47 protein-coding genes (1 of these 47 only partly in view) are annotated in these 57009 nt (G+C 72.3%); 15 read left to right on the top strand and 32 right to left on the bottom strand.

What is annotated here, in order from left to right; all coding sequences use genetic code 11:
* The 8 genes from ACWCPF_RS31350 to ACWCPF_RS31315 form a co-directional block, all read left to right on the top strand.
* Window positions 1–382, top strand: partial view of an enoyl-CoA hydratase/isomerase family protein gene (locus tag ACWCPF_RS31350; RefSeq protein WP_451048472.1) — the end only. It extends 578 nt beyond the left edge of the window; 382 of the gene's 960 nt are visible here — the last part of the coding sequence; its start codon lies off the left edge, out of view; it ends in the stop codon at window positions 380–382.
* 556 nt (window positions 383–938) lie between these two features.
* On the top strand, window positions 939–8036 hold the full coding sequence (locus ACWCPF_RS31345) for an SDR family oxidoreductase (RefSeq protein WP_451048471.1): 7098 nt from the start codon (window positions 939–941) through the stop codon (window positions 8034–8036).
* Window positions 8037–8080: 44 nt separating this feature from the next.
* Entirely contained in the window at window positions 8081–12511 is a 4431-nt protein-coding gene (locus ACWCPF_RS31340) for a beta-ketoacyl synthase N-terminal-like domain-containing protein (protein ID WP_451048523.1), read from the top strand.
* Complete coding sequence (locus ACWCPF_RS31335) at window positions 12508–12855, top strand: acyl carrier protein (protein WP_451048470.1); 348 nt, start codon at window positions 12508–12510, stop codon at window positions 12853–12855. The genes ACWCPF_RS31340 and ACWCPF_RS31335 overlap by 4 nt, the downstream gene beginning before the upstream one ends.
* Before the next feature lie 3 nt (window positions 12856–12858).
* Window positions 12859–13674 (top strand): alpha/beta fold hydrolase, encoded by an 816-nt coding sequence (locus ACWCPF_RS31330; protein ID WP_451048469.1) that lies wholly within the window; start codon window positions 12859–12861, stop codon window positions 13672–13674.
* Window positions 13671–14870 (top strand): glycosyltransferase, encoded by a 1200-nt coding sequence (locus ACWCPF_RS31325; RefSeq protein WP_451048468.1) that lies wholly within the window; start codon window positions 13671–13673, stop codon window positions 14868–14870. Before ACWCPF_RS31330 ends, ACWCPF_RS31325 begins: the two co-directional genes overlap by 4 nt.
* A complete protein-coding gene (locus ACWCPF_RS31320) occupies window positions 14867–15934 on the top strand; it encodes a class I SAM-dependent methyltransferase (RefSeq protein WP_451048467.1) in 1068 nt (355 codons plus the stop codon). The genes ACWCPF_RS31325 and ACWCPF_RS31320 overlap by 4 nt, the downstream gene beginning before the upstream one ends.
* Window positions 15935–16034: 100 nt before the next feature.
* Window positions 16035–16976 (top strand): alpha/beta hydrolase, encoded by a 942-nt coding sequence (locus ACWCPF_RS31315; RefSeq protein ID WP_451048466.1) that lies wholly within the window; start codon window positions 16035–16037, stop codon window positions 16974–16976.
* A 66-nt stretch (window positions 16977–17042) separates the two neighbouring features.
* Here the strand turns inward: ACWCPF_RS31315 and ACWCPF_RS31310 are convergent, their stop codons facing one another.
* From ACWCPF_RS31310 to ACWCPF_RS31290, 5 genes are all read right to left on the bottom strand, one after another.
* Window positions 17043–18113: an Ldh family oxidoreductase gene (locus tag ACWCPF_RS31310; protein ID WP_451048465.1), complete on the bottom strand. Its 1071-nt coding sequence runs from the start codon at window positions 18111–18113 to the stop codon at window positions 17043–17045.
* Between the two features lie 130 nt (window positions 18114–18243).
* Window positions 18244–19956 carry a thiamine pyrophosphate-dependent enzyme gene (locus tag ACWCPF_RS31305; protein ID WP_451048464.1) on the bottom strand — a complete coding sequence of 571 codons (1713 nt, stop codon included), beginning with the start codon at window positions 19954–19956 and terminating at the stop codon, window positions 18244–18246.
* A gap of 13 nt (window positions 19957–19969) precedes the next feature.
* Complete coding sequence (locus tag ACWCPF_RS31300; protein ID WP_451048463.1) at window positions 19970–20830, bottom strand: amidohydrolase family protein; 861 nt, start codon at window positions 20828–20830, stop codon at window positions 19970–19972.
* Window positions 20831–20981: 151 nt separating this feature from the next.
* On the bottom strand, window positions 20982–22190 hold the full coding sequence (gene lhgO / locus ACWCPF_RS31295) for an L-2-hydroxyglutarate oxidase (RefSeq protein ID WP_451048462.1): 1209 nt from the start codon (window positions 22188–22190) through the stop codon (window positions 20982–20984).
* A 32-nt stretch (window positions 22191–22222) separates the two neighbouring features.
* Window positions 22223–23671 carry an aldehyde dehydrogenase family protein gene (locus ACWCPF_RS31290; protein WP_451048461.1) on the bottom strand — a complete coding sequence of 483 codons (1449 nt, stop codon included), beginning with the start codon at window positions 23669–23671 and terminating at the stop codon, window positions 22223–22225.
* Window positions 23672–23806: 135 nt separating this feature from the next.
* Here ACWCPF_RS31290 and ACWCPF_RS31285 point away from each other — a divergent pair, with 135 nt between their 5' ends.
* A complete protein-coding gene (locus ACWCPF_RS31285; RefSeq protein ID WP_451048460.1) occupies window positions 23807–24094 on the top strand; it encodes a putative quinol monooxygenase in 288 nt (95 codons plus the stop codon).
* Between the two features lie 107 nt (window positions 24095–24201).
* On the opposite strand, the gene ACWCPF_RS31280 is transcribed toward ACWCPF_RS31285, so the two are convergent.
* Genes ACWCPF_RS31280 through ACWCPF_RS31225 form a run of 12 tightly spaced genes read right to left on the bottom strand, consistent with a single transcriptional unit; the run spans window position 24202 to window position 35038 of the window.
* Window positions 24202–25197: a methionine synthase II (cobalamin-independent)-like protein gene (locus ACWCPF_RS31280; RefSeq protein WP_451048459.1), complete on the bottom strand. Its 996-nt coding sequence runs from the start codon at window positions 25195–25197 to the stop codon at window positions 24202–24204.
* Between the two features lie 3 nt (window positions 25198–25200).
* Window positions 25201–25677, bottom strand: coding sequence for a GlcG/HbpS family heme-binding protein (locus ACWCPF_RS31275; protein ID WP_451048458.1), 477 nt, complete (start codon window positions 25675–25677; stop codon window positions 25201–25203).
* Window positions 25674–26459, bottom strand: coding sequence for an alpha/beta fold hydrolase (locus ACWCPF_RS31270; protein ID WP_451048457.1), 786 nt, complete (start codon window positions 26457–26459; stop codon window positions 25674–25676). The genes ACWCPF_RS31275 and ACWCPF_RS31270 overlap by 4 nt, the downstream gene beginning before the upstream one ends.
* A gap of 26 nt (window positions 26460–26485) precedes the next feature.
* Entirely contained in the window at window positions 26486–26857 is a 372-nt protein-coding gene (locus ACWCPF_RS31265) for a VOC family protein (RefSeq protein ID WP_451048456.1), read from the bottom strand.
* A complete protein-coding gene (locus tag ACWCPF_RS31260; RefSeq protein ID WP_451048455.1) occupies window positions 26854–27624 on the bottom strand; it encodes a fumarylacetoacetate hydrolase family protein in 771 nt (256 codons plus the stop codon). Before ACWCPF_RS31260 ends, ACWCPF_RS31265 begins: the two co-directional genes overlap by 4 nt.
* Entirely contained in the window at window positions 27621–29069 is a 1449-nt protein-coding gene (locus tag ACWCPF_RS31255; RefSeq protein WP_451048454.1) for an NAD-dependent succinate-semialdehyde dehydrogenase, read from the bottom strand. The genes ACWCPF_RS31260 and ACWCPF_RS31255 overlap by 4 nt, the downstream gene beginning before the upstream one ends.
* A 20-nt stretch (window positions 29070–29089) precedes the next feature.
* Window positions 29090–30034, bottom strand: a complete 945-nt coding sequence (locus ACWCPF_RS31250) for a VOC family protein (RefSeq protein WP_451048453.1) — start codon at window positions 30032–30034, stop codon at window positions 29090–29092.
* Window positions 30035–30064: 30 nt separating this feature from the next.
* Window positions 30065–30976, bottom strand: coding sequence for a LysR family transcriptional regulator (locus tag ACWCPF_RS31245; protein ID WP_451048452.1), 912 nt, complete (start codon window positions 30974–30976; stop codon window positions 30065–30067).
* 12 nt (window positions 30977–30988) lie between these two features.
* Complete coding sequence (locus tag ACWCPF_RS31240) at window positions 30989–31936, bottom strand: sugar ABC transporter substrate-binding protein (protein WP_451048451.1); 948 nt, start codon at window positions 31934–31936, stop codon at window positions 30989–30991.
* Between the two features lie 41 nt (window positions 31937–31977).
* On the bottom strand, window positions 31978–33000 hold the full coding sequence (locus tag ACWCPF_RS31235; RefSeq protein WP_451048450.1) for an ABC transporter permease: 1023 nt from the start codon (window positions 32998–33000) through the stop codon (window positions 31978–31980).
* A complete protein-coding gene (locus ACWCPF_RS31230) occupies window positions 32997–34484 on the bottom strand; it encodes a sugar ABC transporter ATP-binding protein (protein WP_451048449.1) in 1488 nt (495 codons plus the stop codon). The genes ACWCPF_RS31235 and ACWCPF_RS31230 overlap by 4 nt, the downstream gene beginning before the upstream one ends.
* Complete coding sequence (locus ACWCPF_RS31225) at window positions 34481–35038, bottom strand: carboxymuconolactone decarboxylase family protein (RefSeq protein WP_451048522.1); 558 nt, start codon at window positions 35036–35038, stop codon at window positions 34481–34483. Before ACWCPF_RS31225 ends, ACWCPF_RS31230 begins: the two co-directional genes overlap by 4 nt.
* 203 nt (window positions 35039–35241) lie before the next feature.
* On the opposite strand from ACWCPF_RS31225, the gene ACWCPF_RS31220 reads away from it, so the two are divergent.
* The gene (locus ACWCPF_RS31220; RefSeq protein ID WP_451048448.1) at window positions 35242–35655 is read left to right on the top strand and encodes a cupin domain-containing protein; all 414 of its coding nucleotides are present in this window, start codon (window positions 35242–35244) and stop codon (window positions 35653–35655) included.
* Between the two features lie 16 nt (window positions 35656–35671).
* On the opposite strand, the gene ACWCPF_RS31215 is transcribed toward ACWCPF_RS31220, so the two are convergent.
* The 9 genes from ACWCPF_RS31215 to ACWCPF_RS31175 all read right to left on the bottom strand — a co-directional run bounded on the left by ACWCPF_RS31215 (window position 35672) and on the right by ACWCPF_RS31175 (window position 44226).
* Window positions 35672–36460 carry an alpha/beta fold hydrolase gene (locus ACWCPF_RS31215; protein WP_451048447.1) on the bottom strand — a complete coding sequence of 263 codons (789 nt, stop codon included), beginning with the start codon at window positions 36458–36460 and terminating at the stop codon, window positions 35672–35674.
* 209 nt (window positions 36461–36669) lie between these two features.
* Window positions 36670–37995 carry an MFS transporter gene (locus ACWCPF_RS31210; protein WP_451048446.1) on the bottom strand — a complete coding sequence of 442 codons (1326 nt, stop codon included), beginning with the start codon at window positions 37993–37995 and terminating at the stop codon, window positions 36670–36672.
* Window positions 37996–38165: 170 nt separating this feature from the next.
* Window positions 38166–39116, bottom strand: coding sequence for a catechol 2,3-dioxygenase (locus tag ACWCPF_RS31205; RefSeq protein ID WP_451048445.1), 951 nt, complete (start codon window positions 39114–39116; stop codon window positions 38166–38168).
* The gene (locus ACWCPF_RS31200; RefSeq protein WP_451048521.1) at window positions 39113–40171 is read right to left on the bottom strand and encodes a 4-oxalomesaconate tautomerase; all 1059 of its coding nucleotides are present in this window, start codon (window positions 40169–40171) and stop codon (window positions 39113–39115) included. The genes ACWCPF_RS31205 and ACWCPF_RS31200 overlap by 4 nt, the downstream gene beginning before the upstream one ends.
* A gap of 68 nt (window positions 40172–40239) precedes the next feature.
* Complete coding sequence (locus ACWCPF_RS31195; RefSeq protein ID WP_451048444.1) at window positions 40240–40944, bottom strand: 4-carboxy-4-hydroxy-2-oxoadipate aldolase/oxaloacetate decarboxylase; 705 nt, start codon at window positions 40942–40944, stop codon at window positions 40240–40242.
* Window positions 40941–41705 carry a PIG-L deacetylase family protein gene (locus tag ACWCPF_RS31190; protein WP_451048443.1) on the bottom strand — a complete coding sequence of 255 codons (765 nt, stop codon included), beginning with the start codon at window positions 41703–41705 and terminating at the stop codon, window positions 40941–40943. The genes ACWCPF_RS31195 and ACWCPF_RS31190 overlap by 4 nt, the downstream gene beginning before the upstream one ends.
* Before the next feature lie 48 nt (window positions 41706–41753).
* A complete protein-coding gene (locus tag ACWCPF_RS31185) occupies window positions 41754–42404 on the bottom strand; it encodes a GntR family transcriptional regulator (protein WP_451048442.1) in 651 nt (216 codons plus the stop codon).
* A gap of 190 nt (window positions 42405–42594) precedes the next feature.
* Window positions 42595–43167 carry a hypothetical protein gene (locus ACWCPF_RS31180; protein ID WP_451048441.1) on the bottom strand — a complete coding sequence of 191 codons (573 nt, stop codon included), beginning with the start codon at window positions 43165–43167 and terminating at the stop codon, window positions 42595–42597.
* Window positions 43168–43221: 54 nt separating this feature from the next.
* Window positions 43222–44226 carry a LacI family DNA-binding transcriptional regulator gene (locus ACWCPF_RS31175; RefSeq protein WP_451048440.1) on the bottom strand — a complete coding sequence of 335 codons (1005 nt, stop codon included), beginning with the start codon at window positions 44224–44226 and terminating at the stop codon, window positions 43222–43224.
* 147 nt (window positions 44227–44373) lie between these two features.
* Between ACWCPF_RS31175 and ACWCPF_RS31170 the strand changes: the two genes are divergently transcribed.
* The gene (locus ACWCPF_RS31170; protein ID WP_451048439.1) at window positions 44374–45570 is read left to right on the top strand and encodes a Gfo/Idh/MocA family protein; all 1197 of its coding nucleotides are present in this window, start codon (window positions 44374–44376) and stop codon (window positions 45568–45570) included.
* A 341-nt stretch (window positions 45571–45911) separates the two neighbouring features.
* Here the strand turns inward: ACWCPF_RS31170 and ACWCPF_RS31165 are convergent, their stop codons facing one another.
* Entirely contained in the window at window positions 45912–46949 is a 1038-nt protein-coding gene (locus tag ACWCPF_RS31165) for a LacI family DNA-binding transcriptional regulator (protein WP_451048438.1), read from the bottom strand.
* Window positions 46950–47065: 116 nt separating this feature from the next.
* Between ACWCPF_RS31165 and ACWCPF_RS31160 the strand changes: the two genes are divergently transcribed.
* The 3 genes from ACWCPF_RS31160 to ACWCPF_RS31150 all read left to right on the top strand — a co-directional run bounded on the left by ACWCPF_RS31160 (window position 47066) and on the right by ACWCPF_RS31150 (window position 50342).
* Entirely contained in the window at window positions 47066–48247 is a 1182-nt protein-coding gene (locus tag ACWCPF_RS31160; RefSeq protein WP_451048437.1) for a phytanoyl-CoA dioxygenase family protein, read from the top strand.
* Window positions 48248–48262: 15 nt separating this feature from the next.
* Window positions 48263–49039, top strand: a complete 777-nt coding sequence (locus ACWCPF_RS31155; protein ID WP_451048436.1) for an SDR family oxidoreductase — start codon at window positions 48263–48265, stop codon at window positions 49037–49039.
* Window positions 49040–49337: 298 nt separating this feature from the next.
* On the top strand, window positions 49338–50342 hold the full coding sequence (locus ACWCPF_RS31150; RefSeq protein WP_451048435.1) for a Gfo/Idh/MocA family protein: 1005 nt from the start codon (window positions 49338–49340) through the stop codon (window positions 50340–50342).
* A 58-nt stretch (window positions 50343–50400) separates the two neighbouring features.
* On the opposite strand, the gene ACWCPF_RS31145 is transcribed toward ACWCPF_RS31150, so the two are convergent.
* From ACWCPF_RS31145 to ACWCPF_RS31125, 5 genes are all read right to left on the bottom strand, one after another.
* Complete coding sequence (locus ACWCPF_RS31145) at window positions 50401–51654, bottom strand: serine hydrolase domain-containing protein (RefSeq protein ID WP_451048434.1); 1254 nt, start codon at window positions 51652–51654, stop codon at window positions 50401–50403.
* Between the two features lie 171 nt (window positions 51655–51825).
* On the bottom strand, window positions 51826–52728 hold the full coding sequence (locus ACWCPF_RS31140; protein WP_451048433.1) for a sugar phosphate isomerase/epimerase family protein: 903 nt from the start codon (window positions 52726–52728) through the stop codon (window positions 51826–51828).
* 1 nt (window position 52729) lies between these two features.
* Window positions 52730–53653 (bottom strand): ATP-binding cassette domain-containing protein, encoded by a 924-nt coding sequence (locus tag ACWCPF_RS31135; protein WP_451048432.1) that lies wholly within the window; start codon window positions 53651–53653, stop codon window positions 52730–52732.
* Window positions 53654–53658: 5 nt separating this feature from the next.
* Window positions 53659–54735, bottom strand: a complete 1077-nt coding sequence (locus ACWCPF_RS31130) for an ABC transporter permease (protein ID WP_451048431.1) — start codon at window positions 54733–54735, stop codon at window positions 53659–53661.
* A complete protein-coding gene (locus ACWCPF_RS31125; RefSeq protein WP_451048430.1) occupies window positions 54735–55751 on the bottom strand; it encodes a sugar ABC transporter substrate-binding protein in 1017 nt (338 codons plus the stop codon). Before ACWCPF_RS31125 ends, ACWCPF_RS31130 begins: the two co-directional genes overlap by 1 nt.
* Before the next feature lie 370 nt (window positions 55752–56121).
* Here ACWCPF_RS31125 and ACWCPF_RS31120 point away from each other — a divergent pair, with 370 nt between their 5' ends.
* Complete coding sequence (locus tag ACWCPF_RS31120; RefSeq protein ID WP_451048429.1) at window positions 56122–56907, top strand: GntR family transcriptional regulator; 786 nt, start codon at window positions 56122–56124, stop codon at window positions 56905–56907.
* The last annotated feature ends 102 nt before the right edge of the window (window positions 56908–57009 follow it).

The following is a 57009-nucleotide window of genomic DNA, read 5'->3' as shown; positions in this document are numbered from 1 at the left end:
GGTGTTCTGCAGCGGGGGCGATCTGGCCGAGTTCGGTACGTCCAGGGACCCCGCCGAGGCGCATCGCGTGCGTGTGGCGCGCAGTCCGGCCGCGTTGCTCCAGCGGTGCGCGGCGAAGGTGACGGCCCGTCTGCACGGGCCCTGTGTGGGTGCGGGCATCGAGCTGGCGGCGTTCGCGGGGCGGGTTTCCGCCACGCCGGACACGACGGTCCGGCTCCCGGAGATCGGGATGGGCCTGATCCCGGGCGCGGGCGGCACCGCGAGCCTTCCGCCGCGCATCGGCCGTGAACGCACCGCCTGGCTGGCGCTGTCCGGGGTCCCGCTCACCGCGTGGGAGGCGGTCGGCTGGGGGCTGGTGGACGAGGTCGAAGCCACCGGGTGACCACGTAGCCAAACCGGTCGACGACCTCCCGAGGACCGGCTTGACTACGTAGTCATTCCAGTCTTGGCGGCAGCCCGGCCCGCGTCAAGAGCTGTCTCACCGGACGGCCGGAAGCCATGAGGGTTGCCATGTCGACAAGCCTTTCCCGGTCACTCCGCGGCGGACACACAGAATTTTCCCAGCGGCCCGCGCGATGCCGGGAATGCGAGAGCCAAGTCGGACATGCGGTTTAAGGAACGTATTTCCTGCGGTCATTCACGTTTCCACCATGTGAGTGGAGAGTGAACGGGACCACTCGCGAAAGGAATTCAGCCGATTTCCTACGCCCTGGCCCTCCGTCCGCGGCTGACCGAATCATAGCGGCTGCATACCGGCCGACCGTTCGAACGTTGACCAGTGAGTAACAAGCGCACTACCTTTCAACGCGTTTCGAGCACGCGCTTTAGAACGGCGTTCCGCGGTGGACCTCCCTTGACCCTCCCCGCCGGAATCCGGTGAGCCGCCATTGCTGTCCCGAACCCCCCACCGTGCTGTCTGACCCTTGATTCGGAGAATCATGACGTCCGCTGTGCGTTCCGAGGACATGATCATCGGCATCACACCATTCGGCGAACCCGACGCCGGGCTCGCGCTGGCGGTCGGCCGGGCCGGCGGGCTAGGCGTGCTCGACCTGGGGTCCGGCGACCGAAGAACGCGGGAGGCCCTCTCCCGCCTGCGCCGCGCGTCGCCCGGCGCCTTCGGCGTCCGGGTCGACGCACACTGCCGGCTCACCCCCGCCGACCTGGAGCCGTACGGCCCGCACACGGTGATCCTCACGACGGCCGCAGCCCGGCCGGCGGCGGAAGCCGGAGATACCGCAGCCGCCGGCGCCGGAGCTGCCCCGGATTCCGCCGGTGCCGCAGATTCCGTCGGCGCCGCAGATTCCGTCAGGGCACGCCGGCCGATCGCCGAGCTCGTGGCGCACCACCGCGTGCTGGTGGAGGTCACCGACCTGGCGGGCGCGCGGGACGCGGTGCGCGCCGGGGCGCACGGCCTGATCGCCCGGGGCGCGGAGTCCGGCGGCCGGATCGGCGAGCTGAGCACCTTCGTGCTGCTCCAGCAGCTCCTCGCCGCCCCCGAGGTGAGCGTGCCGGTGTGGGCGTGCGGCGGCATCGGCCCGCACACGGCCGCCGCCGCGGTGGCCGGCGGGGCGGCCGGGGTCGTCCTGGACAGCCAGCTCGCGCTGCTCGCCGAGTCGGCGCTGCCCGAGTCGGCCGCGGCGGCGCTGCGCACCCTGGACGGCTCGGAGACCGTCGTCCTGGCCGGTCACCGCGTTCTGCTGCGGCGCGGCCCGGACGCGCCGCGGATCGCGGAGGACGCCGGACCGGAGACGGTGGCGGCGCTGCTGGGCGCGCAGGATCCCCGCACCCAGCTGCTTCCGGTGGGCCAGGACGGCTTCCTCGCCGCCCGGTTCGCCGAGCGCTGGGGCGATGTGCGGCGGACGGTGCGCGGGCTGCGGGACGCGGCTCTGCACGCCCTGCGCGACGACACGGCGGGCCGGGCGCTGCGGGCCGGGTCGCCGATGAGCCGGGCGCTCGGGACCCGGCTCCCGGTCGCGCAGGGGCCGATGACCCGGGTGAGCGACGGGCCCGCGTTCGCCGCGGCGGTGGCGGCGGACGGCGCGCTGCCGTTCCTGGCGCTGGCTCTGGCGGACGGCGCGCGGACGCGCACGATGCTGGCCGAGACCCGGGACGCGGTGGGCGGCCGTCCTTGGGGCGTGGGCGTCCTCGGCTTCGCACCGGAGGACGTGCGCACCGCCCAGCTGGAGGCGGTACGGGAGCTGCGGCCGACGCACGCGATCATCGCGGGCGGACGGCCGTCCCAGGCGCAGGCGTTGGAGCGGGACGGCATCCGCACCTTCCTGCACGTGCCGTCGCCGGGCCTGCTGCGGCAGTTCCTGGAGGCCGGGGCGCGCCGGTTCGTGTTCGAGGGCTCGGAGTGCGGCGGACACGTCGGACCGCGCGCCTCCTTTCCGCTCTGGGAGGCCCAACTCGCCGTCCTGGAGGACTTTCTGGCGGGCCGCGGGGCCGATGACGTCGAGGTGTTCTTCGCGGGCGGTGTCCACGACGAGCGGTCGGCCGCGATGGTCGCCGCGCTCGCCGCGCCGCTGACCGCGCGCGGGGCGGCCGTCGGCGTGCTGATGGGCACCGCGTACCTGTTCACCGAGGAGGCGGTGGCGCACGGCGCGATCCAGCCGCTCTTCCAGCGGCAGGTCATGGACGCCGAGCGCACCACGCTCCTGGAGTCGGCGCCGGGGCACGCCACGCGTTGTGTGCCGAGCCCGTTCGCCGCCGACTACCGCGACCAGGAGGTGCGGTTACGCGCCGAGGGCGTCCCGGACCGGCGGATCTGGGAGGAGCTGGAGCGGCTCAACGTCGGCCGGCTGCGCCTCGCCAGCAAGGGGACGACCCGGGACGCCGACGGGACCCTCGCCGCCGTCGACGAGCAACGCCAGCTCGCCGAGGGGATGTTCATGGCCGGCGAGGTGGCCGTGCTGCGCTCGGCGATCACTACGGTCGCGGCGCTCCACGAGTCCGTGACCATGGGTGCGGACGAGCATCTCGCCTTGCGTGCAGCCGAGTTAGGACTACCGGGCGAAGCGCGGGAGCCGATCGCTCCCGCCCCCGCGCCGCTCGACATCGCCGTCGTCGGCATGGCGTGCATGTTCCCGCAGGCGCCCGACCTTCCGACCTTCTGGGCGAACGTCGTCGGGGGCGTGGACGCGGTCGGCGAGGTCCCGCCCGACCGGTGGGACCCGGCCGTCCACCACGGGGAGTCCACCCCGTCCAAGTGGGGCGGCTTCCTGCCCCGCATCCCGTTCGACCCCCTGCGCTACGGCATTCCGCCCGCGTCCCTCGGCAGCGTCGAGCCGGTGCAGCTGCTGTCCCTGGAGGCCGCGCGGCGCGCACTGGAGGACGCCGGATACGGGGACGGGGGACGGGAGTTCGACCGCTCCCGCACCTCCGTGGTGTTCGGCGCGGAGGCCGGCAGCGACCTGTCGAACGCGGCGACGCTACGCGCGGTGCTGCCCTCGTACTACGGGAAGGTCCCGGCGGGCCTGGACGACCAGCTCCCGCAGCTCACCGAGGACTCCTTCCCGGGCATGCTCGCCAACGTCATCTCCGGGCGGATCGCCAACCGCCTCGACCTCGGCGGCGCCAACTACACCGTCGACGCCGCCTGCGCCTCCTCGCTGGCCGCGGTGGACGTCGCCTGCAAGGAACTGGTCGGCGGCACCTCCGACACCGTGCTGTGCGGCGGCGCCGACCTGCACAACGGCATCAACGACTACGTCCTCTTCTCGTCCGTGCACGCCCTGTCGCCCACCGGCCGCTCCCGCGCCTTCGGCGGCTCGGCGGACGGCATCGCGCTGGGCGAGGGCGTGGCCTGCGTCGTCCTCAAGCGGCTCGCGGACGCCGAGCGCGACGGCGACCGGATCTACGGCGTGATCAAGGGCCTGGGCTCCTCCAGCGACGGCCGTTCCCTCGGGCTGACCGCGCCCAGACCGGAGGGCCAGCGCTCGGCCCTGGAGCGCGCCTACCGCAACGCGGGCGTCTCCCCGGCCGACGTCGGACTGGTCGAGGCGCACGGCACCGGGACGGTCGTCGGCGACCGCACCGAACTGCGCATCCTCAGCGAGGTGTTCGGCGAGGCGGGGGCGCGGCCGGGCGGCTGTGTCATCGGTTCGGTGAAGTCGCAGATCGGCCATACGAAGTGCGCCGCCGGACTGGCCGGGCTGATCAAGACGCTGCTGGCTCTGCACACCGGCGTCCGGCCGCCCACGCTGCACGTCCAGGCCCCCAACCCGGCCTGGGACGCGGCCGACAGCCCCTTCGCCTTCCATGCGCAGGCCCGCCCCTGGGCCGTGCCCGCGGCGGAACGGGTCGCGGGAGTCAGCGCGTTCGGCTTCGGCGGGACCAACTTCCATGTGGTGCTGAGCGCTTACGCCGACGGCGTGCCGCCCGTGCGCGGACTGGACGCCTGGCCGGCCGAACTGTTCGTCTTCCGCGGCCGGGACGAAGCGACGGCCCGCCGCTCGATGGAGGAGCTCCTCAAGGCGGCGCAGGCGGAGGGCGGCCCCTGGCGGCTGCGGGACCTGGCGCTCGCCGCGGCACGGCGGTCGGACGCGAGCGGGGATCCGGCGCGGCTCGCGATCGTGGCGTCGGACGTGGCCGACCTGATCGAGAAACTGCGCCGGGCGCTGACCGACCCGGCCCAGGACGGTGCGCCGCGGGGCGTCCACCGCGCCGGAGCCGACCAGGAAGCCGCCCCCGGCGAGGCCAAGGTCGCCTTCCTCTTCCCCGGCCAGGGCAGCCAGCGCACCGGCATGCTCGCCGAGCTGTTCGTCGCCCTCCCCGAGCTGCGCCCCTACCTGGAGCTCGGCCGCGCCCACGCCGACGCCCTGTACCCGCCCAGCGCCTTCGACGACGCCGTACGCGGTCGGCAGCAGGCCGCGCTGACCGACACCCGGGTCGCGCAGCCGGCCCTCGGCATCGCGGGCCTCGCCGCCCACGCCGTGCTCACCGCGGCCGGGATACGCCCCGACATGGCCGCCGGACACAGCTACGGCGAGCTGGTCGCCCTCTGCGCGGCCGGCGCCGTGACGCCCGAGACGTTGCTCGAACTCAGCTCGGAGCGGGCGACGGCGATCCTCGAAGCCGCGGGAGAGCGGGGAAGCGATCCGGGGACCATGGCCGCCGTCTCGGCGGGCGCGGCGGAGACGGCGCAGGCGCTCAAGGCGGCGGCCGCACCGGACTCCGTCGTCATCGCCAACCGCAACTCGCCCGAGCAGACGGTGATTTCGGGGCCGTCGGCCGATGTCGCCGAGGCCGTGCGGCTGCTGCGCGAGGCCGGTCTCGGGGCCAAGCGCATCCCCGTCGCCTGCGCCTTCCACAGCCCGCTGGTCGCCGGGGCCGGCGACCGGTTCGCCGGGGCGCTCGCCGAACGCCCGGTGCACGCACCCGAGTTCCCGGTGTGGTCCAACCGCACGGCCGCCCCCTACCCCGCCGACGCCGACGCGGTACGCGCCGAGCTCGCCGCCCAGATCGGCGCCCCGGTCGCCTTCGCCGAACAGATCGAGGCGATGTACGAGGCAGGGGCCCGGGTCTTCGTGGAAGCCGGTCCCGGGTCGGTGCTGACCCGGCTGGTCGGCCAGATCCTCGGCGACCGCCCGCACCGCACGGTGGCCTGCGAGCCCCGGCCCGGCGGCGGACTGCGCGACTGGCTCGACGCCCTGGCCGCGCTCGCCGTCGCGGGGCTGCCGGTGCGCACCGGGTGGCTGCTGCGCGGCCGGGACGCGGTGGACGCGGTGCGGACCCCCGTGCCCAAGCGGCCCGGCTGGACGGTGGACGGGCAGTTGGTCCGCACCGCCGCCGGCGCCCTCCTGCCCGGTGCGCTGGCACCGGCCCGCCGAGTCGTGGAGACCCCACAGACCCCACAGACCCCACAGACCCTGCACACCCTGCAGACCCCGCAGACCCGGGAGACGACTGTGACGACGAACCCCCCGCACGGCGTCCCGTCCGACCAGCGGGACGCGATCGTCGCCGAATTCCTGCGCACCAGCCGGGAGATGATCGCCGCCCAACGGGACGTGCTGCTCGCCTACTTCGGGTCCGCCCCGGGCGCGCAGCCCGCCCTGCCCCCGCCGGCGGCACCGCAGGTGATCCAGGCGGTCGCCCAACTCCCCTCCCCGCACACGGAGATGGCGACCCCGATACCCACTGCCCCGGTACCCGCTGCCCCCGTGCCCGCTTCCGTGGAACCCGCCGGGACGGTCGACGTCCAGCAGGTCGTCCTGGAGATCATCAGCGAACGCACCGGCTACCCGATCGACATGATCGAGCCCGACCTCGATCTGGAGGCGGACCTCAGCATCGACTCCATCAAGCGGGCCGAGATCGCGGGCGAGCTGGCCAAGCGCCTCGGCGCGGGGGCCGACGCCGACCTGGCCGCGATGGGCGACGACGAGCTGGAGGAGCTGGCGAAGGCGCGCACGGCCGCCGCGGTGACCGACTGGCTCACCGCCCGGCTCGGCGCACCGGCCCCCGCACCGACGGCCGGGGAGCCCGCGCCCGTCGCCGCAGCCGTCCCCCACCAGGTCACGGAGCAGGACCCGCAGACGATCGTCCCCCAGGAGGTGACGGGTGAGCCGCCGCGGCGGCACGTGCTGCGGCCGGTCCCGCTCGACGAGCCCGCCGACCGGCCCGCCCCCGCCGCCGTCCTGTCCGGCGCCCGCTGGATCCTCCTCGGGGACGCCCCCGAGGCCGCCGCCCGTCTGGTGTCCCACGGCGCCGACGTCGTCGTACGCGCCCCTGATCACGTCCTGACGGAGGCGGACGGGCCGGTCGACGGCGTGCTGTGGCTCGGGGCCCTCGCCGGCGCCGACGACACGGCCGTGCTGCCCGACGCGTTCCCCGTCCTGAAGGCGGCCCTGGCGCGCGGCCCGCGGCGGCTCCTCGCCCTGCGGGCCGCCGACGGCGAGACGCCCGACGCCCGGACCGCGGGGCTGCGCGGCCTGTTCCGGACCGTGGCCCGCGAGTACCCGGAGACGCTCGCCCGGGTCGTCGAACTCGCCGACGCCTCGCCGTCGGCCGTCGCGGACGCCGTCGTCGCCGAGGCCCTCGCGCCGGACCGCACCCCGGTCGTGCTGCGCACGGCGGCCGGCCGGCACGGCTTCGAGCTGGTCGAAGCGCCGCTGGGCGCCCTCGGCAGCACGGGCGCCGGACCGGCCGGGGACGGAGTCGCGGAGGCCGCCGCGCTCGGCCTGGACCAGGACTCGGTGGTGCTGCTGGCCGGCGGGGCGCGAGGCATCACCGCGCAGTTCGCCGCCGCGCTCGCCACCGCCTCCCGCTGCCGCCTGGAACTGCTCGGCCGCACTCCGGCGCCGGACGCTCCCGAGGACGCGGACACCGCGGCCGCGCGGACGCCGGCCGAGCTGCGCGCGGCGCTCGCCGCCCGGGGCGGCGGGAAGCCCGCGGAGATCAACCGGGCGGCCGAACTCCTGTTGGCCCAGCGGGAGATCAGGGCGACCCTGGCCGAACTCACCGCGCTCGGCAGCCGGGCCCGTTATCGCTCGGTCGACTTCCGGGAGCCGGCGGCGGTGCTCCAGGCGGTGAAGGAGATCCACGCCGAGCACGGCCGGCTCGACGGCGCGGTCCACGCGGCCGGGGTCATCGAGGACAAGCTGATCGCCGAGAAGAGCGCCGAGTCCTTCCAGCGGGTCTACGGCACCAAGGCGACCGGCGCGGACGCCCTGCTCACCGCGCTGGAGGAACTGCCCGCGCCGCCCGCGTTCACCGTGCTGTTCGGCTCGATCTCGGGCGTCCTGGGCAATCGGGGCCAGGTGGACTACGCGGCCGCCAACGACGCGCTGGAGACCCTCGGCGCGGCCTTCGCCGCCCGCACCGGGCGGCGCGCGGTGACCGTGCACTGGGGCCCGTGGGCGCCCTCGGCCGCGCACGCCGGCATGGTCGGGGTGGAGCTGGCCCGCGAGTACGCCCGCCGCGGCATCCGGCTGATCGACCCCGAGGAGGGCACCGCGGCGCTGCTGCGGGAGCTGGCCTGGGGCGAGGAGTCCGCCACCGCCGTCGTCTACACCGCCTCGGGCTGGTGAGCCAGTCGGTGACGGCGCGTCAGACTCCGGTCGCCATCGTCGGGATGGCGGTGCTGCTGCCGGGGGCCGCCGATCTGGACGCCTACTGGCGCAACCTGCGCGACGGCGTGGACGCGATCGGCGAGGTGCCGGACGGCCGCTGGGACGCCGAGTTCTACCGCCCCGGCACCGCCTCCGAACCGGCCGTCGCCGACCGCGTGTACGCGCGGCGGGGCGGGTTCGTGGACGAGCTGGCGCAGGTGGAGGTCACCCGGTTCGGGATCATGCCGAACTCGGTGGCCGGGACCGAGCCCGACCAGCTCATCGCCCTGCATGTGGCCGCGGCCGCCGTCGAGGACGCCGGGGGCGTGGACCGCCTCCCCGACCGGGGGCGGGTCGGCGTCGTCCTCGGTCGGGGCGGCTACCTCACCCCCGGTCTGGTCCGACTCGACCAGCGGGTCCGCACCGCGGGCCAACTCGTGCGCACCCTGGGCGAGTTGCTGCCCGATCTGACCGGTGCCCAACTCGACCTCGTGCGCACGGCGTTCACCGAGCGGCTCGGTCCGGACAGCCCCGAGTCGGCGATCGGTCTGGTGCCCAACCTCGCCGCGTCCCGGGTCGCCAACCGGCTCGACCTGCGGGGCCCCGCGTACACCGTGGACGCGGCCTGCGCCTCGTCGCTGGTCGCGGTGGACCAAGCGGTCGGCGAGCTCGCCTCCGGGCGCTGCGACCTGATGCTCGCCGGGGGCGTCCACCACTGCCACGACATCACCCTGTGGAGCGTCTTCTCCCAGCTCCGCGCGCTCTCCCCCAGCCAGCGCAGCCGCCCCTTCCACCGGGACGCCGACGGCATCCTGATCGGCGAGGGGACGGGCGTCGTCGTCCTGAAACGGCTGTCCGACGCCGAGCGCGACGGCGACCGGATCTACGCCGTGATCCGGGGCACCGGCGTGGCGAGCGACGGCCGGGCGGCCGGGCTGGTCAACCCCGATCCCGGCGGGCAGGCGCAGGCGGTACGGCAGGCCTGGCGGGCGGCCGGGCTCGATCCCGCCGAGCCCGGCTCGGTCGGTCTGCTGGAGGCGCACGGCACCGCGACCCCGGCCGGCGACGGAGCCGAACTGGCCACACTGGCCGAGGTGTTCGGCGGGCCCGGGGACGGCGACGCGGTCCTGGGGTCGGTGAAGTCGATGATCGGGCACACCATGCCCGCCGCCGGGGTCGCCGGACTGGTCAAGGCCGCCCTCGCGGTCCACCACCGCACGCTGCTCCCGACGCTGCACTGCGACGACCCGCACCCCGCCCTGGCCCGCACCCGGTTCCGCACCCTGGAGAAGGCGACCGACTGGGAGACCGCCGCGGGCCGGCCCGTGCGCCGGGCCGCCGTGAACGCGTTCGGGTTCGGCGGGATCAACGCGCACGTGGTGCTGGAGGAGGCGCCGGGCGCACGCGTCGCCCGCGCGACCGTGCCGGCGCCGAAATCCCCGACGCTGGAAGTCGCCGAGCCCGAACGGGTGTTGCTGCTCGCCGCCGACTCCCCCGCACGCCTCGCCGCCCTCCTGGAAGCCGACGACAGCGCCCTACGGGCCGCCGGACTCGACGCCGCCCGGCCGCACCCGGACGCGGGCCCGGCGCGCCTCGGCATCGTCGACCCGACCGCCAAGCGGCTCGCCCTGGCCCGCCGCGCGGTCGCCAAGGAGCGCGCCTGGCACGGCCGCAGCGACGTCTGGTTCCGGCCGAGCCCCCTCCTGGGCGCCGGCCGGGGCGGCCTCGCGTTCCTGTTCCCCGGCCTGGAGGGCGACTTCACTCCTCAAGTCGACGACGTGGCCGTCCACTTCGGCCTGCCCGCCCTGTCGGTCGACGCGGGCCGGGCGGGCGACGTCGGCCGGCACGGGTTCGGCGTCGTCGCCGTGGGCCGCCTCCTCGACGCGGCGCTGCGCCGCAGCGGGATCGTGCCGGACGCGGTCGCCGGGCACAGCGTGGGCGAGTGGACGGCGATGGCGGCGGCCGGGATGTACTCCGGGGACGAGGTCGACGCGTTCATGGCCGGCTTCGACCCGGACTCCGTGACGGTCCCCGGGCTGGCCTTCGGCGCGATCGGCGCGTCCGCCGAGCGCGTCCTGACCGCCCTGCGCGAGGAGGGCGACACCGGGTCGGGCGTCGTGCTCTCGCACGACAACGCGCCCGGCCAGTCGATGGTGTGCGGCCCCGAGGCGGCGGTGGAGACGTTCGTGCGGGCCTTTCGCGCGCAGGGCGTGCTCAGCCAGGTGCTGCCGTTCCGGTCCGGCTTCCACACGCCGATGCTGCGCCCCCATCTCGGCCCGATCGAGGAGGCCGCCCACCGGTTCCGGCTGCAGCGGCCGCACACCCCGCTCTGGTCGGGGACCACCGCCGCGCCCTTCCCCGCGGACGAGGCCGGGATACGGGCGCTGTTCGTGCGGCATCTGCTGGAACCCGTCCGCTTCCGGCAGTTGACCGAGGCTCTGTACGCGGCCGGTCACCGGGTGTTCGTCCAGGTCGGGCCCGGTCAGCTCGGCTCCCTGGTGGGCGACACCCTCGGCGGCCGGGACCACCTGGTCGTCGCCGCCAACTCCCCGCACCGCACGGGCCTCGCCCAACTCCGCCGGGCGGCCACCGCGCTGTGGACGGCGGGAGCTGCGGTGGCACCGGCCCCGGCCGCCGCCACCGCGGCCAAAGCGCAACGACCTTCCGTTCGCCTGGACTTGGGCGGAGCGCTGGTGTCGCTCCCGCCGGAGAAGCTGGCCGAACTGCGCGGGGTACTGCGCCCTCGCACCGCGACCGCAGGCCCCTCGCCACTCGACGCGCTCGTCGAACGCTCCCCGGTGGCAGCCGAGTTGAGCGCGCTGCTGCGGGAGACGGCGGACACGGCCGCGGCTCTTATGACCGCCGCCCCGGCCCGGCCGGCCCCGCTCGCCCCGCGCCGCATCACCTTCCAGGTGTCCCCCGACACCATGCCGTACCTCCTGGACCACTGCTTCTACCCCCAGCGCCCCGGCTGGCCGGACGTCGCCGACCGCTGGCCGGTGGTCCCGGCGACGACGATCGTGCAGCACATCGTGGACACGGCCGCCGCGACGGCCCCCGGCACCGTGCCGGTCGCCGTGCACGGGGCCCGGTTCGAGGAGTGGCTCACCGCCACCCCGGCCGTCGACGTGCCGGTGACGGCGACTCCCGAGGGCCCCGACCGGGTGGCCGTCTCCTTCGGTCCCCGGGCCCGCGCCACGGTGCGGCTCGCCGCCGCCTACCCCGCCCGGCCCCCCGCCCCCTGGACCACCGATCCGGCGACCGAACGCACCCCCGACCACACCGCCGCCCAGCTCTACGCCGAGCGCTGGATGTTCCACGGCCCGGCGTTCCAGGGCGTCACGGAACTCACCGCGATCGGCGACCGGCACGTGCGCGGGGTCATCACCACGCCGCCCGCGCCCGGCGCGCTGCTGGACAACGTGGGCCAGATCCTCGGCTACTGGATCATGGCGACCCGTACGGAGCGGACCGTGGTGTTCCCGGTCGGGATGCGGGAGATGCGCTTCCACGGGCCGCATCCGACGCCGGGGACCGAGGTGGGCTGCCTGGTGCGGATCAGCTCGCTCACCGACGCGTTCCTGGAGGCCGACGTCCAGCTCACGGTCGGCGGCGCGGTGTGGGCGGAGCTGTACGGCTGGCAGGACCGCCGCTTCGACAACGATCCGAAGACCCGGCCCGTCGAGCGCTTCCCCGACCGCAACACGCTGTCCGAGTCCCGGCCGGGCGGCTGGCAGCTGCTGCACGAGCGCTGGCCGGACCTGGCCTCCCGCGAGCTGATCATGCGCAACTCGCTGGGCGGGGTGGAGCGTTCGGAGTACGCGCGGCACGCGCCGCGCGGACGCCGGCAGTGGCTGCTGGGCCGGATCGCGGTCAAGGACGCGGTGCGCCGGTGGCTGTGGGACCAGGGCGAGGGCCCGGTCTTCCCGGCGGAGCTGCGGGTGCGCAACGACGAGGCGGGCCGCCCGTACGTCACCGGTGTGCACGGCCGTGAACTGCCCGCGCTGGACGTGTCGTTGGCCCACTGCGCGGAGGCGGGCGCGGCGATCGTCCGGCCGCACACGCCGGGCCCCGGTCCGGGGATCGACATCGAGGAGGTCGCCGACCGCGCCCCGGAGACCCTCGCGACCGCGCTCGGCCCGGAGGAACTGCGGCTGCTGCACCGGCTGTCGGCGGACACCGGCGACTGCGAGGCCCTGTGGTTCACCCGCTTCTGGACGGCGAAGGAGGCCGTCGCCAAGGCGGAGGGCACCGGATTCGGCGGCAGGCCACGGGACTTCACGGTGCTGGACGCGGCACGGTCCGGCGACCGGCTGACCGTCTCGGGCCGCCTGGAACGCGCCTACGACGTGCACTGCGCCCCGGCCGCCAACCCGCCCCGGCTGCCGGACCGCGCCTACGTAGTGGCATGGACGACGGGACCCCCGACCACGAAGGAGCACGACGCCCGATGACCTCTCCCACGCCCCACACCCCCGTCACCGGCGACGAGCCGCCGGTCGCCGCCGACCAGGAGTCCGTCCTCGCCGATCTCAGCGGCATGCTCGCGCGGCTCCTGGAGGACGAGTACGGCCTCGACGACGTCGAGATCGGCATGCGGACGACCTTCAACCGCGATCTGGAGCTGGAGAGCATCGACCTGGTCACCCTGGCCGGTCTGCTCCAGGAGCGGTACGGCGACCGGGTCAACTTCGCCGAGTTCCTGGCCGGCATGGAGTTCGACGAGATCATCGAACTGACCGTCGGACGGCTCGTCGAGTACGTCGTGACGAGTCTGAAGGCCGCGGAGGCGAGCTGAGTCATGGCGATGGTCGACACCGGCGCGGTCCGGTTGCACGTACAGCGGCTCGGCCCCCGGGAGGGCCGGCCGGCCACCGCCACCGTGGTGCTGGTGCACGGTCTGCTCACCGACAGCCTGGCCAGCTACTACTTCACCGTCGCGCCCGCGTTCGCGGCGGCCGGTCTCGACGTCGTCATGTACGACCTGCGCGGCCACGGGCGCAGCCAACGCCCCGCCGAGGGCTACACGTTGGACGACAACGTGGACGACCTGGCCGCCCTGCTCGACCGGCTGGCGGTGACCGGTCCGGTGCATCTGGTCGGCAACTCCTACGGCGGCACGATCGCGTTCGGCTACGCGGTCCGGCATCCGGGGCGGGCGGCGAGCGTCGGTCTCATCGAGTCCGAACCGGCCACCCCCGCCTGGGCGGTGAAGCTGGAGGACATCCTGAGCCGGGTGGTGACGCAGCTCGCCCACAGCGAGTCCGAGACCATCGACTGGATCGCCGCCCATCGCGGCCACCACACCGCCCGCCTCGCCAAGGGAGCGGCCCGTCTGGTGCGCGAGACCTCCCTCTGCCTGGACATCCCTGCCAGCCGGGTGCTGACGGAAAATCAGATCGCGTCGGTGAGCTGCCCGGTGCTGGGCGTGTTCGGCGGCGACTCCGACCTGGCCGAACTGGCGCCCTGGCTGGAGACGGTGCTGCCCGACTGCCGGACCGTGCTGATCCCGGGGCACGAGCACTCGGTCCTGGTGGAGGCGCCGGGGACGGTCGGCGGACACATCCTGTCCCTCGTCGACGGGGTCGGGCGGCTCACGGCGGAGGCGGCCGGGTGAGCCGATTCCTGTTCGTAGTACCGCCGTTGGTCGGCCACATCAATCCGACGGTCGGCGTCGCCGCCGAACTCACCGCGCGGGGACACGTGGTGGCGTGGGCGTGCTCCGACCCGGAGCCGGTCCTGCGGCTGGCGGGTTCCGGGGCCGGGGCGGTCTTCGCGTGCGGCGGGGCTCCGCGGGGCGAGCGGCCCGCCGACCTGCGCGGCCCGGAAGCGCTGAAGTTCCTCTGGGAGTGGTACCTGTTGCCGCTGGCCGAGGCGATGGCGCCGGGGGTGCGGACGGCCGTCGAGGCGTTCCGCCCGGACGTCGTCGTCGCCGACCAGCAGGCCTTCGCCGGTGCGCTGGTCGCGGAGCGGCTGGGGCTGCCGTGGGCGACCTCGGCGACCACGTCGGCCGAGTTCACCGACCCCCTGTCCGGGCTGCCCAAGGTCCGGCAGTGGCTGGACGGCCGGCTGGCCGGGCTCCGGGCGGCCGTCGGGGATCCGGCGGGCACCGCCGACCCCCGCTTCTCGCCGCATCTCGTCCTCGCCTTCAGCACACCGGAGTTGGCGGGCGACTCGCGCGAGGGGATCAGCTGGGTCGGGCCGTCGATCACGGCCCGCCCGGCCGCGTCCGACTTCCCCTGGCAGTGGCTCGACGCGTCTGGCGACACTGCTCGCCCGACCGTGCTGGTCACGCTCGGAACGGCCAACACCGACGTCGGCGGCCGGTTCCTCGACGTGTGCCGCAGCGCGCTGCGGGAGCGGGCCGACCGGGTGCAGGCGGTGATCGTCGACCCCGGCGGCACGCTGGAGCCGGACAAGGACGACGGCGGGAGCGGCACGGCGGACAAGGACGTGCTCGTCGTGCCGTCCGTGCCCCAACTCGCTTTGCTGAAAAGGGGAGTCGGGGCGGTCGTCTGCCATGCCGGGCACAACAGCGTGTGCGAGGCGCTGTGGCACGGGGCGCCGCTCGTGGTGGCCCCCATCCGCGACGATCAGCCGGTGATCGCCGGGCAGGTCGCGCAGGCGGGGGCCGGGGTGCGGGTGCGGTTCGGCCGGGCCGGCGCACGGCAGGTGGGCGCGGCGATCGACGCCGTCCTGGACGACCCCGGACACCGCCTCGCGGCCGACCGGATCCGCAAGGCGTTCCGCGCCGCGGGCGGCGCCGGCGCGGCGGCGGACCGACTCGACGAGCTGGCCAGGGAGTGCAGATGAGCGATGAGACCAAGCCCGCCGAGCGGATCGCCGCACTGCGTCCCGGCTACCAGGCGGACATAGCCGCCGGCCCGGACCGCCTCTTCGAGCCCCGGCGCACCGACTGTCCCTGGTGCGGATCGCCGGAGCTGACCACCCGGCTGCGCACCACCGATCTGCTCCAGCACAAGCCGGGCCGCTTCGTCCTCGACCGCTGCGGCGGCTGCGGGCACACCTTCCAGAACCCCCGACTGAGCGCGGCGGGGCTGGAGTTCTACTACCGGGACTTCTACGACGGACTGGGCGAGAAGAAGCTCGGCGACACCTTCGGGGGCCGGACGAAGATGTACCGGGGGCGGGCCGAGTCGCTGCTGCCGCACGACGCCGCGCCGAAGACCTGGCTGGACGTCGGCACCGGGCACGGTCACTTCTGCGCGACCGCCCAGGGGGTGCTGCCCGACACGACGTTCGACGGCCTCGACTTCACCGACGGCGTCGAACTCGCCCAGCGGGAGGGCCGGGTGGCGCACGGCTACCGGGGCGACTTCCCCGACCTCGCGCCCGAACTGGCCGCCCGTTACGACGTGGTGAGCATGTTCCACTACCTGGAGCACAGCAACGACCCGGACCGGGAACTGCGCGCCGCCCGCGAGACGGTACGGCCCGGCGGCCATCTCCTCATCGAGGTACCGGACCCCGAGAGCCGATACGCCCGGCTCCTGGGCCGCTGGTGGCTGCCCTGGCTGCAGCCGCAGCACCTGCACTTCGTGCCGGTGGCCAACCTGCGCGAACGGCTCGCGCGGCTGGGCTTCACCGTGGTGGCGGAGCAGCACGCCGCACCGCACGACCCGGTCGATCTGCTGGCCGCCGTCTGGCTGGCGCTGGACCACGCGGCGCCGCGCGAGGACGCGCCGTGGCTGCCCGAGCCGCCGAACGCGCTGCGCCGCGCGGTGCGCGGGGCGCTGCTGCTCGCCGGGATTCCGGCGCTGATCGCGGGCGCCCTGCTCGACCGGCTCGCGGTGCGGCCGCTGTCGCACCGGCTGGGCCTGTCCAACGCCTACCGGATCGTGGCCCGGCGCGAGTGACGCACGGGTGCGCATCCGGGTCGCTCCGTGCTAGCTTCGCCCCGTTCCCATCATCAGGAATCCTGGCGATTGACGGTACGGCTCGACGAACGGAACGCGTATGTCCATCCTGGCCAGACCGGCGGTGGCCGCCCTCGCCGCCAAGACGTTGCAGGGCCTCACCGGGCTGGCGAGCCGACGCTCCGGCGGCCCGGGCTCGGCGGCCGCCTGGCAGGCCCGCTTCCCCGAATACCCGCGCGATGTCAGCGAGTTGACGGTCCCGACCTCCGTCGCCCCGGCCCCGGTCACGGTGTACGCGCCGCCGGCCGGGACCGCGACGCGCCCGCCCGTGCACATCAACTTCCACGGCGGCGGCTACGTCATCTCGGCGCCGGAGGTGGACGACGCGCTGTGCCGGTTCCTGGCCGTCGAGGCGGGCGTGGTCGTCGTCAACGTCAAGTACGTCGTCGCCCCGCAGCACCCGTTCCCGGCGCCGACCACACAGGCGTACGACGTCGTGCGCTGGGTGGCCGAGCACGGCGCGGAGCACGGCTGGGACGGCGGGCGGCTCACCGTGGGCGGGCAGAGCGCCGGCGGCGGACTCACCGCGGCGGTGGCCCGGCAGTCGCTGGAGCAGGGCGGCCCCACGCCGGCGCTCCAGGTGCTGCACTATCCGCCGCTGGACCTCGCGACCCCCGCGAAGGCCAAGAAGGCGGCCGTCGCCAAGCCGCTGCTGCGGCCGTGGATGGGCGAGATCTTCGACACCTCCTATGTGCCCGACCCGCGCGAGCGCGTCCACCGGCTCGTCTCGCCCGCGGGCGCCGCGGACACCGCCGACCTCAAGGGCATCGCCCCGGCGCTGGTGATCACCGCCGAGTACGACCTGCTCCGCAACGAGGCGGCGCGGTACGCCGAGCGCCTCGGCACGGCCGGTGCGCTCGTCGAGCACCACGAGGTCGACGGCGCCGACCACGGCTACGACACCAAGGACGACGAACGGGCCCGCGCCACCTACGCCCTGATCGCCCGTCACATCAGACAGGCGACCGCCGCGGCCTCCTGAAGGGAACCGGGAGGAACCGGGGGGAACCGGGAGGGACGCCCCGAGCGGGTCCCCCGCGCGCTCCCCCTACCCGGCGGTTTCCGGGAGGGCGACGCCCAGCTGTCCGGCCCGCTCGGCGAGGTCGCGCCAGACCTTCGGCGCCACGGGGATGCCCTTGTCCGCGCGGCCGTCGGCCACGGCGGCGCTGCGCTCGCCGGGGTAGAACACGCCCTCGGCGTCGTCCGCGACCGGCAGGCCCTTGAGCGTGTCCAGGGTGGCGTCGACGGCCTCGGCGAACGCGTCCGCGCCCCCGAAGGCCGCCGGGTCGACGGCGATGAGCAGCGCGTTCTGCCGGTGCGCACGGCCGTCCGGGTCGTCCGAGTGGAACGACGCGAAGATCGGCGCGCCGACGAGCACGCTGGTCAGCAGCTCGAAGGCCAAGGACATGCCCGAGCCCTTCGCCCCGCCCAGCGGCAGCGGCATGACCGCCTGCTCCGGGTCGGTGGTCGGGGTGCCGTCCGCGGTGGCCGCCGCGCCCGCCGGCAACGGCGTGCCGCTCGCCTTCGCCTGGCGGATCCGGCCGAGGGCGATGGTGGCGGTGGCCATGTCGAGCAGCAGCGGGGCGTGCGCCGAGGATGCGGCGGTCGGTACGGCGATGGCGAGGGGGCTGGTGGCGACCGCCGCGCCCTTGACGCCGGTGTACCCCATGTTCGGCATCCCGGCGACGAACCCGAGCCCGATCATGCCCTGTTCGGCGATCTTCGACACGTAGTAGCCGATGGCGCCGGTGTGCACGGTGCGCCGGACCCCGACGGAGGCGATGCCGGTCGTCCTGGCCCGCCGTACCGCCTCCTCGGCGGCGGCGCTCAGCGCCACCGGACCGGGGGCGCGGTCGGCGTCGAGGACGGCCGCGGCCGGGGTCGTCGACTCGATCTTGATCTCGGCCTGCGCATGGGCGACGCCCTTGGCGAGCAGATCCAGGTAGGCGGGGATCCGGGCGATGCCGTGCGAGTCGACGCCCCGCAGGGCCGCCCACACGAACACGTCGGCGGTGATGCGGGCGTGCTCGGCGCTCAGACCGCCCTTCTCCAGGAGGGCGGCGGAGAAGGACCGCAGGTCCTCTGCGGGCACCAGGACTTTGGGGGGTGTGGCGGACATGATGACGAGACCTCCTGGGTTGCAGCGCCCCGAAAGGGGCGCGGGGCTGTATCGATGTGCGGCTCCGCCGCGTGGGCGCGACCAGCCACGAACGGCCCGCAGTGTGTGGACGACACGTCCGGCAAAGCGCTCAGCGATCGACGAGCACATCGACGACGGCGGTGGTGCCCTCGGCGACAGCCTTGAGCGCCCGCTCCAACGCGGGCGCCAACGAGTCCGGCGTGTCGACGGTCTCCGTGTGCATCCCGAACGCCTCGGCGAACGAGGCGAGTCGGGGCAGCCGGTGCAGATCCGTGCCGAGCCACTCCCCCGTCTCGGCGGCGGCGCCCTCGGGGTAGAACCTGCGGTGGTTGAGGTTCATGGACTTGTAGACGCGGTTGTTGAACACCACGATCAGCAGCGGCAGTTGATAGGAGGCGCTGGCGTCGTACGACGGGATGACCGGGTTGTACGCGAACGCGCCGTCGCCGATCGTGAGCACCACCGGCCGGTCCCGCGCGGCGAGTTTGACGCCGAGCGCGACCGCGATGCCCTGGCCGAGGCCGCCCTGCACATAGAAGTACGAGTCAGGGGCGTCGGTCCGCAGATGCCGTCTGACGGTCCGGCTGTGGGTGATGGTCTCGTCGACGACGATGCCGTCCCGTCCGTCGAGCAGCCGGCGCAGGGTCGCGGCGACCAGGACCGGGTCGATGCCCTCCGCCTGGGCGGCGGCCTCGGCCTCGGCGGCGGCGATCGCGGCCTGTTCGGCGGTGCGCCGCTCCTCCTGCGCCGCACGGCGGACCGCCACGGCGCCGTCGTCGAGATCCTTCGCCCGTTTGGTCAGCTGGCGCAGGGTGTTGGCGACGTTGCCCTCCAAGTAGCGGTCCGCGAACAGGACTTGGTAGGCGATGTGCGGGCGCTGCGGCACCTCGTCGATGACCACGATCCGCGCCTTGGAGGGGCGGCGCGACGGCGGGTAGAAGGGGGCACGGCAGTTGACGAGGAGGATGAGGTCGGCCTCGTCCATCCATGGCCCGATGTCGCTGCCGGCGTGCAGCGGATGGGTGCGCGGGAAGTTGCCGCACACGGCCGAGTCGGGCTCGACGACCGGAAGGCTCCACGCCTCGGCGAAGGCGACGAGGGCCTCGAAGCCGCCCGCCTCACGGCCGGCCGTCTCGGTCACGACGACCGGGTTGCGCGCCTCCCGGATCAGCTGGGCGACCGGGTCGACCTCCTCGGGCGAGCTGTGGGTGGAGCCCGGCGGCACGACGGGTTCGGCCTCGCGGCCGTCCCAGTCCGCCAGGAGGATCTCCAGCGGGATGTTGAGGTATGCCGGTCCCGTGGGCGCCCGCCGGGCCAGCTCCGCCGCCCGCGTGATCATGGTCGGCAGGGTGTGCACGCTCGCGGCCTCGTTGGACCACTTGGTGAACGGACCCGCGACGCCGTGCGGGCCGCCCACGATGGACAGGTTGCGGTACCACTGGCCGCCCGGGTCCGGTCCGGGGCCGTCGCCGTAGGTGGTCGACTCCGAGGAGGAGACCACCATGGGGACGCCCGCGAGCAGTGCCCCGTGGACGGCCATGGAGCCCTGGAGCAGACCGGGGGCCGCGTGCAGCAGCACGCCCTGCGGGCGGCGCTCGACGAGGCCGTAGCCGGTGGCCATGCCGACGGCGACGGTCTCGTGGGTGAGGTCGAGGTAGCGCGGCGCGGGCTCGCCGTCGCGGTGGCGCCGGGCCAGGGACTCCCACACCGGGGCCCACTCGGACCCCGACGAGCAGAAGAGGTAGTCGGCGCCGACGGCGTTGAAGGCGGCTACGAAGGCATCACCGCCGTCACGGCCGGGCGCGTGGGTGCTGTCCGTCATCTCTGGTGTGTCCTCAGCCCTCGATCGGCCAGTTCAGGACCTCGGAGATACCGCGGCCCATGATCCACTCCAGCTCCTCGGGCGTGAAGTCCCAGTGCTTGGTGAACTGCTCGACGGTGTCGGTGTAGGTGATGCCGTGGCCCAGCAGGCGGGTGATGTCGGTGCCGTAGAAGCAGCGCTGCGGGCCCATCCGGTCGACCATCTCGCGCACGTACTTCTGGATGTTGTTGTTCGGGAACGGCTGCGTCGAGTAGCCGGGCAGCGCCGAGACCTTGACGTAGATGTTCGGGTGGGCGGCCAGGTCGGCGGTCTCCGAGACCCAGTAGCCGATCGAGTCGTCGACGCAGCGGGCCATGATGCCCATGTGATCGATGATGATCTTCAGCTCGGGGTGCTTCTCGGCGATCTGTCCCAGCTCCCGCTTCCAGATGGGGGCGTGGACCATGGTCGGGATGCCGAGCTGCTCGGCCACCGGCCAGTACCAGTCGTTGGTGCCGTCGATCATCCAGTTGCGGTCCTGCGGCCGGTGGAAGGTGAGGCGGGTGCCCTTGACGTGCGGGTTCTGCGCGAAGTCGGCGAGCATCGCCTTGCCCTCTTCGGGCTTGTTCTGCGGGATGCGGGCCATGATGCCGAAGCGGTCCGGATGCGCCTCGCACGCTTCGAGGGCGTAGTCGATGCGGTCGCCCTCCCAGGACGGCGGCAGGATCAGCGCGCGGTTCACGCCGGCCTCGTCCATCAGCTCCAGGGCCTCTTCGTAGGAGAAGGGGTCCTCGCGGTGGCCGTTGAGGCGGATCCGCTCCCGGGCTCCCGGGACCCAGGGGCGGTCCGGGGTCTCTTCCAGCCAGATGTGGATCTGCGTGTCGACGACGAACATGTCCCGTACTTCCTTCTCTCGGTGAGGCAGGTGGTGGGGCGTTGCGCAGGGAACGCTAGGCGGGCGGAAAGGCCTTGCGGAGCCCCTGGGAGCGCAAGCTGTTGTTGCGTGAATCCGCCCTGTTCGCAGCGCATTTCCCGGCCCGCGGGCGTCATGTTGTGGAACCGGTTGCGAAAACCGCGGCGGCGATGTGCTCGGCGATCGCCATGGAGGCCGTGGCGGCCGGCGAGGGCGCGTTGCGCACGGCGGTGACCCGGCCCACCCGATGGATGCGGAAGTCGTCCAGGAGGGTGCCGTCCCGGTCCAGGGCCTGGGCGCGCACGCCCGCTCCGCCGCGTACGACGTCCTGGACGCCGACGCCGGGGACGTACAGCGCGGCGTCCTTCATGAAGGCCGCCGCCGAGAACGACCCGCGGTACTCCCGCAGGCCCGTGCGCCAGTGCCGGGCCGCCATCTTCCAGGCGCCCGGGTAGGCGGCCAGGCCGAGCAGGTCCCTCGGGGAGACCCGGGTGCGGGTGTAGCCCTCTCTGGCGAGGGCCAGGACGGCGTTGGGGCCGACCTCCACGGAGCCGTCGACGCGCGGTGTGAAGTGGACGCCGAGGAACGGGTAGCGCGGATCGGGCACCGGGTAGATCAGCCCGCGCACCAGCTCCGTCTTCTCCCGTCTGAGCAGCATGTACTCGCCCCGGAACGGGACGATCCGCGGTTCCGGCCGGTCCTGCGCGAGCCGGGCCACGGCATCGGAGTGCAGGCCCGCGCAGAGGACCAGCCGGTCCACGCGCACGCGTTCCGGCCCGGAGGCCACCTCGATGCCGCCGCGCACCTCGGTGACGCCCGTGACCGGGAAGCCGAGCCTCATCTTCCCGCCGGAGTCGACGACGTCCGCGGCGAACGCGCGGGCGACGGCCGGGTAGTCGGTGATCGCGGTGCGCGGGGAGTGCAGGGCGGCGACACCGCCGGCGTGCGGCTCGATCTCCCGGATCTCCTCGCGGGAGATCCTGCGCAGCTCGGGCACATGGTTGTTGCGGGCGCGGTCGTAGAGGTCGTTCATCCGGCCCAGCTCGTCCTCGCGGACGGCCACGACGAGTTTGCCTAGCTCGCGGTAGGGCAGCCCGCGGTCCTGGCAGTACTCGCGCAGCAGCGACACGCCCCGCACGGTCAGGTCGGCCTTGAGACTGCCGGGCGTGTAGTAGATGCCGGCGTGGACGACGCCCGAGTTGTGGCCGGTCTGGTGGAGCGCGACCTCCTGCTCCTTCTCGAAGACCACGACCCGGGCGCCGGGCCGGCTCAGGGCGATCTCGCGGGCGGTGGCCAGCCCCACGATGCCGGCCCCGACGATGCCGATCGTCTCGTCAGCCATCGACAGTTCCTCTCTCTCGCTGCTTGCGACCGTCAGCCGCCGAAGTGGACGGCGACGGTCTTGACGCGCGTGGAGAAACGCAGGACTTCCTCGCCCTGTTCCTTGTAGGCCGTGCCGGAGTCGTGAAACCCGCCGAACGGCAGGTGGACGTCCCAGCCGGTGGTCGTGGTGTTGACGGCGACCTGGCCGCACTCGACCTCGTCGGCGAAACGGTGCGCGTACGCCAGATCGCGGGTGAAGACGGCGGCGGCAAGGCCGAAGTCGGAGTCGTTGACGGCGGCGACGGCCGCGTCGAAACCGGTTACCGCCCGCACCGCGAGCACCGGCCCGAAGACCTCCTCGCGCCAGATCGCCATCTCCGGCGTGACCTCGCCGAGCACGGTGGGCCGCACATAGCAGCCGTGCGCCCGTTCGCCCTCGGTGTCGGCCCCGCCGCCGGTGAGGACGGTCGCGCCCGCCTCCACGGCCCCGGCCAGATCGGCGAGGACGCTGTCGCGCTGCCGGGGGCTCGACAGCGGGCACAGCGTGGTCGCCGGGTCGCTCCCCGGACCGACCCTGAGGGCCTCCACCTCGGCGACCAGCAGCCGGGTGAACTCCTCGTACACCGGCCGCTCGACGACGACCCGGCTGGTGGCGGTGCAGCGCTGGCCCGCCTGACCGAAGGAGGCCGCCACGACGGCCCTGGCGGCGGCCGGCAGATCGGCGTCCCGGAGGACCACGGAGGCGTTCTTGCCGCCGAGTTCGCCCTGGAAGCGGACGTTGCGGTCGAGGAGACGCCGTCGAATACGGTTACCGACGGCGTTGGAGCCGGTGAAGGTGATGCCGACGATCCGCGCGTCGTCGAGCAGCGCGTCCTCGATCTCGGCGGTCCGGCCGGTCACGACGTTCAGCACGCCCGCGGGCAGCCCGGCGTCGTGCAGGGCTCTCGCGAAGTGCAGGCCCGACAGCGGGGTCTCGGTGGCCGGCTTGAAGACGGCCGCGTTGCCGGCCGCGAGCAGCGGGGCCAGCTTGCGGGCCGGGGTGATCAGCGGGTCGTTCCACGGGCTGATCACCAGGATCACGCCGATCGGCTCACGCTGGGTGTGGGTGCGGTGGTTCGGCCGTACGTCGTGCAGGAGGGTGCCGTAGCCCTGGCGGGCGAGACCGGCGTAGTACTCCAGGAAGTCGGCGGCCTTGAGGGTCTCGCCGGTCGCCTCCGCGCGGGTCTTGCCGTTCTCCGCCGTCACGTCGGCGGCGATCTCCTCGACCCGCTCGCGGATCAGCCGGGCCGCGTCGCTGAAGACCCGCGCCCGCTCGAAGGGGCTGGTGCGCTTCCAGAGGGCGAACCCGCGCTCCGCGTGGTCGAAGGCCCGGGTCACGTCCTTGGCGGCGAGGGCGGGGACACGGGCGAAGGGGGCGCGGACGTCGGCCGGGTCGTGGACGTCGATCCACTCGCCGGTCGTCACCCACTCCCCGCCGGAGAGGATTTCCACAGTAAGCATGCCGTTCACGACACCTCACTGGTAGCGATGGGACCAGCTCCGGGACGGCAGACATTGGTTGCGCTCCGTGCGAGCCGCCCGTCTGGGCATTCATGCTGGAATCGGCGGGCCCGACGAACCATGAGGAGAAGACCGATGTCCTACGCCGTCATCGCCCGCTACCACTGCGACCCCGCCGACGAGGCGATCGTGCGCGCCGCGCTGCTGAAGGTGCGCGAGCAGACCCGGGCCGAGCCCGCGAACCTCGCGTACGAGGTGCACGCCGAGGCGGGCGAGCCCGGCAGTTTCGTGTTGTACGAGCAGTATGCCGATCAGGCCGGGTTCGAGGCGCACAAGGCCTCCGGCCACTTTCGGGAGCTGGTCGTGGGGACGGTATGGCCCTTGCTCACGGAGCGCTCTGTGACGTTTGGCGAGGTGCTTTAGCGTCTGCGTGGCTTGTGTTTCGTGTCGGGGCGCGGGTGATCTGTGGCTTGTCGCGCACACGCGGCGGAGCCGCATATCGGATACAGCCCCGCGCCCCTGGGGGTGTTTCAGAACTCGTTGCCCCATACGTACCGGGCGAGTGTCTCCACCAGGACCAGCTTCTTGCGCTGCTGCTCGGTGGTCAGCAAAGGGCTGCTTGCCGTGTCGGCGAAGCCCCTCGACGGGGACAGGGCCGCGTCCTCCAAGTCCTTGAGTTCGCCTGCCGCGTCGATGCGGGCCAGGACCGTGTCAAGGTCCTCCAGTGCGGCCACCGTCGCGTCGACCACGCCCAGGCAGGCGTCCCGGTCCTCCGGCAGTGCTCTGAGCAGGTCGAGTTCGGCCTCGTCGGCGTACAGGAGCGGCAGGATCCAGCGGTCCGCCGGGATCTCGGCGTAGAGCCGCTCGGCCGCCGCCCGGTCCACCTCGACGGGGGCCGCCCAGCCGGGGCAGACTCCGATCCGGACGCCCTCGGGGCGTTCGTCGAGCCGTACCGCGAGCGCCTCGACGGCCAGGGCGTCCTCGAAGGAGAGCACGCCCGGGTCGGCCGGATCGGTGCTCAACTGGCCCAGCAGGAGCGGGTTGTTGAGCTGGATCAGCCGTACGCCCTTCGACACCAGCAGCGCGATCTCCGCCCGGACGATCTCGGCCAGCGCCTCGCCCAGTTCCCGGGCGCAGGACGGGCCGAGGCCGGGCCGGTACGTCGTGGCGGCGAGGTACGCCGGGGACGGCAGCGACACCTTGGGCGCGATCGCCGTCAGCTCGGCGAGCCGTTCGGCCCACTCGGCGACCAGCGGGCCGTCGGCCTTCGGCAGGGCCTCGGCGACCCACCGGACCAGGCCGTCGGGGCCGGTCTCGTCCGTGCGGCGCATTCCTGACACACCGTCAAGAATCGCGCTGCGGAAGTCCTCCCGGGGGAAGTCTCCGTCGGTGACGACCGTGGAGCGCAGCTTGCGCTGGAAGGCCACCGCGTCCTCGACCGCCTGCTGTGCGCCGATCGCGGCGAGGCCGGTCGGGCGGACCAGGCTGCCGTGGTGGTCGATGCGGTAGTTGAAGGTGTCCGCCATGGCTCAGGCGTCCTTTCCGGGACCGGCCGGTCCGCCGGCGACGCCCCAGGCGGCGAACTCCAGCTCGTAGCCGAGGGATTCGAGGACCTCGTCGGCGATGCGCTGGTCCTCGTCCGCGGTGCCGCCCGCGATGCCGAGGCCGCCGATGATCTCGCCGTCCTTCTTGATGGTCATGCTGCCCTCGGTCGCCATGATCGGCACGGCGGCGCCGGGCAGTTGGGAGAGCTGGGCGAAGAAGACGGGCTGGCTCTCCTGCCATTTCTTCAGCATCTTGCCGGGTCGCTGCATCACGGCCGCGGTGTACGCCTTGGCCCGGGCGATGTCCGGGGTGAGGGGGCGGGCTCCGTCCGGGCGGCGGATGGCGATGGGGAAGCCGCCGGCGTCCACGACGGCGACGCTCACCGCCTTGCCGATCGCCTGGGCGCGCCGGTGGGCGGCCTCGATGATCTCCTCGGCGGCGGCCAGGGTCAGGCTGCTCATGCTGCTTCCTTCGGTGCGGTGAGGGTGCGGCGCAGGCGGGCGACGGCCGCGTTGTAGGCGTCGGGCGTCTCCCAGTACATGGAGTGCGGCGCGCCCGGGACGATCTCCAGGTGCGAGCCGGGGAGCAGTTCATGGGCGCGGGTGACGGTCTTGACGCTGAGCACCGCGTCCTTCTCGCCGGCGAGGAAGGCGACCTTGACGCCCGAGGCCTGGATCTCCTCCAGGGACGGGCCGTTGGTGTCGAGGTTGCGCAGATCCTGCATCTTGGCGACGTTGAAGGTGCCCAGCTGCTGGAACAGGAAGGTGAGGTCGGCGCGCTCCTGCTGGAACGGCTTGGTGAGCAGCCGGTCGATGACGGGCAGTTTGACGGCCTCGGCGCGGTCGGCGGCGGCCAGCTCCGTGAGCTCCGGGTGGCTGATGCCGCCCAGGGAGTGGCCGAGGGCGACGGAGGAGACCCGCTCGGGGCGCAGCAGTGCGGCGCGCAGGGCGGCGACGGAGCCGATGGACTGGCCGACCAGCATGGCGTCGGTCAGGTCCTCCTGGTCGAGGACGGCGACGACGTCGCCGGGGAAGTCCTGGCCGTCGAACTCGGGCATCGAGGAGTCGGACTTGCCGAAGCCGCGCAGGTCGACGGTGACGATCGTGAACTCGTCCCGCAGTGCGGCTACCTGCTGCCACCAGGCGGCGTGGTGGCCGCCGCTGCCGTGCACGAACAGGATCGGCGGGCCGCTGCCGTGGCGCTCGTAGTAGATGGAGGTGCCGTCGGAGTCGGCGATAGGCATCGTGGTGAACTCTCTTGCAGGCGCGGTCAGTTGGGACGCTTGGCGTGGTGGACCAGTTCGATCATGGTGTGGTCGGGGTCGTGGATGTAGCAGAACTTCGACTGGTTCTCGGGGCGTTGGATCGGCCGGGTGTGCCGGATGCCCAACTCCCCCAGGTGCTCCAGAAAGTCGTCCCAGTCGTCGACCTCTACGGCGAAGTGGTAGGGCGCCATGCGCTCCATCTCCTCGACCGGGGTGAAGTGCAGGTCGAAGTTGCCCCGGGTCATCAGCACCACCTTGGTGTTGGACTTGGGCTGGATGCGCTTCATCCCGAAGACCTTCGTGTACCACTCGGCGGTCCGGTCGGGGTCGGTGGTGGGGAAGTTGACGTGGTGGATGTAGCGGGGTTCCTTGCTCATGCTCGATTCCCTTCGAGTCGTACGGGGTTGGACAGCGCACCGATGCCGCTGATCTCGACCTCCACGGTGTCTCCCGGCTCGATCTGGCAGGTGGACTCGGCGCCCATCCACAGCACGTCGCCGGGGTGCAGGGTGATGTGCCGGGTGATCTCGACGATGTGGTCGAAGGGGTCGAAGACCATGTCGCCGGTCGGGAACTCGGCCCGGATCTCGCCGTTGACGCGCAGCGTGGTCGTCTGGGCCATGGCGTCGACGTCCGTGTCGATCCAGGGGCCCATCGGTTTGAAGGTGTCGCTGTTCTTGCTGCGCCAGAACGTGCGGTCCTGGTGCTGCCAGGTGCGGGCGCTGACGTCGTTGCCGATGGTCCAGCCGAAGACGGACCCGCGCGCCTCCTCGGGGGTGGCGTGCCGGATGGTCCGGCCGATGACGGCGACGAGTTCGGGCTCGGCCTCGAACCGGCCCTCGACCTCGGCCGGCCTGACGATGGGCGAACCGTGGCCGGTGAGCGCGTTGTTGGCGCGGTAGCCGACCTCGGGCCGCTCGGGGGTCGCGGCTCCCGCGTGCGCGATGTGCCGGGGGTAGTTGAAGCCGACGGCGTAGAACACGGGCGGCACGACGGGCGGCAGCCAACGGGCCGTTGCCCGCGGCACCCGACCGGTGACGGTCGGCTCGCCCTCGATCGGGGAGCCGGACAGCAGCTCGACGTCCTCCTCCCCCACCCGGCCCCACACCGCCCGGCCGTCGACCGAGACGCGCGTGTACCTCATGGCGCCAGCAGGTGGGAGACGCGCTTGGTGACCAGGTAGGCGTCCAGCGCCTCGGGGCCGCCCTCGCGGCCGTAGCCGCTGTCCTTCACCCCGCCCGAGGGGGCCTCGTGGACCGAGCCGCCGCAGTGGTTGAGCGACAGGATCCCCGCCTCCAGGGCGGCGGAGAGCCGTTCGGCGGTGGCGGCGGACCGGGTGAAGCCGTACGCGGCGAGGCCGTACGGCAGCGCGTTCGCGGTGGCGAGCGCGTCGTCGAGGTCGGTGAAGGGCAGGATCGGCGCGAGGGGTCCGAACGGCTCCTCGTGCAGCAGCTCCGCGTCCGCGGGGACGTCGGTCAGGACGGTCGGGGCGAAGAAGTACCCGGCGCGGTCGAGCCGTTCGCCGCCGGTGCGCACCTCGGCGCCACGGGCCACGGCGTCGGCGGTGAGGCGTTCGACAGCCACCAGCCGGCGCTCGTTGGCGAGCGGGCCCATCCTCGTGCCCTCCGTCAGCCCGTCGCCGACCGCGATCTCCTCGGCGGCCTTGACGAACTCGGCGGTGAACTCCTCGACGAGGCTGTCGTGGACCAGGAAGCGGCTGGGCGAGGTGCACACCTGGCCGGCGTTGGCGAACTTGGCCTGCGCGGCCTTGCGGGCGGCCTGCACGGGGTCGGCGTCGGCGCACACGATCACCGGGGCGTGGCCGCCCAGCTCCATCAGGGCGGGCTTCATGACCTTGCCGGCCTCGGCGGCCAGCAGCTTGCCGACGGGGACCGAGCCGGTGAAGGCGACCAGCCGGGTGACCGGCGAGGCGATGAGGTGGGCGGAGACCTCCGCGGGCTCGCCGAAGACGAGGTTGAGGACACCGGCGGGCAGACCCGCGTCGGCGTAGCAGCGCACCAGTTCCATGGCCGTGGCGGGAGTCTCCTCCGACGCCTTGATCACCAGGGAGCAGCCCGCGGACAGCGCGGAGGAGATCTTCCGGTTCGGGCCGCCGACGGGGAAGTTCCACGGGACGAAGGCGGCGACGGGTCCGATGGGCTCGCGTCGTACCGTCAGCACGGTGCCGGGTTCGGACGGGATGATGCGGCCGTACGCGCGGCGGGCGTCGTCGGCGTGCCAGCGCAGGGTCTCGGCGGTGCGGCGGGCCTCGCCGGTCGACTCCGCGAGGGGCTTGCCCTGCTCCAGGGTGCTGATGCGGCCGAGCTCGACGGCGCGCTCGGCGATCAGGTCGGCGGCGGTGTGCAGGATCGCGGTGCGCCGCGCGACGGGCGTCGCGCGCCAGTTGCGGAAGCCCTCTTCGGCGGCGGCGAGTGCGCGGTCGAGGTCGGCGGCGGTGGCGAGGGGCACTGCTCCGATCGCCTTCTCGGTGGCCGGGTTCACGATCGGGGCGGTGGCGCCGGAGCCGCCCTGGCGCCACTCGCCCGCTATGTACATGCGGACGGCGGGATAGCCGTGGTCGGTGGTCATGGGTGGATGCCCTCTCAGGGTCAGGACCGGGCGGAGTCTTCCTGGTCGCGGTTGGTGCGCAGGGCCCAGATGTGGTGGGGCGGGGTGGTCTCGTGGACGCGCGTCTCGTAGCTGTCGTCGACCCGGTCCATGTCGGCGGCGTACTCGACGCGACCGCCGCAGGGGGCGTGCAGGAAGCGGAAGACGTTGGAGCCGACGGTGTGGCGGCCGAGCCTGCGGGCCTCCCGCCAGCCGCGCTCGATCATGTGGTTGCCGCCCTCGACGACGTCGTCGAAGCCGGGGACCTCGTAGGCGATGTGGTTGACGCCGGCCCGGTCGGGGCGGTGGCACAGCAGCATCGTGTGCTGGTCGTCGTCGCCGGGGGCCTGCATGAAGACGCCCATGGGCTCGACGACGTCGGTGGGCCGGAAGCCGAGCCGTTCGGTGTAGAAGGCGACGGCGTCGTCCTTGCCGGGCTTGGGGATGTTGAGGGCCACATGGCACATCCGCAGCGGACGGACCCGCTCGATCGGCTCCAGGGCGGTGTTCCAGCGGTTCACGGCGCCGAGCGCGTTGGCGGCTCGCGGGGTGACGGGCGCCGGCTTGGGGCGGGCCAGGGTGAGGCCGACGCCGAAGCCGGTCTCGTCCACGGTGTGGTGGACGCCGTCGGCGCTCTCGCGGATCTCGCGGTCCTTGCCCGCGGCGGCCGCCAGCCGCGCCAGCTCCTCCCGGGTGTCGACGCCCCACACGACCTCGCGCAGGGTGGGCCCGGGCTCCACCGGGGGCGGCAGCGGCGGGCCCGGCCGGGCGTCGAGGCAGAGGGTCTGGCCGGTGAGCGTCTCGAACACGGCGTGGTCGTCGGTCCGCTCCACGAGGAACAGTCCGAAGTCGTCGAAGAAGCGGACGCATGCGTCGAGGGCGTCGCTGCTTTCCTCGCTGCTCTCCGCGAGGCCGTAGGTGACCGATTCGATTCTCTGGATTCCCATGGACTCCTCGTTTCCTGCGGTAAGGGCGCCCTAGGGCCGGATCGCCGGCATCGGATTCTGCGAGAACCACTCGGCGAGAAAGTCGAGGAACACGCTGACCTTGCGCGGGGTGTCCTGACCGGGACCGTAGATCGCGTACAGCGGGCGGTCGGGCACGGTAAGGCCGGGCAGCAGCACCTGGAGGGCGCCGGAGAGCAGATCGTCGTAGGCCGGACGCTGCGGGAGCAACGCGATGCCCCGGCCGTGCACGGCCGCCTTCTGCAGGGCGATGTACGAGTTGGACGAGAAGGCGATGTTGCGGATCTTGTGCAGGGTGCTCGCATGTCCGTGGCCGATGCGCCACACCGGGTCGTTGACGTGGACCAGGCAGTCGTGGCCGGCGATGTCGTTGGGGTGGGCGAGGGCGCCGTGCCGTTCGATGTACGCCTCCGACGCGCAGAGCACGAAGGGCAGCGAGGAGATCTTCTTGAGCCGGACGCTGGAGTCCCTCAGGTCCCGGGTGTGGAAAGCGACGTCGAATCCGCTGTCCAGGAAATCGTAGGTACGGTCGGACATTCCGCCGAGTTCGAAACGGACCTGGATTTTCGGATGGGCCGCGGAAAAGGCGGCGATCGCGTCACCGAGATCCAGGCTGCCTATCCATTTCGGGCAGATGATGCTGAGGGCGCCCTCGGCCCGGTCGTGCGAGTCGGCGAGCGCCGCGTCCTGGGCCTCGATCTCGTCGAGGATGCGGGCGGCGAACTCCGCGTACCTCACGCCCGGCTCGGTGAGGCTGACCGAGCGGGCGGTGCGGTTGACCAGGCGTACCCCGACCTGCCGTTCCAGCTCGGCCACATGCCGTGACACCAGCGATCCGGAGGAGCCCAGTTTCTTCGCGGCTCCGTTGAAGCTTCCGGCCTGGGCGACGGTGACGAAGCTGTGCATCAGCAGCAAGCGGTCCATGGATCCTTCTTCTCACTTCGGGCAGTACTGGGGGGCCTCGCTCAGGTTGTCCTCGGTCACCAACAGAAGTGGAATGTCGGCAATTTTGTCAACCTTCTGTTCGTGCAGCAGACCCACCGCGTTCTTCACCGCCGTCTCCCCGATCGTCTTCGCCGAATTCGCGACGGTCGCCGAGAAGTCCCCGCTCTTGACGGCGGCCAGGCCGTCCTCGGTGCCGTTCACCGTGACGATCTTGACGTCCGTGGCGCCGGCCGCGTCGAACGCCTTGCGGACGGCGAACGCCATCTCCTCGTTCGCGACGAAGGCGTAGTCGAGGTCCGGATTGGCCTGGATCATGTTCTCCGCGACGTCCTGGGCCTTCGCCGGATTGAACATGCCGGGCTGGTTGGCGACGACCTTCGCGGTGGCCGGCAGGCCGGCCTCGAAGCCGCCGACCAGCAGGTCCGAGGCCGCGCCGGGGGCCCCGGCGACGATGCCGACCCGCACCTCCTTCGTGCCGGCGTCCTTCGCGATCCAGCCGGCGTCGAGACTGCCGACCTGCTCCAGGTCGACGACGGCCGCGCCGAGGATGTCGTTCACCTCGCCGGTGGACACCGAGGTCAGATAGATCGGGATGCCCGAGGCCTTCGCCTTGGCGATGTCGCCCTTGAGCGCGTCCACGTTGACCGTCTGCACGATCAGCGCGCTCACATCGCGCGAGATCATGTCCTCGATGTTGGACAGCTCGGTTCCGGCGTTCTGGTGGGAGTTGGCCGTGTAGACCTTGGCGCCCTCCGTCTTCGCCTGGCCCTCGACGGCCTTCAGCAGACAGCTGTGGAAGTGCGTGTCGCCGCCGTTGACGAAGCCGAGGGAGACGCTGTCGGAGCTGCCGGCCTCACCGTCGCCGCAACCGCTGAGCACCAGCGTGGAGCCGGCGACGGTGGCGAACAGCGCGTGGCGCGAACGGGCGGAGAGTCTCATGGTGAACCGCCTTTCAGGGCGAAGCATGAACAGACAGAAGGTCAGTGGCGGGCGGAGCCCGAGCGGGCCTTGTGCATCTCGTTGGCGACGGCCGCGACGAGCAGCACGGCGCCGACCGAGACCGGCTGGTAGTTGCTGGAGAAGTCCAGAAGGTTCAGGGCGTTGGCCACCACGCCGAGCAGCACCAGGCCGAGGGCGGTGCCGATGACCGTGCCGTGACCGCCGGCCAGCGAGGTGCCGCCGATGACGACCGCCGCGACCACCGCCAGCTGGAGCGAGAGCCCCGCCGTCCCGCCGGGGCTGGAGGAGCCGAGCCGGGACAGCAGCATCAGCCCGGCCAGCCCGGAGAGGGTGCCGGTGAGGCCGTACAGGGTGAGCTTGCGGGCGGTGACGTCGATGCCGCTGAGGCGGGCCACATGCTCGTTGCCGCCGATCGCGAAGGCGTCCCGGCCGAACACCGTGAACCGCATGACCAGCGCCGTCACGACCAGCACCAGCACGGCGACGACGAGCAGATAGGGCACGCCGAGCACCTTGTCGTTGCCGAGCGCGGACATCCGGGTGCCGATGGAGACGGTGTTGCCGTCGTGGACGAGGAGCGCGACCCCGTCGAGCAGGGTGGCCGAGGCGAGCGTCACGACGAACGGCGCGACGCTGGTGAACGTGACCACCAGCCCGTTGACGAGTCCGATGGCGGTGCCGAGCAGCAGCGCGACGACGACGGCGTACCCGGTGGGCTGGCCGTCGGCGAGGAGTTTCGCCGAGACGGCGGCCGTGACGGCGACGTTGCTGCCCATGGAGAAGTCCATGCCGCCCGCGGTCATCAACAGCGTGAGTCCCGCGGCGAGTACGGCGTTGACGCTGACCTGGCTGAGGATGTTGACGATGTTGCGGTCGGTGGCGAACGTCTCGCTCTGCACGGCGGTGAACACCACGACGAGGACGAGTACGGCGATCAGACCGGCGTGCGGCAGATCGCGCAACCTGCCCACGGAGAAACGGGAGTCGGGGGTCTCGGTCCGTTCGGAGGCGCCGGGCGCACGGCGAAGTGTCTTGACGCTCACTGCGGTTGTCCTCCGAGGGCCGTGGCGACGAGCTCGTCGCGGGTGATGGCGGTGATGTCGTGCTCGGCGACCGTGCGGCCGGCGCTCACGACGAGGACCCGGTCGGCGAGCCGCATGACCTCCTCGGCGGAGGAGGAGGCCAGCAGGACGGCCACGCCCCGGGAGGCGAGGTCGTCGACGAGGGCGTGGATGTCGGACATGGCCGCGATGTCCACGCCGTTGGTGGGGTCCTCCAGGAAGCAGGCGGCGGGCGAGGTCTCCAGCCACTTGCCGAGCAGCACCTTCTGCTGGTTGCCGCCCGACAGCACGCTCACCGGCGGGTTCCCGGCCAGCGCCCTGACCCCGTAGCGGAGCCGGGAGGGGGCCGCGCGGCGGGCGAGTTCGCCCCGGCGGTGCAGCCGACGGCGGGCGAGCCGGTCGTCGGCGAGCATCAGGTTCTCGTCCAGGGACAGGCCCGGGACCAGGCCCAGGGCGCGCCGGTCGCCGGTGACGCAGCGCAGACCGCTGCCGAGCGAGGCCGCGACCTTGCCGAACGGCACGGAGCGGCCGTCGACGTGCAGGTCGCCGCGGTCCGGCCGGCGCCGCCCGGACAGCAGGTCGAACAGCCGCGACTGGGCGTCCCCGGCAGGTCCGAGGACGGCGACGATCTCGCCCCTGCGCACCTCCACGGTGAAGTCGCGGACCGCCCGGCCGTCGCTCAACCCCCTGACGGAGAGGCCGACTTCCGGCTTCGGCCCGGGACGCTCGGGCCGGGTGGAGACGACGTCCCGGCCGACCATGGCGCGCACCAGTCCCGCGTGGTCCAGCTCGGCGGCGGGCGCGCTCGTCACCACGGCCCCGTCCCGCAGCACGGTGAGCCGGTCGGCGACGGCCATCACCTCGTCGATGTAGTGCGAGATGTAGACGACGGCGACGCCCTCGTCGCGCAGGGTGCGCACCAGGGCCCGGATCCGGTCGGCGTCCTTGGCGCTCAGGCACGCGGTCGGCTCGTCCAGGATCAGGATCCGGCCGCCCCGGCGGACCTCGCGGGCCACCTCGACCATGGTCTGCTCGGCGACGGTGAGCGAACCGGCGGTGCGCTCCACGTCGATGACGATGCCGAGGGCGGCGAGGGCCCGCCGGGCCTCCTCCCGCACGGCCTTCCAGCGCACGGCGCGAGCCCGCGTGGGCAGATCGCCGAGCAGGACGTTCTCGGCCACGCTGAGGCCCATGGCCAGCTCACGGCGCTGCGGCACGGACGCGATGCCGAGGCGGCGCGCCCGGCGCACGCTGAGCGCGTGCTGCTCCTGCCCGTCGACCTCGATCGTGCCGCCGTCGGCCCGGTGGACGCCGGACAGCACCTGCACGAGGGTCGACTTGCCGGCCCCGTTCATACCCATCAGGGCGTGGATCTCACCGGGATACAGGTCGATGTCGACGCCTTTCAGCGCGGCCGCCCCGCCGAAGCTCTTGGTGACGCCCCGGACCCGCAGCACGGCCGTCATGTCCGGTCGCCGTCGGGGGCGAGACGTCCGTAGCCGCGGATGTCGGGGAAGGGGGGCTCCTTGTCGGCCTGGAGGTCCACCTGGAAGGTGTTCAGGCACATGCCGAGCATGGTGAAGTTGCCGAGCGCGCCGACGGCGTCCACCAGTCCCCTGGAGCCGAAGTGCGCGTGGGCCGCGGCGAAGGTCTCGTCGGTGACGAAGTGCTCGTCGAGGATCTCCCGGCAGAACCGGTAGAAGGCCTGGTCCGCCTCGTCGTCGAAGACCGCCTCGCGCCGCTCGGCGATGGCCTGCACCGCGGCCTCGGGGATGCCGGCCTCGATGGCCTGGTGCACATGTGCGTTCCAGGAGTACTGCGCGTCCCAGTTGCGGGCGGCCATCAGCAGGGTCAGCTCGCGCAGATGCTTCGGGAGACTGCAGTCGAAACGGGCGAACGCGCCGAGCGACTCGGCCCGTTCGCACATCTGGGGGCTGTGCAGCCAGACCCGGAAGGGACCGCGCACCGCGCCACGGCGGCCGGCGATCCGGGCGGCCAACTCCTGCTGCCGCGCGTCCATTTCGTCTTCGCTGAGAACGGGAAGCCTCATCGGGCCGATACCTGCCTTTTCTTTCCTGCGCATGACGGGCACGGGTCGGGAAGCCGTGCGGTGCCAGGTGAAGGTACAGCCGTGTCCGAGAAGCTCACCCACCTCGGAACGCAACGTAAAACTGCACGCCCGAGGCCCCCCATTCGGCGAGCGGCGACCTAACGTCGTCGGACATGACCACCATCATCAAAGCCGCGTCGGTCCCGCTGCTCGACCGCGGCGGCGCCGTGGTGACGACCCCGCTCGTCACCACGTCCTCGGCACACGGCGAGAACCGGATCACCAGCGGGATGAGCGTCTACCCGGTCGGCTCCGGCGCCCCGCTGCACTCGCACAACTGCGACGAGCACGTGACGATCCTCGAGGGCGAGGCGGAGGTGTGGGTCGACGGCGAGGTGACGAAGCTGGAGCGCTTCGACACCACCTACGTCCCCTCCCCGATCCCCCACCTCTTCCGCAACATCGGCGACGTCCCGCTGCGGATCCTGTGGGTGTACTCCTCGGGCCATGTGACGCGCACGTTCACCGAGACCGGCCGGACGGTGGAACACCTCTCGGCGGAGGACCAGATGGGCTCGGACGACTGAGGGCTGCCGACGGCCGTCAGCGCACCGCAGCCGTGGCCGCCTGCGCGATGACCTCGGCGACCGCGGCCGGCTGGTCGACGAGGAGGAGATGCCCCGCGTCGGACACGGTCACCATGCGCACACTCGGGCAGGCTTCGAGCCCCTGCCGCTCGGCGTCGGTCAGACCGATGGCGTCGCGGTCGCCGCGCACCACCCACGCCGGGACCCCGGCCTCGCACAGCCTCGGCACCAGGGACGGATACCGGTCCAGATACGCGTAGTAACCGTTCACGATCCGGCGGCAGGCCGCCGGGTCGTGGCGGCCCATGACCGCCGCCAGCGCCTCGGCGCGACGCGGCGGCAGTTCGTGTTTCACGGCCCGGGGCAGCAGCGCGAGCATGGCCTTCCAGGCCCCGGTGCCGAGCACCGGCACCTTGCCCACGCTGTTCAGCACCGTGAGGAACCGCTCCTCGTCACCGCGCGAGAAGGTCGGCGACAGCAGCACGAGCGGCCCCTTGAACAGGCCCAGCGCGGCCATCTCGATCGCCACGTTCGCGCCCAGGCTGTGCCCGACGACGGCGTCGCAGCGGGCCTCGGCGGCGAAGTCCGCCATCAGCCGGGCGTAGCTCTCCATGGAGACGTCCGCGGGCGCCTCGGTCCGCCCGAACCCCGGCTGGGTCGCCGCGACCATCCCGAGGCCCGCCAGGGCGGGCTGCGCCATGACGTCCGCGTAGAACTCGGTCGTGCACAGCGCCCCCGGAATCATCAGCACCCGATGCGAGGCATCCGCCGCCCCCGCCCGCCGCAGTTCCCAACGCTCACCCATACAACGAGCGTCCCGCGAGACAGCCCGCCCCGCACGCCGAGCAGCCCCACCCCGGTGCTGGTCTCCCCCACCCGCACCCGACGCACCACCCGCAGCCCCTAGAAGCGCCGGGCGCCGGACAACACCGGCAACCACAACCCCCCAGGGGCGCGGGGAACTGCGCGACCAGCCCCCACCGACCCGCACCCGACAAACACGCCGGGCGCCGGTCAGCGCACGCCGACCAGCTCCTCGTCCACGCTGCGCGGAGCGCTCCGCCCGGTGCGCAGCGCGGCGATCCCGATGAAGACCATGGACGACAGCCCGGCGATCGCGAACGCGGTGAACCCCCAGTCGCCGTGGTCCGCGGCGAGCAGCTGGCCGCCCAGCCACGGGCCGAAGACCGCGCCGAAGCGGCCCATGCCGGAGGTCCAGCCGACCGCCGTGGCCCGGTTGTCCGCGTCGGAGCGGATGGAGACCGTCGCGTAGATCATCGTCTGAGCGCTGTTCAGGAACACGCCGGTGAGGAAGACGACGACCATGGTCACGCTCATCGGCATGTGGACGCTGAGCAGGAAGACGCCGGCGGCAGTCAGCGCGAACCAGATCGCCGAGATGCGCGGAGCGCCGAACCGGTCGGCGGCGCGCCCGGCGACCAGCATGCCCACGATCCCGCCGAGGTTGAAGACGACCACGAAGGACAGGGCGGAGCCGAGCTCGTAGCCCTCGGCGCGCATCAGGGTGGGCAGCCAGGTGGCGACGCCGTACACGAGGAGGAGACCGCCGAAGGAGGCCAGCCAGTACAGCAGGGTCTGGGTCCACTCGCCGCCGCGGAACAGGTCCTTGAGCGCGTTCCAGCGGTCGGCCGCGCCCTGCTTGGCGGACTTCACTGCGGGCAGTTCGACGTCGTGGCGGGCGGCGAGCTCGCGGGCCTCGTCGGTGCGGCCCTTGGCCACGAGGAAGCTCAGCGACTCGGGCAGGAGCCTCGCGAGCACCGGGGCGAAGAGCAGGGGAAGCACGCACACCCAGAACGCGGCGCGCCAGCCGGCCGGTTCGATGAGCCACTTGGCGACGTAGGCGGAGAGGATGCCGCCGGCGTGGTGGGCGGTCATCAGCAGGCCGATGACGAGGGCGCCGCGGCCGCGCGGCGCGTAGTCGGAGACCATGCTGATCGCGGTGGGCAGCAGCCCGCCGAGGCCGACGCCGGCCAGGGTCCGGCCGAGGCCGAAGACCTCGACGCTGCCGGCCATGGCGCACACGCCGGAGGCCAGCGAGAAGAGCGTCACGCAGCCGACCATCAGCTTCTTGCGCCCGATGCGGTCGGCCACCGTGCCCGCGGTCAGCGCGCCGACCAGCATGCCGAAGGTGGCGTAGCTGCCGAGGTCGCCGGCCGTGTCGGGGGTGAGGCCGAAGGTCTTCGTCTCCAGCAGGTGGGGGAGCACCGAGCCGTAGATGAACATGTCGAGGCCGTCGAAGAGGACGGCCAGCCAGCACAGGCCGACGACCAGCAGGGCCAGTCTGCCGACGCGGGCGGTCGGAGCGGGGGAGGAGGACATCTTTGTTTTCCTCTCGTCCAGGAGGCGTGCCCTGGGGGGGGACCGTGGTGCGCACACGCTAGGGAGCGGGAACCAAAAGTGTCAACGTTTTTGTCAACAATCTCATTGACGATCGGTTCCCGGCCCCGAGATGCACCGGGAACGGGCCGGCTCGCGGGCCGGCTCGCGAGCTAGCTCACCGGCGGGGTGCCGTGCGTGTGGAAGGACTCGATCGTCTTCAGGCCCCAGGCCTGGCCCTTCTTGCGCTCCTCCTCGGTCCAGGTGACGAGCGGCCAGTCGGGGGCCAGGACGAGCCGGGTGAGCGGGTTGCACAGCTCGATGCGGTTGCCGCCGGGCTCGTAGACGTAGAGGAAGAACGTCTGCTGGATGGCGTGCTTGTGCGGGCCCGTCTCGATGAACACCCCGCTGTCGATGGCGAGGTCGGCCGCCCGCAGGATGTCCTCGCGGGTGTCGGTCGCGAACGCGATGTGGTGCAGCCGCCCGGCGCTGCCGGTCCAGTCCGAGGTGTAGACGACGTCGTACGACTTGTTCGTGTACGTCAGCCAGCGGGCCGCGATCTTCCCGGTGTCGAGCCGGATCTGCTCGGTGGGCCGGGCGCCGAGCACCTGCTGCTGGAACTCGGAGTTGGCGAGCACGTCGGCGGCGAGGAAGTTGACGTGGTCCAGCCGCCGCACCCCCACGCCCCGGTTGGGCTTGGCCTGCGGCTGATTCTTCAGGGCCGGCTTCAGCTCGTCCGGCGCCCGGTAGTACTCGCTCTCCCAGTACAGGGCGTGCTCGTGGCCGTCCGGGTCGGCGGTGACGTAGAGCTTGCCGAGGCCGGGTTCGTCCTCGACCCAGCGGCCGGCGCCGCCCGCCTGCTCGACGGCCTTGATCCGGCGCTGGAGGGCCACCTCGCTGGAGGTGCGCAGGGCCAGCCGGCCGAGGCCGGGCTCTGCGCGGGCGGTGAGGACCAGGCTGTGGTGCTCGTAGTCGTCGAAGGTCCGCAGATAGACGGTGTCGCCGTCCTGCCCGTTGACCGTGAGGCCCAGAAAGTCGGTGAAGAAGCCGACGCTGGCGTCCAGGTCCGGGGTGAAGAGCTGGGCGTGGCCGATGTGGGCGATGTCGCCGAGCGGCGGAGTCATCGTTGACCTCCTTGGGGTCGTGCGGCAGCCCGGGGGAAGACGGTGCCGTCGAAGATCTTGCGGGCCGTGCGGACCACGGCCGTGCGGCGGGCGGTGGGGAGGCCTTCGGGGGTGGTCCCGAGGCTGCTTTCGATGTCCAGGAATCCGGTGGGATGTTCTATGCGAATTCGGTCGCTGTCCGGAGAAAGCTCCGCGAGATCCGCCCCCACGCTGCCGTCGATCCGCAGCCCGGCGGCCACACTCGCCGCGCCGAGCACACCGATCGAGGTGTGGCAGCGCACCGGTATGAAGGTGCGGGTGGTGACCGCGCCACCGCCGCGGGGCGGGGCGAGCAGCGTGAGCTTGGGGACGGTGGTGTCGGAGACGTCGCCGAGGCCCATCAGCCGGCCCGCCGCCAGGCGGATCCGGTGGAGCCGGTCGGCGAGCGCCACGTCCTGCTCCAGGTCCTTGGGGGACTCGTACCCGGTGACCTTCAGCGAGGTGGCGGCGATCAGCACGGTCGGCATGCCGTTGTCCACGCAGGTCACCTGGACGCCGTCGATCTCGTCGCGGACGCTTCCCGTGGGCAGCAGCTTCCCCGCGCCGGCCGGGAACTCGATGACCACCGGAGCGGCCGTCCCCGGCACTCCGGAGATCTGCGCGCCGCCGGTGTAGTCGACCCGGCCGCCGGGAGTGGGGAAGGTCGCCGTGGCGTGGTCGCCGGAGTTGACCATGCGGATCCGGACGGAGGTGTGCTCCTCCCCCGCCCGGACCAGTCCGCGCTCGACGGCGAACGGGCCGACGCCGGCGAGGATGTTCCCGCAGTTCTGACGGTCGCTCACCTCGGGTTTGTCGACGGCGACTTGAAGGAAGAGGTAGTCGACGTCGGCACCCGGGTCCGCCGAGGGCGAGATCACCGCCACCTTGCTGGTGAGCGGGTGCGCGCCGCCCAGACCGTCGATCTGCCGCTCGTCCGGGCTGCCCATCACGCGCAGCAACAGCGCGTCGCGCAGGGCGGGTTCGGCCGGGAGGTCGGCGGCGCGGAAGTAGGCGCCCTTGGAGGTGCCGCCCCGCATCAGCAGACAGGGCACCTCTTCGGGACCGGACGCCTCCTCGGGCACGGATACCTCCTCGGGCACGGAGGTCACGAGGACTCCCCCGCGTACTCGTCGTACGTCCGGTACTCGACGCCGAGCCGCTTGAGGGTGTCCCTCAACCCGTAGCGGTCCAGACCGAGTTGGCCGTCGATGAAGGCGGCCCGGGTGGCGGCCTCCTTGGCCTCGCGGGCCTCGGACTTCTCGACGGTCTCGTGGGCGCGCTCGCGCGGGACGACCACGACGCCGTCGTCGTCGGCGAGGATCACGTCGCCGGGGCGGATCACCTGGCCGTCGATGGCGATCGGCACATTGACCGAGCCGCCGGTGGCCTTGACGGTGCCCTGCGAGGAGACCGCGCGGGACCAGGCGGCGAAGCCCAGGTCCCGCAGCTCCTGCGTGTCACGGATGCCGGTGTTCATCACGACGCCACGAACGCCGCGCTGCTTCAGGGCGGTGGCGAACAGCTCGCCGAACAGGCCGTCCGTGCAGGGCGAGGTGGTGGTGACCACCAGGATGTCGCCCTCGCCGCACTGCTCGACGGCCGCGTGGATCATGAGGTTGTCGCCGGGCCAGCTGAGCACGGTGACGGCGGTGCCGGCCACCCGTACGCCCTGCTGGACGGGGCGGATCTCCGGGCCCAGCAGGCCGGTTCGCCCCATCGCCTCGCTGACGGTGGCCACGCCGTAGCCGGCCAGCGCGTCGACGTCCTTCAGCTCCGCCTTCGGCGGGTCGGTGACGATCACGCCGCTCATGCCAGCTCCTTCGCGATCTGCGGGTAGGGGCGCATGTACGCCTCGGCCATGGTCTTGTGGGCCAGACCCAGGTTCGGGCCCGCGTTGCGCTTGAGCTGGACGCCGCGGCGGACGGCGAGATCGGTGTAGTAGTCCCACAGATGCTGCTGCGCGCCCAGGCACTCCATCGCCTTGCGCTTGGTGTCCCACACCTCGGTGATGTCGAGCAGGACCTCGGGCTTGAAGCCGCTCATCTCGGGCTGGTGCGGCTCGAAGAAGAAGACCGGCGGGGCGCCGATGATCTCGCCGGGGCCGGGGTAACCGATGGCCTGCGCCAGGACCCGGGCGTCAAGGGCCATGCGGTGGGCGGCCGGGTGGTCGCCGTTGTACGGGTCCTCGACGGGGTGGGTGAGCACGACGTCGGGCTGGGTGTCGCGGTAGACCTCGACGAGCCGGTCGGTCAGTTCGGGGGTGACGAGGAGCGGGTAGTCGCCGGCGTCGAAGAAGCGGACCTCGGCGCCCAGGGTGGCGGCGGCGCGCTCGGCCTCGTCCCGGCGGATCGCCTTGATCTCCTCCAGCTTCTTGCCCTCGCGCCACGCTTTGGCGGACTCGCCGCGCTCACCGAAGGTCAGACAGGCGATGATGACCTTCTCCCCGCGGGAGGCGGCCAGGGCGATGGCACCGCCCGCCCGCCACACGAAGTCCCCGGCATGCGCGGTGACGACGAGGGTCGATCGCGAGCTCGATCGGGGTGGGGGGGCGGGCGCGTTGGCCTGGGTCATTCTCAGATCTCCTTGATGGTGGCTGGGCGCCCGCCCGCGCAGCCGTGATCAGTCGCGCAGTGCCCCGATCACGCTGGTGAGGTGGGCGCGGACGGCCTGGTCGGCCGCCTGCGGGTCTCTGGCCCGGATCGCTTCGATCATGGTCAGGTGCTCGTTCAGGGATTGCTGCGGCCGCCCCGGCCTCAGCGCCAACTGGAAGCGGTGACGCACCAGTTGGGCGTTCAGCCGCTCCAGCAGCTCCTGCGCGGTCTGCTGGCCGGAGAACTCCCGGATGCGGACGTGCAGTTCATGGTTGAGGTCGGAGTAGGTGACCGGCTCGCCGTCGGCGACGGCCTTGGTCATGGCGGTGCCGAGATCGGTCAGCTCGCTCAACTGGTCGTCGCTGGCCAGCGCGGCGGCCTTCGCCGCGCACAGCCCTTCGAGGACCATCCGGCACTCGGTGATGGCGACCGCTTCGTCCACGGTCACCACCCGCACCCGCGAGCCGCGGTTGCGGATCCGCTCGACGAGTCCCTGGGACTCCAGATCGATGAGCGCCGCGCGGATACTGGCCCGCGTCACACCGAACTGCTCGGCGAGCTCCTGCTCCACCAGCCGCTGGGCCGGTGCCATCTCGCCGTGCAGGATCGCCTGCCGCAGCTGCGCGAGCGCATGCTGCTTGGCCTGCTCCCCGGTGCTCGGACGGGCTTCTTTCGGCATGGGTGCCCTCCCTGAGTGAGTGAGTGCGTGTCGAACCTAAATCTAGCCAAACAAGATTGTCAACAATTTTGTCTGAGGTATTAGGGACACGGATGACTGCTGTGCACGGACCCGCTGTGCACGGACCCGCTGTGCAAGGACCCGCTGTGCACGGACTCTCTGTGCACGGACTCGCTGTTCGGCGACCGCGTCACTTGATGACGGCGTTCGCGACGACCACGATCACCCCGAGCAGCGCGTCCACCGCACCGATCAGTATCGCGACCGGCCACCGGCGGTGCGCCCAGCGGGCCGTGACCAGGCCCAGGGTGAACAGCAGACAGATGTTCAGCGCGAACGCCGGGTACTCCACCCCGTTCGCCGGCCACCAGCCCCAGCCCGCGCCCGCGAGCAGCGCGACGGTCGGCAGCACGGCCGCGACCAGCGGCCACTCCAGCGCCAGGGTGCGCAAGGCGTCCCCGCGGCGGTGCGGGGCGCGCTCGGCGATGTAGTGGGCGTAGCCGTGCGCGAGCGCCGAGGCCAGGGCGGTCACCAGCAGCCACAGGGCGTCGTAGCGGCGGCTGCCTCGCGAGGCGTGCCCGTACGTGCTGAGGGCGGCCACCATCGAGCTCGCCAGGACCGCGCCGTAGACCCCGCCGAAGAGAAGCGCCTCACGCGTGTCGTGCGGGTGCGGCTCGTGTGCCTGCGGCTCATGCCGGTGCGGCTCGTCCGCGTGCGGCTCGTGCGGGTGCGGTCCGGCCGGCGCCGCGGGGTCATCCGCCATGCGCTCCACGATCACCCGGTCCCGGGCGGCTCGCCAGACGGACGCGGCACGCGCTCAGTCCGTGGGCGGCGGTCCCGTCGTCCCCCGGACCTCCAGCGTCGGCGCCGCCAGGTGCAGCCGCCCCGCTCCCCCGGGCCGTTCGAGCCGGTCGAGGAGGCAGCGGGCGGCTCGACGGCCGACCTCGCGGCCGGCGCCGTCGACGGTCGTGAGCCACAGATGGCGCAGCCGGGAGATGCTGGTGTTGTCGTAGCCGACGACGGACAGGTCGCGCGGCACCCGCAGGCCCAGTTCCTCGGCCGCGGACAGCACCCCCACCGCCGTCATGTCGTTGACGGCGAACACGGCCGTGGGCCGGTCGGCGCGGGCCAGCAGCCGCACCGTCGCCCGGTAGCCGCCCTCCTCGGTCATGTCCCCGGCCTCGATCAACGCCCCCTCGGCCGGTCCCGACGCCCGCATCGTGGCCTCGAAGCCGCGCCGGCGCAGGTCGGCCACCGCGCCGTACCCCGCGAGGTGGGCGATCCGGCGGTGCCCGAGTCCGACGAGGTGCTCGGTGACCAGGCGGGCGCCGTGCTCGTCGTCGTTGGCGACCAGGTCCACCCCGGCCGGGACCGGCTCCCGGGCCCCGGCGACCACCACCGGCATCCGGGCGGCGACCGCCTCCAGGGCCGCCGGGTCGGGCAGGGTGCCGACCACGACCAGCCCGTCCGCCCCCAGGTCCAGGAAGGGCCCGGCCGGGTCCTGGCCGACATGCCGGTTCAGCCGGGCGTCGGCGAGCAGCATGTGCAGGCCGCCGGCGTGCAGCAGGGAGTTGAGGCCGTCCAGGAGGTCGACGTACCAGGGGTTGCGCAGGTCGTGCAGCAGGACGCCGATGGTGCGGGTGCGCTGCTCGCTGAGGCTGCGCGCCGCCGCGTTGGGCCGGTAGCCCAGTTCGCGCACGGCGCGCAGGACGGCCTCCCGCTTCTCGGCGCGCACCTGGTCGGAGCCGCGGAGCACGAGGGAGACCAGCGACTTGGACACTCCGGCCCGGTCGGCGACGTCGCGGATGGTCGGCGGTCTCATGCGGTGGACCGTTCCATGCGAGCCTGGGCTTGTCAAAGGGTCGGAAGGGCGCCGGTAAGCCTTGACATCCTCGGGAAACCGCCCGCAGGGTGGCCTGGACAGAAAATGGACCGGTCCAAAGAGGGGCTGTCAGTCATGGTCGAGTCGATGGATTCGGTGAACGCGGTAGCTGCGGCGGAGGCCGTGGATTCGCTCGGGGTAGCCGTCGTGGGGTTCGGGTGGATGGGGCGGGTGCACTCCCAGGCGTACGCCCGCGTCCGGCACCACTATCCGCAGCTCGCCCTGCGCCCCCGGCTGGTGACCGTCGCCGAGGAGGTGCCCGGCCGGGCGGAGGAGGCCGCGGACCAGTTCGGCTTCGCGTCCACCACCCGGGACTGGCGGGAGGTCGTCGCCGATCCGCGGGTGCGGGCCGTCAGCATCACCGCGCCGAACTTCCTGCACCGCGAGATCGGCGTCGCGATGGCCGAGGCCGGCAAGCACATCTGGATCGAGAAGCCGGTGGGCCTCACGGCCGCGGACGCCCGCGCCGTGGCCGACGCGGTCGCGAAGGCCGGCGTCCAGGGCGCGGTCGGCTTCAACTACCGCAACGCGCCCGCCGTCGAGACGGCCCGCGAGCTGATCGCCTCCGGCGAGCTCGGCACGGTCACCCATGTCCGCGTGCGCCTCTTCAGCGACTACGCGGCCCACCCTGACGGCGCCCTGACCTGGCGCTACGAGCGCGAGCGGGGCGGCAGCGGGGTGCTCGGCGACCTGGCCTCGCACGGCGCCGACCTGGCCCGTTTCCTGCTCGGCGACATCGCGTCGCTGACGGCCGACACGGCGGTCTTCGTCCCCGAGCGGGCCCGGCCGACGGGCGCGACGGCCGGCCACAGCCGCGCGGCCGGCGGCGAGCTCGGCCCGGTCGAGAACGAGGACTACGTCAACTGTCTGCTGCGCTTCGCCTCCGGCGCGCGGGGCGTGCTGGAGGCCTGCCGGGTCTCGGTCGGCGAGCAGAACAACTACGGCTTCGAGGTGCACGGCACCAAGGGCGCGGTGTTCTGGGACTTCCGGCGGATGAACGAGCTCGGCGTCAGCCGCGGCACGACGTACCAGGACCAGCCCGTCAGCACGGTGTACGTCGGTCCGGGCGACGGCGAGTTCGGCGCGTTCCAGCCGGGCGCGGCGAACGCCATGGGCTACGACGACCTCAAGGTCGTCGAGGCGTACCGGTTCCTGCGGTCGATCGCCGAGGGCGCCCCGCACGGGGCGACGCTCGCGGACGCGGTGCACAGCGCGACCGTGCTGGAGGCGATGAGCCGCTCCGCCGAGACCCGCTCCTGGGTGGACGTCGACCCGCAGAGCTGACGACGGGACCGCCCCGTCCCGCTTCCCGGGCCGGCGGCCGCGCAGCCCGAAGGCGGCAGGCGGCAGGCGGCAGGCGGCAGGCGGCAGGCGGCAGGCGGCAGGCGGCAAGGACATCCTGGACCGCGATCGACCCGGCCCGTGGGCGTCTCGACGCGCGGCGGCGCGGCCGGCGTCAGCCGGGGGGTGCGAGCCGCACCAGCGCTCCAGCCCTGAGCACCGCCGAGCAGTAGCTGCGCCCCCGAGAGGCGGCCGGTATCAGCCGGGCGGGCGCGAGCACCGCACCGGCGCTCCCGTGCTGAGAGCCGCCGAACGACAGCCGCGCCCCCAGGCGGCCGCCCGCGTCAGCCGGCCGCCGCGGTCTGGGGCGGCATGTTGTACGGGGTGACCACCTGGATCGCCGACGGCAGCCGGGGCCCCGCCGGGGGCAGCGCGCCATGGGCCCGCATCACGGTGTGGCAGGCCTCGCGCACGTCATGGCGCAGATCGTGGTGCAGGACGACCGACAGCCGGTGCTCGTGCAGCAGCCGGGTGTTGTCGTGGTCGAGGTCGTGCGCGACGAACACGGCGCACTCGCGGCCGAGGTCGGCGAAGGCGCGCAGGGTGGCGATGTTGCCGCCGCCGATGGAGTACACGGCGCGGATCTGCGGATCCCGTTCCAGCGCGGACCGGACGAGGTCGTACTGGGTCGCGTCCAGGCCCTGGCCCTCGGCGATCTCGACGAGCGCGCGCTCGGGACAGCGGGCCCGCATCGCGCTGCGGAAGCCCATCTCGCGCTCCTCCTCGTTGCGGAAGAAGCCGCTGCTCAGGCTGGTGAGCACATTCCCGGGGCGGTCGCCGAGCCACTGCCCCATCAGGTAGGCGGCGGTGGCCCCGGCGGCCCGGTCGTCGATGCCGACATAGGCGAGGCGGGCGCTGGCGGGCAGGTCCGTGACCAGGGTGACCACGGGGATGCCGGCGGCCACCAGCCGGCCGACGGCGGCGGTGACCTCGGGGACGTCCGGCGCCTTCAGGATCACCCCCTGGGAGCCGCGCCGGGCGATCCGGTCCAGGATCGCGACCAGCTCCGCGACCGGTCCGGTCTCCCGGAAGTGGAACCGGGAGCGCAGCACGGCCGGGTGCAGAGCGGGCAACTCGGCCTCCAGAGCGGACCGGACGGCGGTGGTGAACCGCTCCGGCGCCTGCATCACTATGTCGATCATGAAGGTGCGGCCGACGAGTCTGACCTGGGTGCGCTGCCGGTCCAGATCGGCGATGGCCCGCTGCACCTCCTGCGCGGTGGACTCGCGCACCCCTCCCCTGCCGTTGAGCACCCGGTCGACGGTGGCCTCGCTCAGACCGGCCTGACGTGCGATCTCACGGAGCGGGAAGGGATGGCCCACGGCAGGCTCCTCGGAAGTCGTTGAGGGGTTTTTGACGGCCCTCTGCCGGTTGTTCGACGGGTTTGTCATGACAAGAATGGCAGGGCTGAGCCGCCATTGTCATCGAAGGGACGCCGATGTCCTTCACCTCCGCCACCTCCGCGCACGGTCACGCCGGACTGACCGAGCAGGACTGCGATCTGGACGTGTTCCGTTCGCTCGTCGAGCGCACGACCGACCTCGCCGACTTCCCGCACGCCGGGGCGGTGGAGGGAAACGTCCTCGTCTACGACAGCGAGCGCCTGCGCACCGCTGCCCCCGGGTCGGGCCGTGAGCTGCGCGCCGAACTGGTGCGGGCCCTCGCCGACGGTCCCGGGATCGTCGTCTTCCGGGGCGCCTTCCCCGACCCGGCAGTCGTCGACCGGCTCACCGCCGCCTTCGACGCGCTGATCGCCGAGCAGCACGCCTTGGGCGCGACCGCCGGCGACCACTTCGCGAAGCCCGGCGCGAACGACCGCGTCTGGAACGCCCTGGAGAAGGCCGCCCTGTACGACCCGGAGGCGTTCGCCGAGTACTACGCCAATGACGTCCTCGCGCTGGTCTCGCGGGCCTGGCTGGGCCCCGGCTACCAGGTGACCTCGCAGGTCAACGTGGTCAACCCGGGCGGCGCGGCACAGAGCGCGCACCGCGACTACCACCTCGGCTTCCTCTCGAACGAGGCGGCCGCCGCCTACCCGGCGCATGTGCACCGCCTCTCCCCCGTGCTCACGCTCCAGGGCGCGGTCGCGCACTGCGACATGCCGGTGGAGTCGGGCCCCACGCTGTACCTGCCGTACTCGCAGACGTACGAGCCGGGCTATCTGGCGTGGCGGCTGCCCGAGTTCCAGGCGTACTTCGACGAGCACCGCGTCCGGCTGCCGCTCGCCAAGGGCGACGCGGCCTTCTTCAACCCGGCCGTCTTCCACGCCGCGGGCACCAACCGCACGACCGACGTACGCCGGGCGGCCAATCTGCTCCAGGTGTCCTCGGCCTTCGGGCGCGCGATGGAGACCGTGGACCGGGAGGCGGTGGCGAACGCGGTCTTCCCGGTGCTGCTGAAGCGCCGGGCGCAGGGCGTGGGCGACGAGTGGCTGGAGCGGGTCGTCGCCGCGAGCGCCGAGGGCTACCCCTTCCCGACCAACCTCGACAGCGATCCGCCGGTGGACGGCCTGGCCCCGCCCTCGCAGGCGGACGTCGTACGGCGGGCGCTGCAAGAGGAGTGGACCCCGCAGGCACTCCGGGACGCACTGCGGGCCGGCGCCGAGCGCCGCGTCAGCTGAAAGGATCTTCGGCACATGGGACTTCTCGACGACAAGGTCGTCCTCGTCAACGGCGGCAGCCAGGGGGTCGGCGCGGCCATCGCGCGGGCCGCGGTGCGCGAGGGCGCGCGCGTCGCCGTCACGGGGCGGCGGCCGGAGCCGGGCGAGGCGCTGGTGAAGGAGCTGACCGCCGAGGGCGGCACGGCGCTGTTCGTCCGGGCCGACCTGACGGACGCCGCGCAGACGAAGGCGGCGGTGGCCGAGACCGTGGCCGCGTACGGCCGGGTCGACTGCCTCGTCAACTCGGCGGGGCTGACCTCCCGGGGCACGCTCCTGGACACCACCCCGGAGCTGTTCGACCAGCACATCGCGATCAACCTCAAGGCGCCGTTCTTCGCCATGCAGGCGGTGGTCGCCGACATGCTGGCCCGCGAGGCGCCCGGCACGATCGTCAACATCATCACCTCGTCGGCGCACGGCGGCCAGCCGTTCCTGGCGCCGTACGTCGCCGCCAAGGCGGGCCTGATCGGCCTGACCCGCAACGCGGCGCACGCCCACCGCTTCGACCGGGTCCGGATCAACGGCCTCAACATCGGCTGGACGGCCACCGAGGGCGAGGACGCGACACAGCGGGCGTTCCACGGCGCCGGCGACGACTGGCGCGAGCAGGCCGCGGCCAGACTGCCCATGGGCAAGCTCGGCCAGCCGGACGAGATCGCCGACTTCGTGGTCTTCCTCCTGTCCGACCGATCGGGCGTGGTCACCGGATCAGTGATCGACTGGGACCAGAACGTCCTGGGCGGCCTGGACTGAACAACCACCCTCCGATCCCGTCCAGCGCCCCCTCCGATCCCGCCCAGCAATCCTTTCCAACCCGTCCAGCGATCCTTTCCGATCCCGTCCAGCGATCCTTTCCGATCCCGTCCGGCGATTCCTTTGAGCCCGTCCGACGTTTGAGGACAAGTTCTTCCTTTGAGCCCGTCCGGCGATTGAGGACAAGGTCTTTTGAGCCCGTCCGGCGATTGAGGACGAGCCCGAAGGGCGAACGGGGCCCGGGGCAGCGCCCCGGCACCAGACAGCAACCAAAACACACACGAAAGCAGCGGAGCGCATGCGCATCGGAATCCTAGGCCTCGGCCGCATCGGCGCCTTCCACGCCGAGACCCTCTCCGGACTCGACGTCGTCGAGTCGCTCGTCGTGACCGACCCGTTCGCGGAGGCGGCCAAGTCCGCCGCCGAGCGGTTCGGGGCCGAGGTCGTCGACTCGCCCGAGGCCCTGCTGGCCGCCGGCGTGGACGGCATCGTCGTCGCCGCCGCGACCGACGCCCACCCCGCGCTGATCCTGGCCGGCGTCGAGGCCGGCATCCCCGTGTTCTGCGAGAAGCCCGTCGCCAAGACGATGGCCGAGGGCGTCGAGGTCCTCAAGGCCGTCCAGGGCAGCGCGGTGCCCATCCAGATCGGCTACAACCGCCGCTTCGACGCCGGTTTCGTCGCCGCGCGGGCGGCCGTGCAGTCGGGCGAGCTGGGCAAGCTGCACACGGTCCGCTCGACCACGCTGGACCCGGCCCCGCCGCCGGCCGCGTACATCGCCGCCTCCGGGGGCATCTTCCGGGACTGCTCGGTGCACGACTTCGACATCATCCGCTGGGTGACGGGCCGCGAGGTGACCGAGGTGTACGCGGTCGGCGGCAACCGGGGCGCCGAGTACATCAAGGAGGCGGGCGACGCCGACACCACCGGCGCGATCCTGACCCTCGACGACGGCACGATCGCGGTGGTCTCCAACTCCCGCCACAACGCGCGCGGTTACGACGTCCGGATGGAGATCCACGGCTTCACGGACTCGATCGCCGTCGGCCTGGAGGACAAGCTGCCGCTGCGCTCGGTGGAGCCCGGCGTCACGTTCCCCGCGGGCACCCCGCACGACTTCTTCATGGACCGCTTCACGGCCGCCTACCGCGCCGAACTCACCGCGTTCACCGAGGTCGTGGCCGGCACCCGCACCTCGCCCTGCACGGTCGAGGACGCCCTGGAGGCGGGCTGGATCGCGGACGCGTGCACGCTGTCCCTGCACGAGCACCGGCCGGTGACGATCGCCGAGGTGCGAGCCTCCTGACCCCACGGGCCGGGCGATGGGAACCGCTGTGCAGCGCTTCCCGTCGCCCGGCCCGTCCTCACCTCGCGGCCGGCGCCGCCGGCAGGTTGAAGATGTGGTCGGGCGAGATGATCTTCGTGATCGCGTCGCCGAACAGGGTGCTGGGCTCCTCGTTCTTGTAGTTGATGTCGGTGTTCAGCACGACGACGAGCGTCGTGCGCTCGGACGGCAGATAGATCGTCAGCGACTCGTAGCCGGGCAGCGAGCCGTTGTGGCCGATCCAGCCCTGCACATTGAAGATGCCGAGACCGTATCCGGCGCCCGGGATCGTGGTGGGCGGGGTGATCAGCCGCTGCCGCTGGGTGGCCGCGCTGATCATCCGGTCGCCGTCCGGCAGTACGCCCGTGGCGACGGTGCGCGCCCAGATCCGCAGGTCCTCCAGCGTGGAGATCATCGCGCCGGCCGCCCAGCCCCAGGAGGGGTTCCAGTCGGCCGAGTCCTCGACCTTCCCGGTCGCGGTCTGGTTCGTGTAGCCCTGGGAGTGCGGGGTCGGGAACTCGTTGCCGGTCGGGAAGAGGGTGTCCTTCAGCCCCACCGGGTCCAGGATGTGCTCCTGGACGTAGTCGTTGAGCTGCTGGCCGCTCATCTTCTCGATGACCAGGCCGAGCAGGATCAGGTTGGTGTTGCAGTAGTAGAACTCCGCGCCCGGCTGGAACAGCACGGGGTGCTTGAAGGAGTAGTCGAGCAGCTGCTGCGGGGTGAACGGCCGCTGCGGGTCGGACGTCAGCGCCTTGAAGAAGTCCTCGTCCTCCGAGTAGTTGAACAGTCCGCTGCGCATGCCGGCCAGCTGCCGCAGGGTGATCCTGTCCCCGTTCGGCACGTCGTCGACGTACTCGTCGATGGTGTCGTCGAGGCCGACCTTGCCCTCGTCGACCAGCTGGAGCAGGCCCGTGACGGTGAACGTCTTGGTCTCGCTGCCGATCCGCATGAACAGATCCGGGTTCATCGCACGCCCGGTGCTCTTGTCGGCGACGCCGAACGACTTCAGGTACCGGCCCTTGTCGGGCGTCCAGATGCCGACGCTGACGCCGGGCACCTTCGCCTGCTTCATGACCCGCTGGACGGCGTCGTCGACCTGTTGCTGCACGGCGGGGGTGAGTGCCACGACGCCGTCCCCGGAGGAGGACGGCGAGGGCGGTTCGGTCACGGTCGCGAAGCCGGCGGCCGAGGACGGCACTGCCGTCGCGGCCCCGCCCACGGCCGGGATCAACAGCGCCCCTGCCGCGAGGGCGACGACGAACCCGCTGCGCAGTCGAGGATACGGGTGTGTCATGGGCTCGCTCCCGCTCGATCGAGGAGGTTTGCGCCGCAGGCCACAGCCGCACCAGGGGGCACGGGCCGCATGCGGCCCATCACCACCACCATACGAGCGCGGGCGCGCCGTCGCCTGTCGACGACGGCGCGACGCGCCCGGTGACGAACGCCCGACGACCCGTGATGCGCGTCAGGCCCCGCAGGACCGCAGGAACTTCCGGGTCCGCTCCGCGATGGGCAGCGGCCGGTCCGGCTCGCACGGGTACATGTCCTGTTCGACGATCGCGAACAACTCGACGCCCAGGCGCTGCGCCGCGACCAGCACCGGCTCCAACTCCGGCACGCCGGACGGCGGTTCGCACATCACTCCACGCTGGACGGCGGGACCGAACGGCACCCCGTCGCGCACCACCTCGGCGAGGATCGCCGGATCGACCTGCTTGAGGTGCAGGTAGCCGATGCGTTCGCCGTAGGTCTCGATCAGCTGGACGCTGTCGCCGCCGCAGTAGGCGTAATGACCGGTGTCCAGGCAGAGGTTGACCAGTTCGGTGTCGGTGGAGTCCAGGAAGCGCTCGACGTGGTCCTCGGTGTCGATGTGGGTGTCTGCGTGCGGATGGACGACGAGGTCCAGGCCGTACGTCTCCTTCACCTCGTGTCCGAGACGCTCCATGCCCTTGGTGAGGTGCGCCCACTGCTCGCCCGTCAGCTCCGGCGGTTCCAGGATCTCGGCCGTCTTGTCGTCCCGCCAGAAGGACGGGATGACGACGAGGTGCTTCGCGCCCATCGCCTCGGTGAGCGCGGCCACCTGGCTCACGTGCGCCCAGGTGTCCTCCCAGACCGACGGGCCGTGGTGCAGCCCCGTGAAGACCGTGCCCGCGGACACCTTCAGGCTGCGCTTGGCCACCTCGTCGGTGAGTCGCGCCGGGTCGGTCGGCAGATACCCGTAGGGGCCGAGTTCGATCCATGAGTAGCCGGCCTCGGCGACCTCGTCCAGGAAGCGTTCCCAGGGCACCTGTCCGGGATCGTCGGGGAACCACACGCCCCAGGAGTCGGGGGCCGAGCCGACGCGGATGCGGTCGAGCGCGTTCGTCATGTCAGGGCGTCTCCTCTGCGGGGGTCGCCACCGGGGCGGTGAGGTCCTTCTCCTCCGGGAGCTCCTCGACGTCGACGCCGCGGACCTGGGCCAACTCGTGCTTGAGGGCGGCGAGTTCGGTGCCGCCGGCCATGTGGTTGGTGAGTTCTTCCAGGCTGACCTGGCTACGGTCGGCGGTGAGTTCCATGGTGCCCAGGCGCAGCACGCTGAAGTGGTCGCCGACCATGTAGGCGTGGTGCGGGTTGTGGGTGATGAAGATGACCCCGAGGCCGCGGTCGCGGGCGGCGGCGATGTACTTGAGCACGACGCCGGACTGCTTGACGCCGAGGGCGGCGGTGGGCTCGTCCAGGATGAGGACCCGGGCCCCGAAGTACACCGCGCGGGCGATGGCCACGCACTGGCGCTGGCCGCCCGACAGGGTGCCGATGGGCTGCTCCAGGTCGTCCAGGACGATGCCCATGTTGCGCAGCTCTTCGTCCGCGGTCTTCTTCATCTTCTCGATGTCGAGACGGCGTACGGGCCAGGGGCCCTTGGTCAGCTCGGAGCCGAGGAAGAAGTTGCGCCACACCGGCATCAGCGGGACCGTCGCGAGGTCCTGGTAGACGGTGGCGATGCCCTTGTCGAGGGCCTCGCGCGGGGTGGTGAACCGCACCGGCGTGCCGTCGACGAGGAACTCGCCCTCGGTGTGCTGGTGCAGCCCGGAGATGATCTTGATGAGGGTGGACTTGCCGGCGCCGTTGTCGCCCAGGACGCAGGTCACCTTGCCGGGGTGCACGGTCAGGCTGACCCCGTGCAGGGCATGGATGTTGCCGTACGCCTTGCCCGCGTTGCGGAGTTCGACGATCGCCCCGTCCGTGCTCTCGGGAGCGATGTCCGCGATGACGGCCCCGTGGGTGCCGGTCTTCTTGCTGGAGCTGGATGTCATGGGGGTCACCTCCGGGTCGCCGTGCGGCTGACCCACAGATTGATCAGGACGGCGCCCAGGAGCATGACGCCGAGGAAGGCCTTGAACCAGTCGGGGTTCCAGCCGGCGTAGACGATGCCCTGCTGCACCATGCCGAACATGAACGCGCCGAAGACCGGGCCGATCGCGCTGCCGGCGCCGCCGGTCAGCAGACAGCCGCCGATCACCGCCGCGGAGATGTAGATCAGCTCCTGGCCGACGCCTTCGCCGGACTGCACGGTGTTGAAGGTGAAGAGCTGGTGCATGCCGACGAACCAGGCGCCGAAGCCGACCAGCATGAACAGCGAGATCTTCGTGAACGTCACGGGCACGCCGACCGCCCGTGCACTGTCCTGGTTGCCGCCGACCGCGAAGATCCAGTTGCCGTACTTGGTGCGCAGCAGGACCCAGGTGGCCAGGGCCGCGAAGACCAGCCAGTACACGATGGTGATCTTCACCTGGACGCCGCCGACCTCGAAGGACGAGGCGAAGACGTCCTTGGCCTGGCCGAAGCCGTCCATGTCGCTGATGTCGTCGGTGGCCACGTTCGTGGTGACCAGCTTGGTCACCGCGAGGTTGACGCCCTGGAGGATCAGGAAGGTGCCCAGGGTGATCAGGAAGCTGGGCAGCCCGGTCTTGACGACCATCCACCCGTTGAAGAAGCCGACCGCCAGCGACACGATCAGGGCGGCGACGACGCCCACCCACACGTTCATGCTGAGCTGGTAGGCGAGCATGCTCGCGGTGAGCGCCGAGGTGATGACGGCGACACCGGCCGAGAGGTCGAACTCGCCGCCGATCATCAGGAGCGCCACGGGCAGCGCCATGATCCCGATCGTCGACGACTGGTAGAGGATGTTGGCCATCGAGCTGCCCTCGCGCACCGGTGGCGCGGAGATCAGGAAGAACACGTACACCGCGACGGCGCCGAGGAAGACGCCGACTTCGGGACGGGCCAACAGACGTAGGGCTAGCGGGCGTTGCGCGGTCCGGCCGTCGGTCTTCTGCGGGCCGGAGGCCGGCGGTGTTCCCACCGCCGGCTCGGCATGCTGGGTCATGCTCATCACCGGGTGCCCTTCGCGGCGAACGCGGCCACCGCGTCGACGTTCGTCTTGTCGACGAAGGCGGGGCCGGTCAGCACCGGGGCCTCGCCGCCGCCCATGTAGTTGCCGTTGTTCTTGTACAGCCAGAGCGAGTCGATCGCGAGGTAGCCCTGGAGGTAGGGCTGCTGGTCGACCGCGAACTCGACCGTGCCCTTGCTGATGGCGGAGGTCAGGTCCTTGTTGAGGTCGAAGGTGGCGACCTTGGCCTTGCTGCCCGCGTCGGTCACCGACTGCCCCGCCGTCAGGGCGAAGGGGGCGCCGAGGGTGACGACGTAGTCGATGGCCTTGTCCTGGGTCAGCTTGGCGGTGATCGTCGACTTCACCGACGGCATGTCGGTGCCGGTGACGTACAGGACCTCGGTGGATCCGGTGAACGTCTTCTTCACACCGTTGCAGCGCTGGGTCAGGCCGATGTTGCCCTGCTCCTGGATGACGCAGACGGCCTTCTTGGCGCCCGCCTCGTTCAGCCGCTTGCCGAGCGCCTCGCCCGCCACCGTCTCGTCCTGGCCGAAGAACTCCATCAGCCCGAGCTTCTGCCAGTCGCTCACCCCGGAGTTGAGGCCGACCACGGGTATCTTCGCGGCCGTCGCCTTGGCTATGACGTCCTTGAGGGCGTCGGGCTTGGCGAGGGTGACCGCGATGCCGTCGACCTTCTGGTCGATGGCGTTCTGCACCAGGTTGGCCTGGCCGCCCGCGCTCGGGTCGGCGGAGTAGACCAGCTTGACGTTGTCCTTGGCAGCGGCGGCCTCGGCGCCCTTGCGGACGATGTCCCAGAAGGTGTCACCGGGCGACTGGTGGGTCACCAGCGCGACGGTCATCTGAGGGGTACTCGCCTTGCCCGCGGAAGCGCCGTCCGCGCTCTCCTCGGACTTCTTGCCGCCGGAGCTGCTGGAGCAGCCCGCGACGGTCAGGGCCACGGCCGCGGCCATGGCCACGATCGGGGCGATTCTGCGCGAGCGGGAGGGAGAGCTTTCCATCTTTCCTGCACCTCACTGTGCGACGGGGGGAAATGACGGGGAAGGGGAGGCGATCACAGGGATCCGGGGCCCGTTTCACTTCAGATTGGGGCCATGGAGCCAGGTCCGCGACTGTTCGGCTGTCTCGGACTCGGCCCGTGCACTGATGGGACCGGATCCAACTCCCTCGGGAAGCTCACTGTCAATACTTTGTTAAGACATCATTTCACGAGCAGGTCCGAATGTAAGAACAAAGTATTGACAGTGTGAGCCTCTGGGACCTACACCTGGGACACGCCATTCCCCGACCACCGAAGGAGTCTCTCAAATCGCCCATCCGGCCCGGCCACCGGACCTGATCACGACCCCACCGCCCCCAGGAGGCGCCCCCATGGCCAAGACCGGCGGCCGCACCCGCGCCGTGCCCGGCTCCGCGCTCGACGCGCTGCACTTCGCGCTGGACCGCACGAGCCCCGTGCCGCTCTACTACCAGCTCGCCCAGCAGTTGGAGGCGGCGATCGAGCAGGGCGCGCTCGCCCCGGGCAACCTGCTGGGCAATGAGATCGACCTGTCGACCCGCCTCGGCCTGTCCCGCCCGACCGTCCGCCAGGCCATCCAGTCACTGGTCGACAAGGGCCTGCTGGTGCGCCGCCGCGGAGTCGGCACGCAGGTCGTGCACAGCCAGGTGAAACGACCGCTGGAACTGAGCAGCCTCTACGACGACCTGGAGAGCGCCGGCCAGGGACCGACCACGCACGTCCTGCGCAACGAACGCGTGCCGGCGCCCGCCGACGTCGCGGCGGCGCTCGGGATCGCGGAGGGCGGCGAGGTCACGGTCCTGGAGCGGCTGCGCGCCACCCATGGGCAGCCGGTGGCGTTCCTGTGCAACTACCTGCCCCCGGCGCTCCTGGACCTCGACACGGAGCGCCTGGAGTCGACCGGTCTGTACCGGCTGCTGCGCTCGGCGGGCATCGCCCTGCACAGCGCCCGCCAGACCGTCGGCGCCCGCTCCGCCACCGTCGAGGAAGCCGCCCTCCTCACCGAACAGGCGGGGGCGGCCGTGCTGACCATGCAGCGCACCTCGTACGACGACACCGGCCGCCCGGTCGAGTACGGGACGCACATCTACCGTGCGTCCCGTTACGCGTTCGACTTCCAGCTCCTGGTCAGGGCCTGAGACCTGCCCGGGACGGCAGACATTGGTTGCGCTCCGTGCGAGCCGCCCGTCTGGGCATTCATGCTGGAATCGGCGGGCCCGACGAACCATGAGGAGAAGACC

The sequence above is a fragment of the Streptomyces sp. NPDC001858 genome, assembly GCF_053594615.1.
Note: the sequence above shows the minus strand (reverse complement) of the source record. Positions and strands in the feature narration are given on the sequence as shown.

Bases quoted from the DNA above. Each gene is read 5' to 3' on its own strand.
- ACWCPF_RS31345 (WP_451048471.1), top strand. From the start codon at position 939: ATGACGTCCGCTGTGCGTTCCGAGGACATGATCATCGGCATCACACCA.
- ACWCPF_RS31340 (WP_451048523.1), top strand. From the start codon at position 8,081: ATGGCGGTGCTGCTGCCGGGGGCCGCCGATCTGGACGCCTACTGGCGC.
- ACWCPF_RS31335 (WP_451048470.1), top strand. From the start codon at position 12,508: ATGACCTCTCCCACGCCCCACACCCCCGTCACCGGCGACGAGCCGCCG.
- ACWCPF_RS31330 (WP_451048469.1), top strand. From the start codon at position 12,859: ATGGCGATGGTCGACACCGGCGCGGTCCGGTTGCACGTACAGCGGCTC.
- ACWCPF_RS31320 (WP_451048467.1), top strand. From the start codon at position 14,867: ATGAGCGATGAGACCAAGCCCGCCGAGCGGATCGCCGCACTGCGTCCC.
- ACWCPF_RS31315 (WP_451048466.1), top strand. From the start codon at position 16,035: ATGTCCATCCTGGCCAGACCGGCGGTGGCCGCCCTCGCCGCCAAGACG.
- ACWCPF_RS31310 (WP_451048465.1), bottom strand. From the start codon at position 18,113: ATGTCCGCCACACCCCCCAAAGTCCTGGTGCCCGCAGAGGACCTGCGG.
- ACWCPF_RS31305 (WP_451048464.1), bottom strand. From the start codon at position 19,956: ATGACGGACAGCACCCACGCGCCCGGCCGTGACGGCGGTGATGCCTTC.
- ACWCPF_RS31300 (WP_451048463.1), bottom strand. From the start codon at position 20,830: ATGTTCGTCGTCGACACGCAGATCCACATCTGGCTGGAAGAGACCCCG.
- lhgO (WP_451048462.1), bottom strand. From the start codon at position 22,190: ATGGCTGACGAGACGATCGGCATCGTCGGGGCCGGCATCGTGGGGCTG.
- ACWCPF_RS31290 (WP_451048461.1), bottom strand. From the start codon at position 23,671: ATGCTTACTGTGGAAATCCTCTCCGGCGGGGAGTGGGTGACGACCGGC.
- ACWCPF_RS31285 (WP_451048460.1), top strand. From the start codon at position 23,807: ATGTCCTACGCCGTCATCGCCCGCTACCACTGCGACCCCGCCGACGAG.
- ACWCPF_RS31280 (WP_451048459.1), bottom strand. From the start codon at position 25,197: ATGGCGGACACCTTCAACTACCGCATCGACCACCACGGCAGCCTGGTC.
- ACWCPF_RS31275 (WP_451048458.1), bottom strand. From the start codon at position 25,677: ATGAGCAGCCTGACCCTGGCCGCCGCCGAGGAGATCATCGAGGCCGCC.
- ACWCPF_RS31270 (WP_451048457.1), bottom strand. From the start codon at position 26,459: ATGCCTATCGCCGACTCCGACGGCACCTCCATCTACTACGAGCGCCAC.
- ACWCPF_RS31265 (WP_451048456.1), bottom strand. From the start codon at position 26,857: ATGAGCAAGGAACCCCGCTACATCCACCACGTCAACTTCCCCACCACC.
- ACWCPF_RS31260 (WP_451048455.1), bottom strand. From the start codon at position 27,624: ATGAGGTACACGCGCGTCTCGGTCGACGGCCGGGCGGTGTGGGGCCGG.
- ACWCPF_RS31255 (WP_451048454.1), bottom strand. From the start codon at position 29,069: ATGACCACCGACCACGGCTATCCCGCCGTCCGCATGTACATAGCGGGC.
- ACWCPF_RS31250 (WP_451048453.1), bottom strand. From the start codon at position 30,034: ATGGGAATCCAGAGAATCGAATCGGTCACCTACGGCCTCGCGGAGAGC.
- ACWCPF_RS31245 (WP_451048452.1), bottom strand. From the start codon at position 30,976: ATGGACCGCTTGCTGCTGATGCACAGCTTCGTCACCGTCGCCCAGGCC.
- ACWCPF_RS31240 (WP_451048451.1), bottom strand. From the start codon at position 31,936: ATGAGACTCTCCGCCCGTTCGCGCCACGCGCTGTTCGCCACCGTCGCC.
- ACWCPF_RS31230 (WP_451048449.1), bottom strand. From the start codon at position 34,484: ATGACGGCCGTGCTGCGGGTCCGGGGCGTCACCAAGAGCTTCGGCGGG.
- ACWCPF_RS31225 (WP_451048522.1), bottom strand. From the start codon at position 35,038: ATGGACGCGCGGCAGCAGGAGTTGGCCGCCCGGATCGCCGGCCGCCGT.
- ACWCPF_RS31220 (WP_451048448.1), top strand. From the start codon at position 35,242: ATGACCACCATCATCAAAGCCGCGTCGGTCCCGCTGCTCGACCGCGGC.
- ACWCPF_RS31215 (WP_451048447.1), bottom strand. From the start codon at position 36,460: ATGGGTGAGCGTTGGGAACTGCGGCGGGCGGGGGCGGCGGATGCCTCG.
- ACWCPF_RS31210 (WP_451048446.1), bottom strand. From the start codon at position 37,995: ATGTCCTCCTCCCCCGCTCCGACCGCCCGCGTCGGCAGACTGGCCCTG.
- ACWCPF_RS31205 (WP_451048445.1), bottom strand. From the start codon at position 39,116: ATGACTCCGCCGCTCGGCGACATCGCCCACATCGGCCACGCCCAGCTC.
- ACWCPF_RS31200 (WP_451048521.1), bottom strand. From the start codon at position 40,171: ATGCGGGGCGGCACCTCCAAGGGCGCCTACTTCCGCGCCGCCGACCTC.
- ACWCPF_RS31195 (WP_451048444.1), bottom strand. From the start codon at position 40,944: ATGAGCGGCGTGATCGTCACCGACCCGCCGAAGGCGGAGCTGAAGGAC.
- ACWCPF_RS31190 (WP_451048443.1), bottom strand. From the start codon at position 41,705: ATGACCCAGGCCAACGCGCCCGCCCCCCCACCCCGATCGAGCTCGCGA.
- ACWCPF_RS31185 (WP_451048442.1), bottom strand. From the start codon at position 42,404: ATGCCGAAAGAAGCCCGTCCGAGCACCGGGGAGCAGGCCAAGCAGCAT.
- ACWCPF_RS31180 (WP_451048441.1), bottom strand. From the start codon at position 43,167: ATGGCGGATGACCCCGCGGCGCCGGCCGGACCGCACCCGCACGAGCCG.
- ACWCPF_RS31175 (WP_451048440.1), bottom strand. From the start codon at position 44,226: ATGAGACCGCCGACCATCCGCGACGTCGCCGACCGGGCCGGAGTGTCC.
- ACWCPF_RS31170 (WP_451048439.1), top strand. From the start codon at position 44,374: ATGGATTCGGTGAACGCGGTAGCTGCGGCGGAGGCCGTGGATTCGCTC.
- ACWCPF_RS31160 (WP_451048437.1), top strand. From the start codon at position 47,066: ATGTCCTTCACCTCCGCCACCTCCGCGCACGGTCACGCCGGACTGACC.
- ACWCPF_RS31155 (WP_451048436.1), top strand. From the start codon at position 48,263: ATGGGACTTCTCGACGACAAGGTCGTCCTCGTCAACGGCGGCAGCCAG.
- ACWCPF_RS31150 (WP_451048435.1), top strand. From the start codon at position 49,338: ATGCGCATCGGAATCCTAGGCCTCGGCCGCATCGGCGCCTTCCACGCC.
- ACWCPF_RS31145 (WP_451048434.1), bottom strand. From the start codon at position 51,654: ATGACACACCCGTATCCTCGACTGCGCAGCGGGTTCGTCGTCGCCCTC.
- ACWCPF_RS31140 (WP_451048433.1), bottom strand. From the start codon at position 52,728: ATGACGAACGCGCTCGACCGCATCCGCGTCGGCTCGGCCCCCGACTCC.
- ACWCPF_RS31135 (WP_451048432.1), bottom strand. From the start codon at position 53,653: ATGACATCCAGCTCCAGCAAGAAGACCGGCACCCACGGGGCCGTCATC.
- ACWCPF_RS31130 (WP_451048431.1), bottom strand. From the start codon at position 54,735: ATGAGCATGACCCAGCATGCCGAGCCGGCGGTGGGAACACCGCCGGCC.
- ACWCPF_RS31125 (WP_451048430.1), bottom strand. From the start codon at position 55,751: ATGGAAAGCTCTCCCTCCCGCTCGCGCAGAATCGCCCCGATCGTGGCC.
- ACWCPF_RS31120 (WP_451048429.1), top strand. From the start codon at position 56,122: ATGGCCAAGACCGGCGGCCGCACCCGCGCCGTGCCCGGCTCCGCGCTC.